The following is a 57,246-nucleotide window of genomic DNA, read 5'->3' on the forward strand; positions in this document are numbered from 1 at the left end:
AGGATACGCCAAACAAATAACGGCCCATGCAACCAAAGCACAAAACCGCCGTCCGCGTATCCCTTCCAATATCTAACTACAATGTCAAAGAGCCGAGGCCCCGTCGGGGACGGAAAAAAGAAATCCGTTTTCGAGGGCCTCTGCAGCGTGCCGGCCGAGGCCGTTGCTGCGCTGAGGTGGCGGGGTATAGCCCCACTGCCCGGGGACTGTCAAACCCTTTGTTACGAATTTCTTTCGCAGCCGCAAAATGGTTTCCATTCCACTGCCGCAAAGGCTGCAACCTGGACTCAGAATCCATGATTCACAGCAACTTGAGCGGGGAGTCGGAGAGCTTTATCAAAGCATTAACCATTGACATTCATAATCCGCCCGGACATTGTCCCTTGCAGGGCTAAGGCAGGGGCCATGCCTGACAGACATACCTCCCGCATCAGGAGTCAGCCAGTCTCCTCCAGGACAGCGCTGAAGCGGGGTCGATTCAGATTCGGGGAGCACAGGGCCGCATGAACAACGGCAGGACGAAAACACGCAGGCAAACCAGAAACTGGCGCCTGCCCCTTCTCGCCGGCACGACAGCACTTACACTAGCACTTGGCACATTCAGCCTTATTACGGATGTCGGCAGCCGCCCGAATCCGCCTTCCCCTCCCGCAGACCTTGAAAAGAACATCGACCCCTTCCAGCAGGTCGTCTACATGTCCAGCCTGGTCGGCCAGGAAGAGGACGTGGTGGACTCGCCGATGCAGACCCGTACCGTCACGGTTCAAAGTGGCGACACCCTGACCAAGCTTCTGACCGAGACGGGACTCAACCAGCAGGAAGCCTACCAGGTTATCGAAGCCCTGAAGGATGTCTTCAGCCCCCGCGACCTGCGCGTGGGGCAGGAGGTCAAGCTTGCCTTCCGTCATGAGAATCTCGGGCTCTATACAATCGACACCTCGGCAAGCGAGCCTGAGTTCGTATCGCTGAGCCTGAGCCCCAGTGTCGAGGAAGAGGTCCATGTCAAGAAGACCGAGGACAAGTCCTATGCCGCTCTGACGCATGAGCGCACCTTCGACATGGTGGATGCCGGCGCAAAGGGAACCATCACCACGAGCCTGTTCGAGGCGGCGAGCAAGGAACAGGTGCCCTACAATATCCTGTCGGACGCCGTGCGCACCCTCAGCTTCGATGTGGATTTCCAGCGCGATCTCCAGAAGGGCGATGCCTTCGAACTGCTGTATGAAAGCTACACCAACGACAAGGGCGAGATCGTCAAGACCGGCGAGATTCTCTACATCTCGCTGAAGACCGGCGGCGAAGACCTCTCCTACTACCGATATGAAACGGCCGACGGGGACGTCGATTTCTTCAACAGAGAAGGCCAGTCGGTACGCAAGGGCCTGATGAAGACGCCGGTCGACGGTGCCCGGGTCAGTTCGGGCTATGGCATGCGGCGCCACCCGACCCAAGGGTATACCAAGATGCACAAGGGCATCGACTTCGCGGCCCCAACCGGCACGCCGATCTATGCAGCCGGGGATGGCGTCATCGAACGGGCCGGCCCTTTCAGCAGCTACGGCAACTATGTGCGCATCCGCCACAACAATTCGTACCAGACGGCCTATGCCCACATGAACGGCTTTGCCAAGGGCATTTCCTCCGGCGCTCGGGTCGAGCAGGGCGATATCATTGGTTATGTGGGCAGCACCGGCCGTTCGACCGGTCCACACCTGCATTACGAAATCCTGCAGGACGGCGCACACGTCAATCCCACGAACATCAAATTGCCGACGGGCCGCAAGCTGGCGGGAAGCGAACTCGAGGACTTCAAGTCGCACCAGAATGCCATCGACCTGCGTCGTCGTGACATCAACACCTCGACCCAGTTGGCCGTCCGTGCTGAATGTGAAGTGGATGCCGAGAGCGTCAAGAAAGGAGAGGAGCCTTCCTGCTGAAGGCCCCTCTTCCGCTTCCTGAAACAACGATGAAGGTGGATCAGGCGGCTGCGGCCTGAGCGGGCTCTCCGTTTATGGTCAAACCCGCTTCGCTGCTGCGAATCTTCACGGTGTCGCCGTCCGCCACGTTGCCCTGCAGAATCTGTTCCGCCAAGGGGTTCTGCAGTTCCTTCTGAATGACCCGCTTCAGCGGACGTGCACCATAGACCGGGTCGTAGCCGGCATTCGCCAGCCATTCCCGCGCCTCCTGATCCACATCCAGCGTGATCTTTCGTTCCGCCAGCAACTGCTCCAGATGTGCCAACTGGATATCCACGATCCCGGTCAGCTGTTCGCGACTCAGGCGGTGGAACAGCAGGATTTCATCCAGGCGGTTCAGGAATTCTGGCCTGAAGGCCCCACGCACAACTTCCATGACCTGCTCCCGCACCCCCGGGCTATCCTCGCCCGGCGTCTGGGCGGCCAGGATATCGGCCCCCAGATTCGAAGTCAGGATGATCAGGGTGTTGCGGAAATCCACATGACGGCCCTGGCCATCGGTCAGACGGCCGTCGTCCAATACCTGCAGCAGGATATTGAAGACATCCGGGTGCGCCTTCTCCACCTCGTCGAACAGGATCACCTGATAGGGACGACGGCGGACGGCTTCGGTTAGCGCCCCGCCTTCCTCATAGCCGACATAGCCGGGCGGTGCGCCGATCATGCGCGCCACCGCGTGTTTCTCCATGTATTCGGACATGTCGAGGCGCAGCAGGGCCGTTTCATCGTCGAACAGGAATGACGCCAACGCCTTGGTCAGCTCGGTCTTGCCCACGCCGGTCGGCCCCAGGAAGAGGAAGGAGCCGATGGGGCGATTGGGATCCTGCAAGCCGGCCCGCGCACGCCGCACGGCATGCGAGACTGCGGTCACGGCCTCTTCCTGTCCGATCACGCGACCCCGCAGGGCAGATTCCATCTGCAACAGCTTCTCGCGCTCGCCTTCCAGCATCTTGTCCACGGGAATCCCGGTCCAGCGCGATACCACCGAGGCAATGTGCTCGGGGGTCACCTCTTCTTCCAGGATATGTTCCTCGGGCACCTCTTCCGACTTGGCCAGCTTGGCCTCCAGTTCGGGGACGATGGCGTAGCGCAGCTCAGCCACACGCTCCAGGTCGCCGCGCCGCTGGGCCGTCTCGACCTCCTGGCGCGCCTGCTCCAGCTGCTCCTTCAGCTTCTGGGCCGACGCCAGCTTGCCCTTCTCCTTCTGCCAGCGCTCGGTCAGCTCAGCAGACTGGCGCTCCAGATCGGACAGCTCTTCCTCCAGGCGCTCGAGCCGGTCCTGGGAGGCCTTGTCCTTCTCCTTGCGCAGGGCCGTTTGCTCGATCTTCAGCTGGATGATGCGCCGGTCCAGCTCGTCCAGTTCCTCGGGCTTGGAATCCACTTCCATGCGCAGGCGGCTGGCCGATTCGTCCACCAGGTCGATGGCCTTGTCGGGCAGGAAGCGATCAGTGATGTAGCGGTTGGACAAATTGGCGGCCGTCACCAGGGACGAGTCGCTGATTCGCACCCCGTGGTGCACCTCGTACTTCTCCTTCAGTCCGCGCAGGATCGAAACGGTATCCTCCACACTGGGTTCCGAGATGAAGACCGGCTGGAAGCGCCGGGCCAGGGCCGCATCCTTCTCGATGTACTTGCGATACTCGTCCAGCGTGGTGGCGCCGACACAATGCAGGTCGCCGCGGGCCAGCGCCGGCTTCAGCATGTTCGAGGCGTCCATCGCGCCTTCCGTCTTGCCGGCACCGATCAGGGTGTGCAACTCGTCGATGAAGACGATGATCTCCCCCTCTGCGGCAGAAATTTCCTGCAGGACGCCTTTCAGCCGCTCCTCGAACTCGCCCCGATATTTCGCCCCGGCCACCATGGAACCGAGGTCCAGGGACATCAGGCGCTTGCGTTTCAGGCCTTCGGGAACGTCCCCATTGACGATGCGCAACGCCAGACCTTCCGCAATCGCGGTCTTGCCAACACCAGGCTCGCCGATCAGGACAGGATTGTTCTTGGTCCGGCGCGAGAGGACCTGGATGGTCCGTCGAATTTCCTCATCACGACCGATCACCGGGTCCAGCTTGTTGTCCCGGGCCGCCTGGGTCAGGTCCCGGGCATATTTCTTCAGCGCATCATAGCTGTCCTCTGCGCTGGCAGAGTCCGCGGTACGGCCCTTGCGCATCTCCTCGATCGCCTTGTTCAGCGCCTGCGGCGTCACGCCCGCGGCCTCGAATGCCTTGGCGGCCGCTGCGCCCTTCTCCATGCACAAGGCCTGCAGCAAACGTTCACTGGTAACGAAGCTGTCACCGGCCTTTTCCGAAAGTTTCTCGGCCTGCTCGAACACGCGTGCCAGTTCCGGGGTCAGGTAAACCTGGCCTGCCCCCGAGCCTTCGACCTTGGGCTGCTTCTCCAGGGCCTCCTCGACATGCTTGAGCGCCAGGCGCGGATCACCACCGGCCTGCGTCATCAGGTTGGCTGCCAAACCTTCCTCGTCGTCCAGAAGAGTTTTCAGGAGGTGTTCGGGTGTCAGTCGCTGATGCCCGCGGCGCAGGGCCAGGGTCTGGGCGGCCTGCAGAAAACCGCGCGCGCGTTCCGTATATTTTTCTGGATCCATGTTGAAACTCTCCTCTTCTGCGTCTTATCAAGCCCGCAGATGATTCTGTTGCTATTTCGCACCCTCTTCGGAGGCATGCGCCTATCTGGCGGAAAACAACCGCTCTTGAGATATATGGTGCGTTGCAAAAACGCCACAAGACTTCGGGTTTACAAAAAAAGCCCCCGCAACAGAAGACTGTGCGGGGGCAGGGTCAGGAGAGATCGATGCCTACGCCCGAGATCGCCCCGGTTCGAAGAAGCCTTGAGACGATCGGTCGCAAACAACGGGGCGGAGCATAGTAAAGTTCCCCCGCCCAACGCAACTGCAATTCATTATCATATACAGAAAAAATTATTTGACTGCAGGCTTGATTGCAGGAACCGCCAGCGGTTGAATTGTTTTCACACGCTGTCAGCCGGCCGGATCCATGACCATATCGCTTGCCACCATCAACCGTTACCCGATCAAGGGACTGAAGGCCCAGAGCCTGGAGTCGGCGCGGCTGTCATCCAGCAAGGGACTGATCGGGGACCGCCTCTTTTCTCTGGCCAGGGGCTCGGCAGGTTACAGTCTGCCCCATCACATCCCCCCCGCCGCGATCAGCATCCTGGATCTCGAGAACGAGGAACGCCTGGCAAAGCTGGAAGCCCGATACGATGATGATAACCAAACCCTTCAGCTGCTGCGCAGCGGGCAGGAGCGCCCCCTCGCCCAGGCTCGGGTGGACACGCCCTTGGGGCGCAGCCTCATCAGCCAGTTCTTCGCAGATTTCCTGGGGGATAGCCGCCGCGGCCTGCCCCGCCTCATCGACAGCGAGGAAGCCCTGGCGCCAAGCGACTGGGTCTCCCTGATCAACCTGGCCTCCTTGAGCGATATAGAACGCGTGGCGCGCCAGAAACTTGATCCGGCCCGTCTGCGGGCCAACCTCTGGATCGAAGGCGCCAGAGCCTGGGAAGAAAGGGATTGGAACGGCAGCCGCTTCCGGCTGGGGGAGGCCGTCCTTCAGGTTACGGCCCCTCTGGACTGCTCGAGCAGTGCAAACGTCAATCCGCGCGAAGCGCAGCGCGACATCAATCTGCCACTGCTGATGCGCAAGGGCTTCATGCATCAACAGGTTGGAGTGCAGCTTACCGTCCTGGAGGGCGGCCGCATCCAGCAAGGCGATCGCCTGCTGCCCTTCACCCAGTAAGAGACTTTTTCCAACAGTCCCAAACGGAAAAGGACCGTTTCACTCACCTGGGAAACGGTCCTTTGGAATGGTTTGCCGGAGCGCCTGATCAGGAGGTCACGAGACCGGAATCCCCACTGGGCTCTTCGCTCTTCGGCTTTGTCCGCCGGCGGCGCGGCTTGGGCGCTTCCGCTTGCTGATCGCCACCTTCACCGCTGTTCTCCTGGCTCTGTTTGTCGCCATTCCCGTCCCGTGGCGATTCGCCCAGGATCTTCAACAAACCGGCCTCTTCATCATTGCCGCCATCCGACTTGGCTGACTCTGAATTGCCTGAATCAGTGGAAGCTTCGGGTTTCTTGCGCGGACGGCCACGTCGTGCGCCCGTCCCGCGACTTGAACTGCTCGCCTTATCGCTTTCGGTCTTTTCATCCGATTCAGCCGGGCTGTCTGGCTGATCACCGTTGCCGGCACCCTGGCCCGCAGCGTCTGCTGTCTCGGAGTTGTTGTTGCGCCGGCTTCTGGCAGCTGGCTTGCGGCGCGATCGCGGCGCACTGTCCCCGCCAGCGTTCTCGTCGGACTGGCCGGAACCAGACTGGTCATCGTCACCGGCCGTATCCGCAGAGCCATCCTCCTGCGCGGCACTTGCCGCACGCTCGGAACGACTGCGTCCATTGCCGCGACGGTTATTGCCGTTGCGCCCACCGCCGTTGTCCTGGCTGTCGCGTGAATCCCCCTGATCAGAGTCACCGTCCCCATTGTCCGCATCATCGCCACCATTGTTGTCGTGGCGCGGCTGGGTGCGCTGCTGACCCGGATCCATGCTCTCGTTCAGGATTCGGTAGTAGTGCTCGGCATGCTGCTGGAAGGATTCGGCCAGCACGCGGTCTCCCGCAGCCTGGGTATCCCGGGCCAACTGCATGTACTTCTCATAGACCTGAGTCGGGTTGCCCCGCACACGGCCTTCCGGCCCTGCGCTTTCAAAGGTCTGTGCGCGAAGCGGCACATTGGAGCGGCGCCCGGAGCGTCCGCGGCCCCGCCGTTGATTGTTACCTTGTCTCATCGATGCGTTACGTCACATGTCGGATATTGTTTTTGCACGAGCGGATCATTCATTCCCGATGTCCTCGACAATCCGGGAAAGACAGTTCAACTCTGATGTCTATTGAACGTCTCGGGATTACTACCCTGATGCTCGGCGCCTCGGCGCCGGACCCGATCAGCTTCGGCACCACACTATCGCCCTCGCTAGGACTTTCCAACCTTTTTTTCTCCTTATTCCACGGATGCGAAGGCCGAAAGCATCAAGCACCGCGAACGGCCTCCAAGATCTGTGAGCAATTCGACCGAACCGGCACCCGCCGCATGAAACAGTTCGAATACGTCATCAGCCTGTTCATGGCCAATCTCGAGAGCCGCCGTGCCCTCCGGCTCGAGCAGGCGCGGCAACTGCCGCGCAAGTACGCGGTAGGCCGCAAGCCCATCCCTTCCCGCAAACAGTGCAGCGGCAGGATCATGTTCCGCCACAGCGATCGACAGTACATCCCTTTCCCCTTCAGCGATATAGGGGGGGTTGCAGACGATCACGTCAAAACGCCCCTGCAAACTTGCGCCCCAATCGGCACAGAGGAAACGGCTTCGTTCTGCCAACCCCAGACGCTGGGCATTGCGTCCCGCCACCTGCAGCGCGGCCAAGCTTAGATCCGTACCCAGCCCCCATGCCAGCGGCAACTCGTGAAGAAGCGACAGAAGCAGGCATCCGCTTCCTGTACCAAGATCCAGTACAGACAACTCATCGCACACTCCACCCGCACGCGCCAGAACTCCTTCGATCAGGGTTTCACTGTCAGGGCGTGGATCAAGGACGTCCGGGGTGATCTCGAAGTCCTGAGACCAGAACTCCCGCCGGCCCAGAATGCGCGAGAGCGGCTCGCCTTGCACCCGACGTACCAAGGCGTCTTCGAAACGCGCATGATCGCCTGACGCGACATCCAGCTCGGGATAGGCCAGCAAGTGGCCGGAAGGCAGACCCATCACGCCCGATAGCAACAGGCGGGCTTCGCGGCGCGGGCTGTCCAGGCCCGCCTGCCGCAGCGCACGTACGGCCTGGTCCATCAGGATCCCGGCCCGGGTCACTGGAAATCGGCCAGACGGGCCGCCTGATCCTCGTGGATCAGCGTATCGATCACTTCGCCCAGGGCTTCCCCCGTAATGACCTTGTCCAGCTTGTAAAGGGTCAGGTTGATGCGGTGGTCGGTCACGCGCCCCTGGGGGAAATTGTAGGTGCGAATCCGCTCCGAGCGATCGCCAGAGCCAACCTGCTGCCGTCGTGCCGCAGCCTCGGCATCCTGCTGCTCCTGGCGCATATTGTCGTAAAGCCGGGCGCGCAGGACCTTCATGGCCTTCAGGCGATTCTTGTGCTGGGACTTCTCGTCCTGGCACTGCACCACGATGCCGCTGGGCATGTGCGTGATGCGCACGGCCGAATCGGTCGTGTTCACATGCTGGCCACCCGCACCCTGGGAGCGAAAGGTGTCCACGCGCAAATCCTTGTCCTCGACCTGCACGTCCACCTCCTCAGCCTCGGGCAGGACCGCAACGGTCGCGGCCGAGGTGTGAATCCGCCCGCCCGATTCGGTAACCGGCACACGCTGAACACGATGAACACCGGATTCGAACTTCAATCGGCTGTAGACATTCTGACCGGAAATCGAGGCACTGGCCTCTTTCAGGCCGCCAATCTCGGTCTCGGTGTAGTCGAGCGTCTCGAATCGCCAGCCCTGGCTGTCGGCGTACCGCTGATACATGCGGAAAAGCTCGCCCGCAAACAGCGCCGCCTCGTCCCCTCCTGTTCCGGCACGGACTTCCAGAATGACGTTGCGATTGTCATCGCTGTCCTTGGGCACGAGCATCATCATCAGCTCATGCTCGGCCTGCTCGATGGACTCGCGCAGGGCGTGGTATTCCTGCTCGGCCAAATCGCGCATCTCGCGTTCAGCCTCTGTATCCTGTCGCAGGCTTTCCAGGTCAGACAGTTCCTGTCGCTGGGCCTCCAGGCTGTCCATCTTCTCCACAAGCGGCGTCAGCTCGTGAAACTCGCGCAACAGCTTTGTATAGGCCTCGGACCCAGGGTCGGGATGGTCGCTCAGCAGGGCGGTCAGCTCGCGATGGCGGGCAGCAACCTGCTTCAGATTCTCGTCCAGTCTCACCTGTCGTTCTTCCCCTTTCCGGTTTCGATCCGGAAAAGCTGTTTCAGAAATCGTTCGGCTTCGGCCTGCGCATCCGGGCTTTCGGAAGACATCTTCCTCAACGTCCGGGATGGCGCGTGCAAAAGCCGGTTCAGCAACAAGCGCGTTGCGGCCTCTGCGTCAAGCTTTCCATCCGCCAGAACTTCGGCGCGTAGCTCCTCGCAATGCCGGCGCAGGGCAACCAGCGGCGAATCCACACCGCCCAGCTGTGCTTCCCGACTGTAGTTGTCCAGTTCCTCAGCCAGGATCTCCCAGGCCCGGCCAGCCGCTTCCTCGCGCGCCTGCTGGCCTGCACGGGCGCGATGCTCCAGATCCTGCAGGTCATAGACAAAAGCCCCCTCCACGTCGTTGACGTCCGGCTCTATATCACGCGGCACCCCTGTATCAAGGAACAGCAACGGCCGGCGGCGACGCTGTTTCAGCAAGTGCTCTGCCTGCCCCCGCTCCATTAGGAACTGGCCACTGCCATGGGCCAGCAGCAGGATATCCACGCGCTCCAGGTGCGCTTCCCATTCCGTCCAATCCAGGTAATGCCCGCCCAGACGCTCCGAGGCCGCCCGGGCCAGTGCCGGCCTGCGCTGGACCACCTGTATGTGCTCCAGACCAGCCGCGCGGAATTCGGCCGCCAGGACTTCACCCATCTCGCCTGAGCCGATCAACAGCAGGCGCCGCGAATCCAGACGTCCATAGAGATCCCGTGCCACACGCAGGGCCGAAGCCGCTAGCGTTGCCGGGCGTTGCGCCAGGCTGGTTTCATTGCGCACACGCTTGGCCATCCGGTAGGACGCCTGCAGGACATGCTCCAGGTTTGGACCGCTCAGGCCCATGGCTTCGGATTGACGGTGGCTTTCCTTCACCTGTCCCAGGACATGAGGCTCACCGATGACCTGGCTTTCCAGTGCCGCCGTCACGGCAAAGAAATGATGCAGGGCATCGGATCCCCTTAGGCTGTATGCGCTGTTGCGGACCAGATCCCCTGGTACACCAATCCAATCGGCGATCATGGACAACAGGCCGTCCTCCACCGACGCGCCGGATTCGGAAACCGCCAGCACTTCCAGACGATCACAGGTGGAAAGCAACAGGACCTGCTGCAGGCCGAAGGCCGAGAGTTCGGCCAAGCCACGCTGGCGTTGCGCGTTTTCCAGGAACAGCTGTTCGCGCAGCGCGCCGCTCACGCAACGATGGCTCAGGCCGCAAAGGATCAGGTCATTCGGCATCCGCTCATGCTAGCAGAAAAGGCAACACCATCATGCCGGGCTTTTCTCAGTAAAGCGTTTCCAGGCGCGCCGGCAAGGACTCCAGTGCCAGCGATTCCTGTTCGCCACTGTCGAGGTCACGCAAGGTGACCTGACCGGCCTTCAATTCATCCTCCCCCATCATGATGGCCGCACGCGCCTGCATCTGGTTGGCGCGTTTCATGCGTTTCTTCAGATTCCCGGAATAGCCCAGCTCGACCACATAGCCACGGTGACGCAATTCCTGGGTCAACTTCAGAGCCTGGACAGCGGCGGCCTCACCCACGGGGATCACGGCCACCGGGCGCGCGGCCGGCGTCACATCCTGGACCAGCATGGCCAGACGCTCGATCCCGGCGGCCCAGCCGATGCCCGGTGTTGCGGGACCACCCATGGTTTCGATCAAGCCATCATAACGCCCGCCGGCCAGGACAGCACTCTGTGCGCCCAACCGGTCGCTCGTGAACTCGAAGGCCGTATGCGTATAGTAATCCAGTCCGCGGACGAGCCGGCTGTTCAACTGGTAGGGGATGCCAAGCTCATCCAGCCCGCGCCGCACCTCGGCAAAGAAGTTTCGGCTTGTTTCATTCAGATAGTCCTCGAAGGCCGGCGCATCCGCCACGACCCTGCGGTCGCCTTCGTCCTTGGAATCCAGGATGCGCAAGGGGTTGCGCGTCAGGCGCGCGCGGCTGTCCTCACTCAGGTGGGATTCATGCTGCTGGAAATACTCGACCAGGGCAGCACGATAGGCAGTTCGGCTTTCGGGGTCGCCCAGCGTGTTCAGCTCGAGCACTGTGTCCTGCAGAATACCCAATTCCTCCAGTATATGCCGGCCCAGCGCGATCACCTCGATATCGGCCTGGGGCTGAGGTGCGCCCAGCAACTCGACACCGATCTGGTGGAACTGGCGCTGGCGGCCCTTCTGCGGCCGCTCGTGCCGGAACATCGGTCCGGCATAGAAATACTTGAGCGGCAGGCTCTGGTGAAGGCCGTTGGAAATGAGCGCACGCGCCACTCCGGCCGTGTTCTCCGGACGCAGGGTGATCTCCTCGCCTTCCTTCAGCGAGAAGCTGTACATCTCCTTCGTCACGATGTCCGATGTATCGCCCAAGGTGCGCTTGAAGACATCGGTGAATTCGAACACCGGGGTCGCGATTTCCTCGAAGCCATAGCGTTCGGCAACACCCCGTGCCCGTTCGATCACGGCACGATGACGGCGCATCTCCTCGGGCAGAAGATCATGAGTTCCGCGTACAGGCTGCAGGGTCGACACGATTTTTTCCTGATTTCAGTCGATGGGTCGGACGTTCCTGCCGAAAACCAGGCAGGCGTTATTCGGCAGCGGCCTGCTGCTTGCCTGCCTCGATCTCGGCGGCCTTCTTTTCCACCAGCTCGACCAGATGGTCAACAATGTCGCCATCCTTCAGGCGATGATCGGGCAGCCCCTGGATATAGACCTGGTGGGTGCCGCGCCCGCCACCTGTGAAACCGATGTCGGTCATGGTGGCCTCACCCGGCCCATTCACGACGCAGCCGATCACCGAGACGGTCATGGGCGTGGTGATATGCGCCAGACGTTCCTCCAGCACCTCGACCGTCTTGATGACGTCGAACTGCTGGCGCGCACAAGAGGGGCAGGAAATGACGTTCACACCCCTGTGCCGCAGGTTCAGCGATTTCAGAAGCTCGAAGCCAACCTTCACTTCTTCGACGGGATCGGCCGACAGGGAGACACGCAGGGTGTCGCCTATGCCGGACCAGAGCAGCATGCCCAGCCCGACCGATGACTTGACCGTGCCGCCGCGCAGGCCGCCCGCTTCGGTGATTCCGATATGCAGCGGCGCATCGGTTGCCTCGGCCAGCTGCTGATAGGCGGCGACGGCCAGGAAATTGTCCGAAGCCTTGCAGGAGATCTTGAACTCCAGGAAATCCTCGTCCTCCAGGGCCTTTGAATGATTGAGCGCGCTTTCCACCATCGCCTCGGGACAGGGCTCGCCATAGCGCTCCAGCAGCGAGCGCTCCAGCGACCCGGCATTGACGCCGATGCGAATGGAACAGCCATTATCACGTGCCGCACGCACGACCTCGCGCACACGTTCCTGGGAGCCGATGTTTCCTGGATTGAATCGCAGGCAGGCGGCCCCATTCTCAGCCGCCTCGATCGCACGTTTGTAGTGGAAATGAATGTCGGCGACGATGGGCACCGTCACTTCCGGCACGATCTCGCTCAGGGCAGCGGAGGACTCCGCATCGGGACAGGACACACGCACGATATCCGCACCCGCCACTTCCAGCTGGCGGATCTGCTCGATCGTGGCCGCCACATCGGTCGTGGCCGTGTTCGTCATCGACTGCACGGTAATGGGCGCGTCACCGCCTACAGGCACATTGCCAACATGGATCTGTCGGGACTTGCGTCTATGTATATCGCGATAGGGCCGCACGCTCATGATCGGCCGGCTCCCGTGGCTGTCAGGACAGAAGACATCATGCCTGCAAGATGCCCTTCTGCTGCACCAACTTCAAGGCCACCACCTCAGCAGGCGGTCAGGCCTCCAGGCAGGTCGCTCTCACTGCTGCAGGGCACCCGACGATAACTGCTGCGGGTCCAATGGCACGTCCCTGCGCACCGTTCCCATGCCGCCCAGGGAGGGGATCGTGTCTCCATCCACACGAATATCCAGTCCCCCCGCATTTCCGGTCAGAAGGGTCATGCCCTCCTCGTCCGGAACCAGGTAGCTTTCGCCGGCCCGCAGGACACGGGTGAAGACCAATTCGCCACCGGCATCCCGGATCTGTACCCAGCTGTCCGATGTCGCTTCAAGGACGATCCGCGCGCCTTCATTGTCTTCACCGTAAACCCGGCCTGGCCCGGTTTCGGCTGGCGTGTCTTCATCTGTTTCTTCTTCGGATCCGGGAAGATCGGGGATCGTGCCGTCCGCCTCTTGCTCACTGCTCTCGGCTTCGACCTCCGCCGGGCTCGCTTCGTCCTCCGGCGTATCCGGTATGTCCTGACCCGTGCCAAGAGCGTTCGTTTCGTCCTGCGTTTCTGTTGTAAAGTCGTCTGTCTGCGTTTCGCTCGCCAGGTCAGCCGTCTCTGTGGTGTCCTGGGCCGGTTCCTGGGTCGCAGATTCTTCCCTATCGGCTTCGGTCAGGCTGTCAGGCGCCGGCGGCACTTCGCTTTCGCTATCTCCCGCCTCGTCCTGAGTGGCCGTGGCGGCCACATCGCGTTCCGTCCCACCCTCGACTGGCTCTTCGCTCTCGCTGGTCTCCGCACTCGGAGAGACATCGTTTTCGCCTTCAAGGCTCCCTTGAGCGCCATCGTCCATGCCATCTTCAAAATCCTGGGTCGTGGCCAACTCTTCCTCGCTGGAAACAGCACTGTCCACGCCGTCCTCAGCACCAAGCCCCTCCTCTTCGGAGACTCCCGGAAGCAATTCCACATAGGGCCGTCCCTGATCGTCCCAGAAATACCAGGCGCCATAGACAAGAGCGATCAACAGGACCGAGATCAGGACCAGGGCCACCCCGGGGATACGCCCTTCGGGCTTGGGGGCCGGGAAGCTGAGATTTTGCTCGGCTGCCGCCAGGTCGCGCACCTCGGCCTTGAAACGCTGGACCATGTCGTCGGAGTCGAGCCCCAGGTAGTCTGCATAGCTGCGCACGAAACCAATGGCATAGGTCGTGCCGGGAAGATCGTGGTAGCGCGCCTCCTCTATGGCCAACAGGTAGTCATAGCGGATGCGCAGTTCCTTGCTTACATCCCGCAGTTCAAGTTCCTGCGACTCACGCACCTGCCTCAGTGTGTCGGAGACACCGGGTTCATAATACTGCCAACCGCCGTCGTCATATTCAGGATAAGCGGAAGGTCCTCGCATACCGTCGTTCTGCGCCATGAGTGCTTATTGCAACCGCATCTTTCGGAGACAGACGGGATGCCCGCCTCGCATAGGTTCAAAGAGGCCGGCCGGGGCAGTTTTCCAAATGTCCCGGTCAGATAAGTCACGTCTCTTCAGTCTGCCTTTTAACAAATACCTGCAGTGAACAGCAAATGCCTTAATCATAGTGAAATACCATCAGATTGAAATACCATGGTCTATGGCATAGCCGCGCAGCAATTCGCGCACGCTGTGATCAGGTCGCTGGATCAGCTCGTCGACGAAATTCTCCAATTCACAAAGATCCAGGCTGCGGATCATGGTTCGGATCTGCCCGACGGCAGCCGGCGGCATGGACAGGATACGAAATCCGCAACCCAACGCCGCCAGGGCTTCCAGCGGGTGGCCCGCCATTTCGCCGCAGAGCGAGACCTGTGCCCCAGCCGCGTGGGCCTGCTGCATCAGACTTCTCATGAAATTCAGGGCCGGCGGAGACAGCACATCGTAACGCCGGGCCAGGCGCGGATTGCCGCGGTCGCTGGCAAAGAAGAACTGGAACAGGTCGTTGCTGCCCACCGAAACGAAGTCGCTGCGCGCAAACAATGCCGGCAGCTGCCAGACCAGGGCTGGAACCTCCAGCATGGCGCCCACCTCCAGGCGCGACGGTTCGCGGCCCCCTTCTTTCAGGTGCCGCTCCATCTCTCGGTCCAGCAGGTTGCGCGCACGGGTCAACTCGCTGACGTCACTGACCATCGGGAACATCAGCCGCAAATGCCGATTCTCGGCCGCGCGCAACAGCGCACGCAACTGGCGCCGCAGCATGGCCGGCCGGTCCAGGCCAATCCGAATGGCGCGCCATCCCATGACAGGGTTCTCGTCCGGCGTGCCGCTCCAATAGGGCAGCGCCTTGTCACCACCGATATCCAGCGTGCGAAAGGTAACCGGCTTGTCCTCGGCCAGGCTCAGCACCCGGTCATAGAAATCCACCTGGGTGGGCACATCGGGGAAGGCCTCACGCACCATGAAGGGCACCTCGGTGCGGTAGAGGCCGATGCCTTCGGCGCCGCAATCATGCGCCTGGGAAATGTCCATCAACAGGCCCGCATTGACCATAAGGCTGATCCGCCGCCCATCCCGGGTTTCCGGTGGCAGATCCCGGTTGCTGGCGAAGGCGGCGCGACGCTGGTCGCGCACCTCGATCGCATCGGCAAAATGTTCGCGCACACTCAAGCGCGGGCGCAGAAGGACCTGGCCATGATCGCCGTCCACGATCATGAAATCGCCCGCCCGCACCAGCTTCAGCAGATCCGGACAGCGCCCCAGCATGGGGATCCCCATGGCACGCGCCACGATCGCAACGTGGGCCGTCGGGCCGCCATCCTCGAGCACCACGCCCTTCAAGCGCTGCGGATCATAGTCAAGCAGTTCCGCCGGCCCCAGCGTGCGCGCCACCAGGATCATTTCCTCGGGCAGGTCGCCCGCCTCGGCCGAGCCCTCGGCCCCCAGCAGGTGGTGCAGCAGGCGGTTGCCGAGATCCTCCATGTCCGCATAACGCTCGCGGATATAAGGATCGCGCACCTTCGACATGCGCGTACGCATGTCCTTCTGTACGCGCTGGACGGCCGCCTCGGCGGTCAGGCCGCCACGTACGGCCTCGCGTAGGCGCTCGATCCAGCCGCGATCGGCGGCGAACATGCGATAGGTTTCCAGCACCTCCCGGTGTTCCCCGGATTCCGCCAGCTCACTGCGCTCGAGCAAGTTGTCCAGCGCTCCCAGCATCTCATGCAGGGAGCGATCGAGGCGTTCGAGTTCGCTGTTCACATCCTCGGCCACGACCTGCTTGATGACGATACCGCGCTCGTGGGGCACGGCCTCGCCCATGGCCACCCCCTCGTGCAGCGCGATTCCGCTCAGGCGCAGGGGCAGGCTGGTGGTGCTGTCGGTATGCCGCTCCTCATCCTCTCCGATCAGGCCGGCGGCCCCGATCAACTCGACCAGCACCATGGCGACGATCTCGAGAGTTTCGATCTCGTCTTCTGTATAGCTGCGCCGTGTCTTGTTCTGCACCGCCAGTACGCCGATGACGCGGCCCTCACGCAGGAGGGGCACGCCCAGCATGGAGTGATAGACTTCCTCGCCGGTCTCGGGGCGGTAGGCAAAGTTGGGATGTTCCTGGGCATCCGGAAGAGACAGGGCACGCCCCGTCAAGGCGACCTCGCCGACAATGCCCTCACCCATGCGCAGGCGTGTGCGGTGAACAGCTTCGGGACGCAGTCCCCAGGTGGCAAACAGCTCCAGAACCTCGCCGGCCCGCATCACGTAGAGCGAACAGACCTCGGCCACCATGTCGCTGGCGATCAGGCGCACGAGCCTGTCCAGGCGGTCCTGCCAATGGCCGCCGCTCTGCATGAGATCGCGCACCTGCCGCAACAGTCTGCGCGAACCTCCCCAACCGGTTGACTGCGGTGGCATCGATCCGACTCCCGCTTTTCCGGCCAGACTCTACCTGCTTTGAAGGCTTAGGGCCTCAGGTTACGTCGAGGCCATAAGCTGTGTGCAGGCTGCGCAAGGCCAGCTCAAGATACGCCTCGTCGATCAGGACACTGATCTTGATCTCGGAGGTGGTGATCACCTGTATGTTGATGCCCCGCGAGGCCAATGCCTGGAACATCTGCTGCGCCACGCCTGTATGGCTGCGCATCCCGACACCGATCACGGACACCTTCACGACACCTTCCTCGGCCACCAGATCGGCGAAGCCCAGGTCCTCGCGGTTGCTTTCCAGGACCTGGACCGTCCGGTCCAGGTCTGTGCGGCCAACCGTGAAGGTCATGTCGGTGGTCTTCGTATCCGGCGATATGTTCTGGACAATCATATCAACATTGATGGCCGAGTCGGCCAGAGGGCCGAAGATCGACGCCGCGACACCGGGGCGGTCCGGGACGTTGCGCAAGGTGATCTTTGCCTCGTCCCGGCTATAGGTTACTCCGCTGACTACTGCCTTTTCCACGATCTCTTCCTCATCTACCACCAGCGTACCGGGTTTGTCCTCGAAGGTGGAGCGCACCTGAACGGGGACATGATATTTCATGGCCATCTCGACGGACCGGGTCTGCAGCACCTTGGCGCCCTGGGATGCCATTTCCAGCATCTCTTCATAGGTCACCTTGTCCAGCTTGCGGGCACCTTTCACGATGCGCGGGTCGCTGGTGTACACCCCATCGACATCCGTATAGATATCACAGCGATCGGCCTTCAGGGCCGCGGCCAACGCCACGGCAGAGGTGTCGGAACCGCCGCGTCCCAGGGTAGTAATGCGATTGCGGCTCGGCTCCAATCCCTGGAAACCCGCGACCACGGCAACCTCGCCGCTCTCCAACCGGCGCTGCAATTCCTCTCCTTGTATCTCGACAATGCGCGCAGAACCATGAGCCTCGTCCGTGATCACGGGGATCTGCCAGCCCTGCCAGGATCGCGCGGCTATTCCCATGTCCTGCAGGATAATGGACAGCAGGCCGGCCGTGACGTTCTCTCCCGACGAGACAATCGCATCATACTCGCGCAGATCATACAAACGGGCGGCCGAACGCGTATGTTCCACCAGCTGGTTGGTCACACCAGCCATGGCCGAAACCACCACGGCAACCGCGTTGCCGGCGTCGACCTCGCGCTTCACCCGTCCGGCAACATGCCTTATTTTATCGATGTCGGCGACCGAGGTGCCGCCGAATTTCATGACGATGCAAGCCATCGTGTTCACTAACCTTGTCGGGAAGAAAACCGTCAGTACCGGTCAACCATGCGGTTGCCGAGCGGACACGCGCTATCCATACTTGATCCGCATAACCGCACGCAAGCGCACACGCAGATTCTTCTCCGGAGCCAGTCATGAGCAGGGGCCATTCCAGTTCGACCGTCGATCCCTCCGAGATCGACAAGTTCTCCGCCATGGCGGAGGCCTGGTGGGACGAGCAGGGCGATTTCGCCCCGCTCCATCGCCAGAACCCGACGCGTCTGTCCTACATTCGCGAACAGGCTTGCACGCACTTCCAGCGTGACCCCAGAGAACTCACACCCCTGAAGGGCCTGCGGGTCCTGGACATCGGCTGCGGCGGCGGCCTGCTGTGCGAACCGCTGGCTCGTCTGGGAGCGCAGGTGACCGGCATCGATGCGTCCGAAAAGAACATCGCCGTGGCACGCCTTCACGCCGAACAATGCGGGCTGGAGATCGATTACCGCTGCATCGCTGCCGAAAACCTGGCGGAGACCGGAGAGGTCTTCGACATTGTCCTGGCCATGGAGATCGTCGAACATGTGGCCGACGTGCCGGCCTTTCTCGATGCCTGCGCCAGTCTGCTGGACAAGGACGGTGCCTTTTTCCTCTCGACCCTCAATCGTACGACCAAGTCCTTCATGCTGGCGATCGTCGGTGCGGAATACCTGCTGCGCTGGCTGCCGCGTGGCACCCATGACTGGAAGCGTTTCCTGCGCCCTTCGGAAGTAACACGGCAACTGCGTCAATCGAACATGGAAGTCCGGGACCTGGCCGGCATGGTCTACAACCCGTTGAACGACAGCTGGCGCCTTTCGCGGCGCGACCTTGAGGTCAACTACCTGCTTTATGGCCAGAAGCTGCGCTGACGGCGCAAAGTCTCACGCATCCTCACGGGAAACCCAGGGCACACGGGCGAAAGGAACACCCTCTTCTTCCAGTTCCTCGGCCTCCTCGGGCGTGGTTTCTCCATAGATATTGCGCTCGGGCGCTTCCTCGTTGTGGATGCGCCGGGCCTCTTCGGCAAAGGATGAACCCACGTAGTCGCTGTTCGCCTCAACGTACTGGCGCAGGCTTCGCAGTGCCTGGCGCACCTCGGCCTCACTGGGCGGCTTCTGCTGAAGTTCCTGAGCCCCCTCAGGGGCAGGAGTCGCCGGTTCCCCAGTCTTCTCTGCAGGCACCTGCTGCCCTTCGGCCTCGGGCGCTTCCGTCACGGGTTCCTCGCTGCCGCCCTTGGACAGACGCGGTGCCATGATCGCCTTCTCCACCTTCTGCGAGCCGCACTGCGGACACACCACAACGCCTTCGGACACCTGTTGGTCATAGGCGGAACTGTCGCGAAACCAGACATCGAATTGATGCGCTTGCTCGCATCTGAGAGAGTAGAGAATCATGCTCCTGGCCTTGTCAGGCAGACTGTTACTGCTTCACTAGATGGCATCCGAATGAACACAAGTAAAGCCTCGCACTGCAACCCCGACCAGCCGGCATCCGCCTGGGTCTGCCGTTTTGCGTACCTGGCGCCGGAGAGCCGTCCCATCCTGGACATTGCGGCTGGGGCCGGCCGGCATACGCGCTATTTCCTGGGACGTGGCCACCCCGTCGTGGCTGTGGACCGCGACGTCCGCGCACTGCGCGACCTGGAGGACAGGCCGGGGCTTTCCATTTTCGAAGCCGACCTCGAACAGGATGCGCCGCCTCCCTTCGCAGGACGCGGCTTCGGTGCGGTGGTGGTCACGAACTATCTGCACCGACCACTCCTGCCAGCGCTTCTGGAAGCCGTCGAGCCCGGCGGCCTGCTGATCTATGAAACCTTTGCCAAGGGGAATGAACGCTTTGGCAAGCCTTCCAGCCCGGACCACCTGTTGAATCCCGGCGAACTTCTGCAGGCCTTTGCCGGTCGCTTGCGCATCCTGGCCTACGAGGATCTCGAATTCGAACAGCCGCGACCCGCCTGCATCCAGCGCATTGTCGCCCGCCGTGAAGGCATCTGAATTCGCGTCCGGAGTCTTTCAGGCTGCTGGGCCGGAAAATTCACTTTCGTAACTCAACGCCGGCACCATCCCGCGCGCCTTGGACACCTCGGCCGGATCGATTTCGGCCACCACGACGCCTGGCTCAGGGCCCGCATCCGCCAGCACCTCGCCCCAGGGCGCCACGATCAGGGCATGACCGTAGGTCTCGCGATTCTCGGCATGGGTCCCGCATTGCGCCGGCGCCAGCACGAAACACCCCGTCTCGATCGCCCGCGCCCGCAACAGCACATGCCAGTGCGCCTGGCCTGTGAAGCGCGTAAACGCGGCCGGCACGGAGATGAAATCGGCACCGGCGCGGGCCAATCCGCGATAGAGGTTGGCGAAGCGAACGTCATAACAGACGCTCATCCCCAGCCTGCCCCAGGGAAGTTCGGCCGTGACGGCCTCCCTACCGGGGCGGAAGGTGCGCGACTCGCGATAGGTCTGACCATCCGGAATATCCACGTCGAACATGTGGATCTTGTCATAGCGTGCCGCGATTTCACCGCCGGGACTCAGCAGAATCGAACGATTGGCCACGCGTTCCGGCGGGCCAGCAGCCGCTTCCTCAGCGCTGCGTGGATCTATTGTCAGGGATCCCAGCAACAGCCAGATATCCAGTTCCCTTGCCAGGCTGGCAAAGGCATTCAGGGCGGGATGGCCTTCCTCGGGCAAGGCATTCGCCAGAATGTTCCTGTGGCCGGGAATCATGAAACTGGTGTTCTCCGGTGTCAGGACGAAGTCCGCCCCCTGCTCGGCCGCCTTGCGGATCAAGACCGAGGCCTGGTCGATGTTGTCCTGCAAGTCCGTGCCGGCGGTCATCTGGATGCAGCCGGCCTTGAAGGGGGCTCCTCCCCCGGCTGGGGTCGTCATTCCTCGGCCTGTCCTTCCAGAAGCGGATCCAGCCGGCCCGCCGCCTCCAGCGCATAAAGCTCGTCACAGCCGCCGACATGAAGGCCATCGATAAAGATCTGTGGCACGCTGGACTTGCCGCCGGCACGTTCTGTCATTTCCACGCGCCGCCGGGGTGCCGAGAAGACATCGATCTCCTCATAGCGCGCCCCCTTGCTGTCCAGGAGTTTCTTGGCCCTGTAACAATAGGGGCACATGAATGAAGAATAGATCTCGATCTCTGCCATCTGTCCGCCTTACCCTTGCATCCGGTCACATCTAATCCTGTCCTGGCCCGTCTCAAGAGACAGACAACGACATCGCCATGATGCCCGTTCCATGACAGTGAAAAAAGTCCTGTCGTGCACCTTGCCTCACGCACCCGACTTCACCACACGTGCCAGGGTCAGCGCCTCGACCCGGGCGGCACCTGCTCGAAGCAGGGTCCTGGCGCAGGCCTCCAGGGTTGCTCCTGTCGTATAGACGTCATCGACCAGCAACAGGTTCGCCCCCGACACCCTTTGCCTGTCAGAGGCCCGTACTGTGAAGGCACCTCGTACATTCCTTTGCCGTTCACTCGGCGTCATCTGGCCTTGCGAGGCCGTCTTGCGCGTTCGCTCCAACAGGTCCACCGCCAGCTGTCCCCGGGGTGCCTGTGCCGCCAGTGGCCGGGCCAGCAAGGCGGCCTGGTTGTAGCGGCGATGAAACAGCCGCCAACGGTGCAGGGGCACAGGCACGACAAGGTCGCAGTCCTCGAGCAGGAGCCGGCCGGCCCGGGACATCCACTCGCAGAATATCGGTGCGGCATGCAGGTGATCGGCATGCTTGAAGCGCAGGATCATCTCACGGCTGGCGTCATTGTACTGGACGGCGCTTCTGGTCCGCTGGCAGGACGGCATCTGTTGCAGACAGGGGCCGCACAGACTGTCTTCTGCTGCCTCATATTCAAAGGGCAGGCCGCAGGCGGCACAAAGCGGCTCGGCTATGAAACTCAGACGACTCCAACAGGGGCCGCAAACCAGCCCCTGCTTGCCGACGGGCTTGCTGCAACCGGGGCAAAGTGGCGGCAGGACAGCATCCACAAGAGCGGTGATTTGCCGACGGCCTGTTGCCAGTAATGCGTCCATGACATCCTCCGGTGAAACGGCCGGAGGAAGATTCGGGACTTTCACCAGACTGCTTCCTGGGCCATATCTTGCGCATGGATGAGTCTATCGAGATTTTCGACCGGCGAACAGTCCGCCGACACCGTGATCGGGCCGCTGACGGCTTTCAGGAGCATGACTTCCTGTTCCGGGAGGTGGGCGAGCGCCTGCTCGATCGCCTGGACGACGTAAAGCGGGAGTTCTCCTCGATCCTGGAGCTGGGCTGCCGAACGGGCGGGCTCTCACCAGCCCTTCAACGCAAGTATCCAGAGGCAAACCTGGTCTCCTGTGATTTTTCACCCGCCATGGCCCTCCACGCCAAGCAGGAGTCAACAGCACGACCGATCGTAAACGTCGATGAAGAGGCCCTGCCCTTTGCGCCTGGAAGCTTCGACCTTGTCTTCAGCGTCCTGGACCTGCATTGGGTGAACGATCTGCCGGGCTGTCTACTGCAGTTGCGCCAGGCCATGCGCCCCGATGGGCTCTTCCTGGCAGCCGTGCTGGGCGGCGACACACTGTTCGAGTTGCGCAGCAGCCTGGTACAGGCGGAAACCAGCCTGGAAAGCGGTCTCAGCCCACGCATTTCACCAATGACGGAACTACGCGATCTGGGTGGCCTGCTTCAACGCAGCGGATTTGCACTCCCCGTTGCAGATGCCGACAACCTGACTGTGACCTACACCAACCCTTTCCGCCTGATGCAGGACCTGCGCGCCATGGGCGAAAGCAATGCCGCCTGCCACCGCCGCAGCAGCTTCAGCCGGCGCGAAACCTTGACCCGGGCGGCCGAGCTCTACTTCGAACAGTTCGCGGATGCGCAAGGACGCGTGCCGGCCACCTTCCAGGTCTTCTACATGACGGCCTGGTCCCCGCATGAAAGTCAGCCCAGCCCCCTGCGCCCAGGAACGGCAGCACAACGCCTGGCCGATGCCCTGGGCAGCCAGGAAGAGAGCACGGACGATCCAGTTCAATAGTTATATTATTTAGAATCAATTATTTATAACGTTGTTTAGATCGATTAAAAAAAATCCTTGCAGCCTGAGCGGAAAGACTTATCTAATAGGGGTAACACATAGCGGCGTGAAACCGCTCCTGGACGTTTCCCGTCATCCCGAAAGAAGGAGAGAAAAATCATGTCCCTCAACACCGGAATTCCCGCCGAAGATCGAAAGGTAATCGCCGAAGGACTCTCGAAGGTTCTCGCCGACAGCTATACGCTTTATCTCAAGACCCACAATTTCCACTGGAACGTCAGCGGTCCGCAGTTTGCCGCCCTGCACAGCTTGTTCGAAGAACAGTATCAGGAGCTTGCCAGCTCAGTTGACGAGATTGCCGAACGCATTCGCGCCCTGGGCCACACTGCACCGGGCAGCTACAAGGCCTTCTCGAAACTCACCTCCATCGAGGAAGCCGAGGACGTGCCGGATTCCAAGACCATGCTGAAGCAGCTTGCCGAGGACAACGAGACTGCGGCCCGCACGGCTCGCTCCGTCTTCCCGGCCACTGAAAGCGGCAATGACGAGGCGACGGCCGATCTTCTGACCCAGCGCCTTGCCGCTCATGAGAAGGCAGCCTGGATGCTGCGCGCCCACCTCGAGTGAGGCACAGACAGTCATTCAAGTTATGCAAAGCCCGCGGTTCCGCCGCGGGCTTTTTGCTGCCCGGCCGGCCGCGCACGAAGATGTGATTTTGACATGCGTGACTTCCGGACTATGTCAGAGTCTATAGGCAGATGCCGGGAGGAAAAGGATGTTGATTCGCAGAAAGCGCGGCTGGGAACTTGCCGAAAGCCAGGCAACCCCGGAAGAAATCTTTCGCAATCGTCGCCGTTTCATGCGCACGGCAGGCGCCGGTTCGCTGCTGCTCGCCGGAGGAGGTCTGCTTTCCGCCTGTGAAGACATGGACGGCGCCAACCAGGCCAGCGCGGCAGAGAGCGACGCTTTCGCCCAGGTAGCGGATGATCCCTCCTACGAGCTTTATCCCCTGGACCGTAACTCCCGATACCAGGCTGAACGAGACATCACTGAACGAGAGCTGGCCGGCACCTACACCAACTTCTACGAATTCGGCTCCTCGAAGAATATCTGGCAGAAAGCCCAGGACATGCCCATTCGTCCCTGGTCCCTTCGGATCGAGGGTGAGGTCGAGGAGCCCTTCGATATCGACATCGACGACCTTCTGGCGCGCATGCCCCTGGAAGAGCGCATATATCGCCTGCGCTGCGTCGAAGCCTGGTCCATGGTGATTCCCTGGTCAGGCTTCCAGTTGAGCCACCTGCTCGACCTGGCCCGGCCCACCTCGAACGCACGCTACATCCGCTTCACCACCCTGGAGGATTCCGAGGTCATGCCCGGCCAGCGGGCCGGATGGTATCCTTGGCCCTACATCGAGGGACTGACCATGGAGGAGGCCGCCAACGAGCTGGCCTTCATGGGTACGGGCATATACGGCGCCCCCCTGCCAAAACAGAATGGGGCTCCCTTGCGTCTGGTCGTGCCCTGGAAATATGGATTCAAGTCGATCAAGTCGGTCGTTTCCATCGCCTTCACGCGTGAACGCCCGGTTTCCTTCTGGGAGGAAATCGCCGGCAACGAGTACGGCTTCTGGGCCAACGTCAACCCCGAGGTGGCGCACCCACGCTGGAGCCAGGCCGAGGAACGCGTCATCGGCAGCGACGAGAAAGTCCCCACCGAGCTCTATAACGGTTACGGGGAGTATGTAGCCGAACTCTACGCCGATATGGATCAGGACGAACGCCTGTACCGATAGGCCGCACAGGCTGCCCGCTGTTCTGCCGGAAAGCTGAGCAGGTTCAGTAGACCAGGAAAAGTCGCGTTTTCATGCAGGATCTGGAACAGCGGAATATCGCCCAGGTAGCTCGAGAAACGGCCCTTGTCCACGAATACCTGGTGGAAGTGCTGGACATCGAACAGTTGGTCCAGATGCTGTAAGACAGCCCCTGTCAGATAAAAGCCCCCAAAGGCGCCATAGGCCAGCGCCGCATTGCTTGCCGTTATGGCCAGGAACTCGGTGAAAAGCCTGACGGCGTCCTGGCTGGCTTGGCATTCTTGCTGCTTGGCCCGCCTGACCACTTCTGCCGGGTCCAGCTCTTCCTCTTTCGCACCCTTCACGACGGAAACGGCCTGAAACAGGTTGACCAGACCCGGCCCGCTGACGACCCTTTCGACGGAAACATGATCCAGGCGCGCCCTCAGGACGGAAAGAACTTCCGCCTGTTCATCGTTCACGGCAGCCTGCGTCATGTGCCCGCCCTCGCCAACCACCGGGCGCCAGTCACCATTGCCAAGGGGCATCAGGGCCGCCATGCCGAGACCAGTACCGGGCCCCATGAGCGCACAAGGGCTGCGCAGCTGGACCGGCCGGTCATTCAGACGCCGGCAATCCTGATCCTGCAGCACCGGCAGCGCCAAGGACTGTGCGGTGAAGTCGTTGAGCAGAAGCACTTCCCTGCTGTCCAGCTGCTGCTCCAGCGCCGCAATATCTATCCACCAGCCGCGATTGGTCATCTTGATGAGCTGGCCGCGCACAGGGGCCGCGATGGCAAGGGCCGCAGCCGAGATGGGCGGACTGCCGGCTGACTCCAGGAAAGCCTGCAGGGCGGCCATGAAGGTCAGCTCTTCCGCTGCCTCCACCATAGTCTTCTTGATGGGCACGGAGTCAGCCGGCGCCCCGGATTCATAGAGGGTGAAACGGGCGTGTGTGCCGCCAATGTCGGCCAGAAGCCAATAGTCCTCCTCATGTCTGCCGGAGCGTGTCATGTCTTCAGTGGGCCTTCAGAGCTGCTATGAAACTCTTGCGCCAGGCCGTGATATCCTGTTGCCGGATGGTTTCCATCAAGGCGGACCAGCGCTCCTTGCGCTCATCCAGAGACATGCTGAGCGCCCGTTGAAGCGCCTCGCCTGTGTTCTCGTAATCCAGCGGATTGACGATCAGGGCTTCCTTCAGTTCATGCGCCGCCCCGGCAAAACGCGAGAGCACCAGGACACCGGGATCCTCGGGATCCTGTGCGGCAACGTACTCCTTGGCAACCAGGTTCATGCCATCGCGCAAGGGCGTGACCAGGGCCACCCGACTGTGGCGCAGCACCCCCGCCAGGGTCTTGCGGGCCAGGCCGCGGTTGATATAGCGCAGAGGCGTCCAGTCCACCTCGGAAAAACGCCCGTTGATGCGCCCGGACAGTCCTTCCAGGCGGCTGCGGATCAGCTTGTACTCCGGCACCTCCGTACGGGAGTAAGGCGCGATCTGCAGGAAGGTGACACGACGGCGGTTCTCGGGGTAGCGGTCCAGCAGGTGCTCGAACGACAGAAAGCGTTCCGGCAACCCCTTGCTGTAATCCAGACGGTCCACGCCGACCATCAAGGCGCGCCCGTCCAGGCTCTCGCGCAGCCGGTTGGCGATGTTCGAGCGCGAGCTTTCCCGGGCTGCCCCGGCAAAGGCCTCCGGATCGATGGAAATGGGGAAGACTTGGGCCCGGAACTGCCGGCCAAAGGCCTCGAACTCCTCGTTTGTGTGGACCTGGCCGCCGGCTTCGTGGGTGATGTAATCCTCGAAAGCCCGAAGGTCGCCAGGCGTCTGGAACCCGATCAGGTCACAGTGGCAGAGCGAGGAAATCAGTTCGCGATGATTGGGCAGGGTCGCGAAGACCTCGGCCGAGGGAAAGGGCGTGTGCAGGAAGAAACCGATGCGGTTCTTCACGCCGGCCTGACGCAGGTCCCGCGGGGCCATCATCAGGTGATAGTCATGCAGCCAGATCAGGTCGTCTTCCCGCAGCAGCGGCACCAGCTGGCTGACGAAGTTGGCGTTGACCCGCTGGTAGGTCCGGAAGTCCTCGCTGTGATACTCCATCAAGTCGGTGCGATAGTGCAGGACCGGCCAGAGGATGCGGTTGGCGTAGCCGTTGTAGTAGCCAGAGTGTTCGGCCGGTGTCAGGTCGACCGTAACCGTCTCGAAGGGATTATCCCGGGTTGGCTCGGCAATAGCCGGACTTGCGACCGGTGCCTCGCGTACGTTGCCGCTCCAGCCGAACCACAGGCCGTTGCTTTCGCGCAGTGTGTCCAGGATCGCCACCGCCAGACCACCCGTCGCGCCCTTCGAGGCTGTCTCGTTCACAGGGGCCACGCGGTTGGAAACGATGACGATCCGTCTCATTCCAGCGCCTCCCAGCTCTTGCTCAGGCGTGTGGCCGAGTGCACCACGCCCACCAGGGAATAGGTCTGGGGGAAGTTGCCCCAGAGTTCACCCGTTTCGGGATGCAGGTCCTCGGACAGCAGCCCCACGTGATTGCGGCAGGACAGCATGTGCTCGAACAGCTCCCGCGCCTCTTCGCGGCGTCCCACGGCGGCAAGCGCATCGATGTACCAGAAGGTACAGATTGTGAATGCCGTTTCGGGCACGCCGAAATCATCCGGGGCATGATAGCGATAGAGATAGTTGCCCTTCTTCAGCTCGCGTTCCACGGCCGCCAGTGTTCCCAGATAGCGCGGGTCCTGGGCATCGATGAAGCCCAGCTCGTGCATCAGCAGCAGGCTGGCATCGATGTCCTCCCCCTCGAAGGATTCGACGAAGCTCGACACCTTCTCGTTCCAGCTGCGCTCCAGAATGACGCTTCGCAGGCGGTCGGCCTCGGATCGCCAGAAACCATGCCGGTCCTCCAGGCCCAGGTGCCGGGCGATCCGTGCCAGGCGATCGCAGGCCGCCCAGCACATCAGGCTGGAATAGGTATGAACCTTCTGCTGACCCCGCAACTCCCAGGGACCGGCATCCGGCTGGTCGAAGCGCTGGCGCGCCTGCTCGCCCAGAGCCTCCAGGCGGCGGAACAGGTCCACCCCGCCAGGCGAGATCAGGCGGCAGTCGAAGAAGCACTGCGTGGCCGCCAGGACCACACTGCCATAGCCGTCGTTCTGGATCTGGGTATAGGCCTGGTTGCCCACCCGCACGGGTCCCATGCCGCGATAGCCGGGCAGGCTAGAAACCTTGCGCTCATAGAGATGCTCGTCCAGGCCAATCCCAAACACCGGCTGCAGGTATCCATCAGGCGCGCTGCTGACGATGTTCAGGATGTAACGCAGGAAACCTTCCATGGTCTTGGTCGCGCCCAGGCGGTTGAGCGCGTTCACCACGAAATAGGAGTCCCGCAGCCAACAGAAGCGATAGTCCCAGTTGCGCCCGGAGTCCGGGGCTTCGGGTACCGAGGTTGTCAGGGCTGCAATGATGGCGCCGGTTTCTTCGAAGTTGCTGAGCTTCAAGGTGATGGCCGCGCGGATGACCGCCTCCTGCCACTCGAAGGGGATCGAAAGCGACCGCGTCCAGCCGCGCCAGTAAGCATCGGTCTGCTCGATCATGCGCACAGCCGTCGCCTCGATGGATTCCGTCAGACTCTCGTCCGGCCCCAGGATCAGGTACTCATCCTGTTCCAGCAGGAACCAGCGTTCCGAAAGGACATAGGACAAAGGCGAGGTGGTATAGAGTCGCAGGGTCAGATCCGGCGCAATGAAGCGCGCATGATTGCTGCCGCGCGTCCGCTCTGGCACACCGGCACCATAACCATGTGCAGGCCTCAGGCACACGCGTACGCGCGGCGTACCCGCCAAGGGGCGTACGCGCCTCACCACCATGGTAGGACGGAAGGTGCGATCGAACTGCTTGTAGCGCGGGGCACAGTCCGTCACCTCTATGGCGGAACCGTCGGCGGAATAGAGCCGTGTGGTCAATACCGCGGAATTGCGCTGATAGAACTGTTCCGAGCGCTCGAAGCCATCCAGGTCGATGGCAAACAGGCCTTGCTCGACCCCGTCTCCGCCCAGCAGGGCATTGAACCAGGGGTCGCTCTCGAAATCCGGAAAGCAGCACCAGACAATACGGGCTGCCCGATCGACCAGTCCCCCCAATACACAGTTCCCTATCACAGCCAGGTCCAGACTGGATTTCACTTCCTTACGCATCACGCCTCTTCACGAGTATTTTCAGACAGGTTCACGCCTGCCAATTCAGACAGCCAGGCACGCAACCGCTCGGCCGAGGCCACCGACCAGCGGGCGGCAGTCGTTCTGGCACCCACCAGGATGGCATGCCCGTTCAGCGCATTCACCGTCTCGAACCCATCCTCATCCGTCACATCATCGCCAACAAATACCGGACAGCGGCCGGCAAAAGGCCGCTCCCTCATGAAGGCCGCGATGGCCGTTCCCTTGTCATGGCCGGGCACGCGCAGTTCGGCCACCATCTTGCCGCGCAGCAGGTGCAGCGGCGGACTGCTGACGCGCGCCAAGGCTTCCGCCAGTGCCAGAACCTCCGACTCCAGTTCGGGCGCCTTGCGATAGTGCACCGCCAGGCCGTGGGACTTGCGCTCGAGGAAGAGGCCAGCGTGGCGATCGACAAAAAGCGCCAGACGCGCCTCCACCTCGGCAAAGCCCTCCGGCAATTCAAGGCCGGGCAGCAGGCGTCCGTTTGCCATGCGCCTTTCCAGGCCATGCTGCCCCGCGGCCGGCAGATGCAGCGGTGCGAAGAGGCAATCCAGTTCCTTCAGGGGGCGGCCGCTGATCAGGGCAAGAGCCCCGCAAAGACGGCTGCGCAGCTTGCCGAGACTCTCGACCAGTTGCCGATCCGCGGAGACCGCCTCCGGGTGCTCGGCAATATCCAGCAGGGAGCCATCTACATCCAGGAAAAGTGCCCAGTCTTCGGAGAACTTGGGCAGGGCAGAGGAAGGATGTGTCGCAGGTTCTGCGGCCCGAATCATGACCTCGCCTTTGCAGGACTGGAAAACGGGGAATGCCTGAGATCGGCTTTTCAGGCACTTACCCTAGTCTCTCGCTTGGTGGCAGGCAACCCGACCGTCCTGCAAACACCCTGGAGAAGTGCAGGAGGAAACAGGATTATCACTTGCCTTCTGGCACGTAAGTGTGAGTCCTGAAACGAGACCAAGCTGTATCCGAACGATAAGAAGGCAGTCGATGGACCTCCTCCCCCTTTTCATTCAGGCTCTCGTGATCGGCTTTGCCCTGGCCATTCCCCTGGGGCCCATCGGCCTCCTCTGTATCGAGCGCACGCTCAGTCGAGGGATTGGTGCCGGTCTATCCACGGGCCTGGGTGTGGCCGTGGCCGATGCCATATTCGCGGCCCTCGTGGCCTATGGCGCGCGCTGGGTCGCCGACGAGATGCTTCCCTACCGCGACCTTCTTCGATACGCCGGCGGCCTGGTGATCATCCTGCTGGGTGTGCGGACCTGCCTTCAGTCCCCGAAGACCCGCTTGCCGCGCGGAGTCAGTCTCAGTGGTTCCACCTTCCTGACATCCTTCATGCTGACCCTGGCCAATCCCCTGGTTCTTGTGGGTTTCATTGCCATCTTTGCCGCCCTGGATCTGGGCGAGGTCATCCAGAGCAACCAGCAGGCGCTTCAGGTCATCGGCGGGATCTTCCTGGGATCCATGGTCTGGTGGCTCTGCCTGACCGGACTGATGGCCGCGATCCGCCATCACCTGGGCCAGCGTACTCTGGTCTGGTTAAATCGCGGCGCCGGCGCGGTTCTGATACTGCTGGGCATCCTGGTGATGATCTTCGGCGGGAAATAGCCTTACCGCCGCCCAAACAGCCGTTCGATATCGGCCAGCTTCAGTTCCACATAGGTTGGACGGCCATGATTGCACTGTCCGCTGTGCGGCGTGGCCTCCATCTGGCGCAACAGGGCATTCATTTCCTCGTTGTTCAGCCGACGCCCGGCTCTCACAGATCCGTGACAGGCCATGGTTCCGCAGACCTCCTCAAGCTTTTCCCGCAGGCTGAGCGCCTGGTCCATCTCGGCCAGTTCGTCCGCCAAGTCCCGCAGCAACCCCTGAACGTCCAGCTTTCCCATGAGTGCCGGCACCTCGCGCACCAGCAGGCTGCCTTCCCCGAAGGCCTCGATTTCCAGCCCCAGTTCGGCCAGCTCCTCACGGCGCGACAGGACGCGCGCTGCAGCTGCCTCATCGAGTTCCACGACTTCGGGAATCAGCAGCGCCTGGCGGGCCACGCCACGGGCAGCGATCTCCTCCTTCATGCGTTCGTAGACCAGGCGCTCATGGGCCGCATGCTGGTCCACGATCACAATACCGTCGCGTGTCTGCGCGACCACGTAAGTCTCGTGAAGCTGCGCGCGGGCCGCACCCAGTGGATAATCGTAGAGGGGTGGAGGATCCTCAACGGCACGCGAGGCCGAATCCGCAGTACCTGCCACCGGGGTCTCCATCCCCGTCACCGCCTCTCCAGGCTCGGCGGCGGCTCGCCCTTCGGGTGGTGCCTGCAAGCCGGGCAGGGGCGCATGATAGCCATCCGGCCCCTCGGCAAATCCGCTTGCGGCTTGTTGCGGCCCTCCGTGGGGAAAGGCCGGCCTGTAACTGCCACCGACTGGTGGCGCACCACCCGGCTGGAACGAGCCCAGGGCCGAGCCGGCCACCGTGGTGGAGGCCCTGTGTCCGGCCTCCGCCAGGGCATGGCGGCAGGCCGAGACGATCAGGCCGCGCACCAGTCCCGGATCACGGAAGCGCACCTCGGCCTTGGCCGGATGCACATTCACGTCCACTTCATCCGGCGGCACCTCCAGGAACAGGGCGACCACCGGGTGGCGGTCACGCGCCAGGAAGTCCTGGTACGCCCCCCGGATGGCGCCAAGCAGCAGACGGTCGCGCACAGGACGGCCATTGACGAAAAGAAACTGCTGCTGAGCATTGGCGCGGTTGTAGGTCGGCAGGCCGATCAGGCCCTCAAGGCGCAGGGTCTCGCGCACCGCCTCCACCGGCAGACAGTTGTCGCCGAACTCCCGCCCCAGAATGGCGGACAGGCGCTTGCGCCGGGCATCGAAGAGGTCCGGCCCGCCACGTTCCAGGTTCAGGACGTTTTTCTTCTCGTCGGCCAGCTTGAAGGCCGCATCCGGATGCGCCATGGCGAGGCGCTCCACCACGTCGCGGACATAGCCCTGTTCGGTGCGCGCCGTCTTCAGGAACTTCAAACGCGCCGGCGTGGCAAAGAACAGGTCACGCACCTCGACACGCGTGCCCTGTGCCAGGGCTGCTGGTTTCAGCTGGCCCAGTGTTCCGCCTTCCACAGAAAGCGACCAGGCCTCGCTTGCACCCTCCTGGCGGCTGGCCAGGTTCAGGCGCGCGACCGCCCCGATCGAGGGCAGCGCCTCGCCCCGAAACCCCAGGGACGCGATGTGAACCAGGTCATCGCCCTGCAGTTTCGAGGTCGCATGGCGTTCCAGGGCCAGGGCCAACTCATCGGAGGACATGCCCCGTCCGTCATCCGTTACTGAAAGGTAGGCGCAGCCGCCCTCGCGCAAAGCAACTTCAATCTGCCGTGCGCCGGCATCCAGGGCGTTTTCCACCAGCTCCTTGGCAACGGCGGAGGGCCGCTCGATCACTTCACCAGCGGCAATGCGGTTGACCAGTGTCTCGGGCAGACGGCGGATTGTCATGCAGGGCTCTTCGTTCTCTGGCTCAGATACTGGCGCGCCAATTGCTTGCCCTCCTCCACAGCCGGCTGGTCGAAGGGATCGACCTCCAGCAATTCTGCGGCAAACACCGTTTCCAGCATAAAATGCATCAGTAGGCCGCCCAGGCTGGTTTCATCCAGCTGATTCAAGGTGATGACACGGGTGGGCCGCCGGTGCCGGATCAGGGTTTCGGTTGTGGCCCGCGCCATTGCATCCAGCAGATCCCCCATGCCGTGGCCGGCCAGGTAATCCAGCCCCAGAGCTTCCGCCTGCTCGGCCGGGACCTTGGCATCGCCCGGCGCCTCGGCATGGCGGACCAGGGTAAAGAACTTGTCCCGCGGGCCTTCCAGATAGAGCTGCAGCTGGCTGTGCTGATCGACTGCGCCCATGGCGCGGATCGGGGTCAATCCCTTCCCCTGCTTGCCCAGGCTTTCGGCCCAGAGCTGTCGGAACCACAATCCAAAATGCGCCAGGCGGTCGATGTAGGGCATCAACACTGTCTGCGTCAGTCCAGCGCGGTGTGCATACGCCACGGTCAGAACGGCGCCGGTCTGCGGCGCAGCCGTATGCGCGGGTTCCACTCCCAGGCTCTGGTCCAGCACCTCGCGGGCGCCACGGCGCAGGGCGGCTGCGTCCAGCCCGGCCAGCAGTGCCGGCAAGAGGCCGACTACGGACAGGACGGAATAGCGCCCGCCCACACCTTCATCGTGATCCAGGCAAGGCAGGTGATAGCGTGCAGCCAGGGTCTTGAGTGGGCTGTCCTTTGGCTCGGTGATGACCGCGACCTGGCGTGACAGCCGGCTTTCATCCACCTCGCTCAACAGGGCCTCGAGCAGCTGCAGGGTCTGGCAAAGGGTTTCGGCCGTTCCTCCGGACTTGGAGATGGCCACCACACCCAGGCGTGAGAGATCGACCGCAGCCAGGAAATCGTCGAAGCTGTCCGGGTCCACGTTGTCCAGGAAATGCAGGTTCGGCCCGCCCAGGCGGTTGCCATAGCCACTGTCGGCCAGGGCATAGAGGGTCTGCCCGCCCAGCGACGAGCCCCCGGTGCCAAGGATCAGGACATCATCGCAATTCGCCGCCAGCGCTTCCGCCACTTCGCCGGCCCTGGCCAGATCCTCGGTGCGATCCGGCAACTGCAGGAATTCGGGGCCCGTCCCATCCCTGCGCTGTTGCGCCAGGCGACGGGTGGCAGGTGCCAACTGCTGAAGGCCCGCTTCCAGGTCCTTAGTGGACAGGCCCACGTTCTCACCTGCATTCCCGATCAGGCAACCATCCACATTCACAGAAAACGGCATTTGCATTCTCCCGAGGCTGCGCAGGTGACATTCTTGTCCCGGCCGCTTGCCATGCACAAGCTTCCTTCCAAGCCGGCTGCAAGCTCTTGATTCAAGAATATTTTGCGCGGCCGCCCTATTCGCGCGGCGGCAGGACGATATCCGACTCGACGCCCTCGGGCTGTCCCACAACCACGAAGGTCAGGGCCTCCGGCTGCAGCAACGAACGGGCCACGCGGCGTACATCCTCCATGCTCACGGCCTCGATTTCCTCGGTGCGACGGTCGATGTAATCAATCCCCAGGTTGTCCATCTGGATGGACAGCAGGACCGAGGCAATGCTGTCGCTGCTGTTGAGCTGCCGGGCAAAGGCACCGGTGACATAGCTCTTGGCATTGGCCAGTTCCTCTTCCGTCGGCCCTTCTTCCGCCAGGCGCTGCCATTCGGTACGCAACACGTCCAGGCTTTCCGCCACGCGGGCATTCTGGGTGGCCAGGCCGCCGGTCAGGACAGCTGCATGGTCCAGCGTATTCAGCCCGGTGCTGACCGAATAGACCAGGCCGCGCTCCTGACGAATCTCTTCATTCAGGCGCGAGGCGAAACTGCCGCCGCCCAGGATGTAGTTCACGATATAGGCAGCAAAGAAATCCGGATCATCGCGGGCCATGCCCGGCTGGCCAAAGGCCACCACGGATTGCGGCTGATCACGCTCCACCACGGCCACACCGCCCGCGCTATGGGGCGTGGTATCAGGAACCTCGGCTGCTTTACCTTCCTCCGGCAGCGCCCCGAAGGTTTCATCCAGCAGCTTGCCCAGTTCCTCCGGAGTTATGTCTCCGGTCGCCGCCACGTATAACCGTTCACGCGCTACCTGGTTCTCCAGGAAGGCCCGCATGTCTGAAACCTCGATGGTGCCGATGCTCTCGGGCGTCCCCTCGCTTGGCCGTCCATAGGGGTGGTCCGGGAAAAGCAGGTGATAGAGTCCATTCCAGGCCAGAGACTGGGGATCCTGTTGGCGTCGCGCCTGCATGACCTGGTACTGGCTCTTCAGGCGCTGGACAGCGGTCTCGTCGAAGCGCGGCTCGGTCAAGGCCATGCGCAGGTAATCGAAGGCCTCGTCCCGATTGTGCGTCAGGGTCATCAGCGAGCCGCTGAAACGGTCGCGGCTGGTGTTGAAGGACATGCGGATCGAGCGGTTGTCCAGAGCTTCCTGGAAGGCTGTGGAATCAAGCTCGCCCGCACCTTCATCCAGCAGGGCCGCCGTCAGGCCGGCCAGACCCTCCTTGCCCTCGGGGTCCGTTGCCGAGCCGCCGCGAAAGGCGAACTCCACCGCCAGCACGGGATTGCTGTGATCCTCGACCAGCCAGGCCTCGATCCCCCCGGGGGAAACCACCTTCTGGATATCCATCGCCCGGGCGGCCAGGGGCGCTGCGAGACAAAGCAGCAGACCCAGGAGCAGAGTCGACACCAACTGCGGAAGGGAACGGAAACGCGCCATCATGCTTTCAGCCCTCATGAGGTCGGTTCGCTTTTCAGGACACCCGTGACCGAACGGTCCGGATCGAAGACCAGTGCGGCCGCCGCCTCGACTTCTTCTGCCGTCACCTGACCAATACGTTCGGGCCAGGCCTCGATGTCCTCAAGGTCCTGTCCGGTGGTGAGCGCCCGTCCTATGAAATGGGCCGGTCCGCTGACGGAATCCTGGGCATAGGCCACGGAGTCCATCAGGCGCTGCCGTGCCTGTTCGACCTCTTCCTCGCTGACACCCTCGTCCAGCAGGCGGTCGATCTCCGCACGTAGGGCTTCCTCGGCCTTCGCGAGATCGTCGCCATTGCGCGGCGTGACGGAGATGGAGAATTCCGAAAGATCAAGACTGTTGGCGCGATAGCCGGCGCCGGCACCGGCGGCAATTTCCTGCTCAACCACCAGTTCCTGGTACAGCCGGCCGGTTCGCCCGCCCATCAGCTCATCGAGAACCTGCAGAGCATAGGGCGTGGCGTCGGTACTATCCTCCAGAGAGGTATTATAACTCGGGGCCAGGTATTGGATGGTGACCGAAGGCTGTCCCACTTTTGGATCCGCCAGCTCCACGCGGCGGCTGGCCCACTGGCGCGGTTCCTCCACACGCTGGCGCTCCGGCACGGCACGCTGCGGAATGTCGCCGTAATGGGTCTCGGCCAGGCGGCGAACCTCCTCTACTGTTGTATCCCCGGCGACGATCAGGATGGCGTTGTTGGGGGCATACCAGGTTTCATAGAAATCCAGGGCATCCGTCTGATCCAACGCGCGAATCTCGTTCTCCCAGCCGATGATCGGAAGTCCATAGGGATGATGCAGGTACAAGGCAGCCGAAACCATTTCGCTCAACTGCGATGAGGGCTCGTTGTCGACCCGGCTGCGGCGCTCTTCCAGAACCACATCCCGTTCGGGATTGACTTCGGATTCCTCCAGAAGCAGGCCAGTCATGCGGTCCGCCTCGAGTTCCATCACCATATCCAGCCGGTCACTGGCTATGGTCTGGAAATAGGCCGTGAAGTCATAGGAGGTATAGGCATTGTCCTGCCCGCCTTCGCGGGCAACGAGACGCGAGAACTCGCCGGGCTCGATCTTGTCGGTCCCCTTGAACATCAGGTGTTCCAGGAAGTGCGCAATTCCGGACTTGCCGGGCGGCTCATCGGCCGAGCCAACCCTGTACCAGATCATGTGGGTCAGGATCGGTGCGCGATCATTGGGGACCACGACAACCTGCAGGCCATTGTCGAGAGTGAAGCTTTCCGGCTCGAAGACCTGTGCCTTGGCGGAAAGCGCCAAGGAAAGGGCGATGAAGATAGCAAGAGGCGCAAGAAAGTGACGCATGGAAGCCTTTCGGGGTGACACGTTATCCGGACACCCATGTGATATGGGTCGGAGCTGCGCTCTCGCAATCCGCAGCCCCGACCAAATCATCAGAACAGCTTTTGGAACAGCGTCTGCTCGGGCTTCTCGATAACGGGCACACCCTCGCCTGTCGGCGTTTCGCCCATGGCCGAAGCCGCCCTCAGACGACGCGACTCGGCTGAGGGATCAATGACATCACCCGTTGGCTCCTCGTCGGTTTGCCAGAAGATCAGGTCCTGCAGCAGGCTCTCGTTGGCCTCGTTGATCTGACGTGTTTCGCGTTCGATTTCCTGACGGATATCCGGGTCGGCTTGGTCAGCACCGGCCGCACGGGCCAGGACCATCTCGCCTTGTGAGCGCCCATCATCAGGCATCTGCCGCTGGCTTTCACCCTCTTCATCCTCGATGCGGAAGACGGTCTGCCTGGCGCGGTCGGTGGGCGAGCCCTCCTGAGGGCGCCGCGCACCGGGGGTGGGGGGCCGCAGGGAATAATCCGGCGGCATCGTCAGCGGCGCCCTGGACACCACGCGGAATTCATCCGGCGCCGAACGCGTCAAGCCGAACTGCTTGCGAATATCGTTGCCACAGCCCGTCAGCAACACGGCTGCCACAAGCAGTCCCGCAATACCTGCTGTCCGCTTAAATCTGGTCATTACTCCTGCCACCTTTCGCCTGCCTATCCTGCATTCAATCTTTAACGCCGTCTTGCGCCCCGAACAACCCGTCCCATAGCAGCAGGGCAACACCTGCCACAATAGTGGAATCAGCCAGGTTGAAGGCGGGCCAATGCCAACCTGCATAATGGAAGTCCAGAAAATCGACCACCCCGGGGTGCAGAAAGCGGTCGATCATGTTGCCCAGCGCTCCACCCGATACCATCCCGACAGCCAGGATCATCACGGTATTTGCCTGCTGGCGCAACCAATAGAGCAGGGCCAGCACGATCAGCAGCGAGACGAGTGAAAGTATATAGGGCTGCCAGGGACTGTCCCCGGCCAGCAAACCGAAGGAAACCCCGCGGTTATAGGTCAGGACCAGGTTGAAGAAGCCCGTCACCTCGATAATGCGCGGCGGCTGCATGACCTCGATCAGGACGAACCACTTGCTTGCCTGGTCCAACGCGGCGATCAGGACAGCCAGGCCCAGGGCGCGCCCCAGGGCGACCCGTGCATTTCCGCTCATTGCGCCGCCGTGTCCAGCTGTGCCACGGCGGCGGCACAGCGCCCGCAGGCGCCGGGCGCATGAGGATAGTTGCCTACATCCGGCAGCACCTGCCAGCAGCGTTCGCACTTCTCGCCCTCGGCCTCCTGGACCATCACCGCAATGCCCGGCGCCTCCTCCAGACGATAGGCTTCCTCGGGCGCCGCATCGCCGCGCAACTCGATACCCGAGGTGATGCAGATCTCGGCAAAATCCTCGTTGTCCAACAGCGTACGCAGGGCCGGGTCATCCACATGAACCGCCGGGCGTGCCTGCAGCGACGAGCCAATACGCTTCTCGGCACGCTCCAGTTCCAGCGCACCGGTCACCACCCGGCGCGCCTGCCGGATCCGGGTCCACTTCTCCGCGAGTTCGGGCTGGGCCCAGCCGGCCGGTGCATCCGGAAAACAGCGCAGATGGACGCTTTCGGCCTCGTCGGTCTTGCCCCTGGCCCACCAGGCCTCCTCGGCCGTGAAACAGAGGATGGGCGCCAGCCAGGCGCTCAGGTAATCGAACAGGATATCCAGGACAGTGCGGCAGGCCCGGCGCTTCGTCGAGGATGGCAGGTCACAGTAGAGACTGTCCTTGCGCACATCCAGGTAGAAGGCCGACAGGTCCACGGCACAGAAATGGTGCAGTGTCTGATAGATTTCGTGGAACGAGAAGTCCTCGCAGCCGCTGCGCACGATCCGGTCGATTTCCTGGACGCGATGCAGGACCCAGCGCTCCAGTTCCGGCAGGTCGTCATAGGCCACCTTCTCGGACTCCGCGAAACCGTCCAGCGCGCCCAACAGGTAGCGCAGCGTATTGCGCAGACGCCGATAGGCGTCGACCTGGTACTTCAGGATCTCCTTGCCGATGCGCAGGTCCTCCGAGAAGTCCGAAGCCACCACCCAGAGGCGCAGGATGTCCGCGCCCTCGCGGTTGATGACATCATGCGGCGCCGTCACGTTGCCCAGCGACTTGGACATCTTGCGGCTCTTCTCGTCCAGCACGAAGCCGTGGGTCAGCACCGCCTCGTAAGGTGCCCGTCCACGTGTGCCACAGGATTCCAGCAGCGAGGTGTGGAACCAGCCGCGATGCTGGTCCGAACCCTCCAGGTAGAGCGAGGCCGGCCACTTCAGGTCGTCCCGGGCCTCCAGCACGAAGGAATGCGTGGAGCCACTGTCGAACCAGACCTCGACCACATCCTGGATCTGCTCGTAGTCCGCGGCGTCGTAGTCCTCGCCCAGCCAGCGTTCCGGCGGCGAATTGAACCAGGCGTCGCCGCCCTCGCTCTCGAAGGCCTCGGCAACACGGTCGATCACCGCCTGGTCGCGCAGAGGTTCACCCGTCTGCTTGTGCACGAACAGCGGCAGGGGCACCCCCCACAGGCGCTGGCGCGAGATGCACCAGTCGGGCCGCTGCTCGATCATGCTGCGCAGGCGCAGCTGGCCGCGCGGTGGCACGAAGCGGGTCTCGTCGATGGCCGCCAGGGCCTTCTCGCGCAGCTCATTCTCTTCCATGGAAATGAACCACTGCGGCGTGTTGCGGAAGAGGAGCGGCGCCTTGGAGCGCCAGGAATGGGGATAGCTGTGCCTCAGCGAGCCCTTGGTGAGCAGCTTGCCGGCCTCCATCAGGGCCTTGATGACCGCCCCGTTGGCATCGCCGTCCTTGCCTTCGCGGGTATAGACCACTTTGCCGGCGAAAAGCGGCACATGCGGCAGGAAGCGTCCCTCGCCATCGATGGTCTGGGGAATCTCCAGGCCGTGCTCAAGGCCCAGGTAGTAGTCGTCGGTGCCGTGTCCCGGCGCGGCATGAACGAACCCCGTTCCCTGGTCCGTGGTGACGAAGTCGCCCGGCAGCAGCGGCGTGTCCTGGGGATAGCCCTGGTCATGAAAGGGATGGTCCAGGACAGCGCCGGCCAGTTCATTGCCCTTCATGCTGTCCAGGCGCTTGGCGGACTCGATGCCGGCATCCTTCAGGACCTGCTCCTCCAGGGCCTCGGCCACCAGGAAGCGCTCACCGGGCATGGCCAGGGATTTCTCCGTGACGCTTTCGACTTCCAGCAAGCGGTAATCCACGTCCTCGGCATAGACCACGGCCCGGTTGCCCGGAATGGTCCAGGGTGTCGTGGTCCAAATGATGACCGATGCACCCTCCAGCTCTTCTTTCGGCGCCTTGCGGAAGGGAAAACGCACCCAGATGGTGGGCGACTTGTGCTCGTGGTACTCCACTTCGGCGTCGGCCAGTGCCGTCTTCTCGGCCACGGACCACAGTACGGGGCGAGACCCGGCGTAGAGGCCACCGTTCATCAGGAACTTGCCGATCTCGCGCACGATCTGTGCCTCGGCGGAAAAGGCCATGGTGGTATAGGGTCGGGCCCAGTCGCCGATCACACCCAGACGCTGGAACTCCTCGGTCTGCTGGGTGACCCAGCGCTCGGCAAAGGACCGGCACTCCTGCCGGAACTCGACCCGGTCCACCGCGTCCTTGTCCAGACCCTTCTCGCGATAGCCCTCCTCGACCTTCCACTCGATGGGCAGGCCGTGACAGTCCCAGCCGGGGACATAGTTGGCATCCTTGCCCAGCATCTGCTGGCCGCGGTTGATCACATCCTTCAGGATCTTGTTGAGCGCATGGCCCATGTGCAGGTGCCCGTTGGCATAGGGCGGCCCGTCGTGCAGGACGAATTTTTCCCGGCCGCGCGACTGCTCGCGCTGGCGGCTGTAAAGGTCCATGTCCTTCCAGCGCTCCAGGATTTCCGGCTCGCGCTTCGCCAGTCCGGCGCGCATGGGAAACTCGGTCTTGGGCAGGAAAACGGTGGAGCGGTAATCGCGGGTCATCTGGCAGAAACCTTGGGCTGGGCTTGGGCGCTCGTCTGGCTGGTCCGTGGCAGGCAAAGCGGCTTGCGGACAATTCCTTGGACAGGGTTCCTGCCGAGGCATTTCCCGGGCAGGAGACATTGCTTCCCGGCCTTCCTCAGAAGGCCGGGTTCATAATTCGCAAACTGCCGGATCGCCGCACACACCGCATCATGGGCGCGGATGGTAATGATCCCGCGTTCCGGGTCAAGCGCCATGGAGCGCGGCTAACGGGGTGTCGAGACAAGAGCTGGCCAGCCCCTTACTCGGCGGCGGCTGTCTCCTGCGCCCGGCTGGCCACCATCAGGGTGGCTTCGCCTTCCAGCACGCTCTTGTCGTTCACCAGGCACACCGTGTTGAACACCACCCTTCGACTGGCACTGTCGATGGACTTCACCGTCACCTCCGCGGTGACCGTGTCGCCGATGCGCACCGGACGCTTGAAGCTGAGCGACTGGTCCACATAGACGGCCCCCGGGCCCGGCAGACGGGTGCCCAGCACGGCCGATACGAACCCGGCTGTCAGCATGCCATGGGCGATCCGCCCCTTGAACATCGTGGTCTCGGCATAGTCCTGGTCCAGATGCAGCGGATTGGTGTCACCGGTGATCCCGGCATAAAGCACGATGTCCGCCTCGGTCACGGTCTTGGAAAAGCGTTCGACCATTCCGGTTTCCAGATCCTCAAGGCAATAGCCACGGCTACCCTGCATGCTGTCCTGTCCTTCCCCATATGTGATGAACCCACGGCACAGGCCGTCCGGTTCATTCGGTGTATTGTGCAATGCAAAAATACTATGGGACAGAGTTCTGTGCAAATCCAGGCTCAAGGTATTGAAATTTCGTGAGTTTCCGAAAGATCCCGGCACCCTGTCGATGCTGCACGCGCGAGATGGCACTCGACTCCGCGCAGGCGGCCAGCAGGACCGGGCGGTTTGGGTGCCGGGAGAGACAAACGCTACATCTGGAGCGATACTGCCGCCACGACCACAACTCCTAGCGATAAGCGGCGCACCGGCTCGGAACACCCCCTGATGGCCCTCGCCCGGACGGGGTACCACCGGAGGCGAAATCGTGACATCCGTCTGATAGCAGGTGATTTATGATTAAAAATGAGCTACCATGATCACTTCGTTTTGCCATGCATGAAGCCATTGGAATTTGTGGTCTTCCACATGACGGTTGTCAGATATGCCAGATACGGGACAGGTGTCCCCGGGAATCTCAATTCCAGCATGGTCCCAGTACAGGAACAGCTCGTACAGGAAAATTGGCATGGCTGTATCACGGCGTCCCGCATTGGGGCGCCGTTTGTTTTTCTCGCGTGGAGTCTTTAGCAAGTGATGAGCGATTTTTCCGGGTCGGAAACCTCCCAGTCTCAAGTCAAGGCTGTCGTCAAGTGGTTCAACGCTACAAAGGGCTTCGGCTTCGTCCAGCCCATGGATGGATCACCCGACGCCTTCCTTCATGTTTCGGTGCTCCAGACCATTGGACGCAATGACCTGCCGGAAGGCGCAGAGTTGATTTGCGACATTGGTCCTGGGCGCAAGGGGCTGCAGGTTTCTGCAATCACCAGCATCGAATCCCTGCCGGAAGCCCCCGTCTCGAACGGCTTTGACCAGTCCCAGGGCGCCGCCGGCCCCGAAGTTCAGGGAACAGTCAAGTTCTTCAACAGTGACAAGGGCTTTGGCTTCGTCGTACCGGATGACGGCGGCAAGGATGTCTTCGTTTCCCTGCGTGTGCTGGAACGCGCGCGCCTCAATGCCCTGGAGCCCGACCAGAGGGTGCGCATGACGACCCGTATGGGCGAGAAGGGCCCGATGGCGGAAACGGTCGAGTTGGCCTGAGAACTTTTCCTGCCGGTCTATCATCGGCAGAAACGACAAACGCGGTCACGGGCTTTACAGCCCGCGGCCGCGTTTTGCTTTTTCACCCCCATCCACGCGCCGCGCATTGGCCAGGATTGCAGTCTCGGCAAGGCAGTCATTCATACCTAGCAGGTTGATGCATTATCCCTCTAGGTATATGCAGGCCTCATGACTGCGAACCCTGAAACCCCGGACTCTGGCCGTGAGGGCCTGGACTTCACCTGCCCTGCCTACTGGCGCGGCACCATCAAGATGGGCCTCTCGCGCTTTTTCATCCTGCGGGTCCTGCACGATGGTCCCCTGCATGGCTACGACATCGCCCGGACCGTGGAGCGCACCACGCACGGCTGCTGCTCTCCGACCGAAGGCGCGCTCTATCCCGCCCTGAAGGAGTTCGAGAAGGGCGGCTATGTCACCGTCATACCCCAGGTCGTCGGCGGGCGCACCCGCAAGGTCTACAGCCTGACGGATCGTGGCCGCGAAGCGTTCCAGGTGGCGCTGGCCGCCTGGATGGAGGTGACCGAGTGCCTGCTGGACACGGAACGCCAGCTTGGCAGCACGCCCGGCGACAGGGAAGGAGCGCGCAGGACGTGACCACGGACAGTCTCTCCCTGGGCCGCCAGCGTACCGCCCGGCGCCGCTTCATCGCCGCGCTGGGAGTCGGCCAGATCATTTCCTGGGGCACGCTCTATTACAGCTTTCCCTTGATTGCCGAGGCCATGGCCCCGGATCTGGCCGCCGACAAGCCATCGATCTACGGCGCCGCCACCCTCGGCCTGGCCGCGTCCAGCCTGGCCGCCTATCCCATCGGCACCGCCATCGATCGCGGCCACGGCCGCAGCATCATGGCCGGCGGCTTCCTGCTGGGCGGTCTGCTGCTTCTGGCCTGGAGCCAGGTCACCGCCATCTGGCAGCTCTACCCCATCTTCCTGGGCATCGGCCTGACCATCGCCGCCACGCTCTACGATCCCGCCTTTGCCGTGGTGGCACGCCGCTTCGGCCGCGAGGCACGACAGGGCATCACCGCGCTCACCCTCTGGGGCGGTTTTGCCAGCACCGTCTTCATCCCACTGATCCAGTTCCTGCTCGATCGAACGGACTGGCGTGAAACCCTCATCGTCCTGGGACTGGTCAACCTGGTGGTGGGCGTCGGCCTGCACCTGCGCACCATCGACCCGCGCCAGGATATGACGCCCGGCGAGGACGAAACCGAGCCGCAAGCAGATCAATCCCCGAAACAGGTAGATCAGCCACCGAAAATCGAAGGCAACACAGCCTTGCGCTGGGCCAGCCGGCGCCCGGTTTTCTGGGCGCTCCTGATCGCTTTCACACTCTATTTCGGCAGTTTCTCGGCGCTCACCTTCCATCTCTACCCCCTGCTGCTGGAGCGCGGCTTCGATGCCACCACGGTGGTCAGCGCCATCGCCATCATCGGCCCGGCCCAGGTGGCCGGCCGCGTGGTCATCTGGACCCTGGCCCGGCACAGTCCGATACGGCAGGTCGGCCTGGTTGCCACATTGGGCTTTCCACTCGCCCTGGCCCTGCTGATCCTGCTGCCGGACCACTTCGCTTTCCTGGCCCTCTTTGCGCTGATCTACGGCGCCGCCAACGGCATCATGACCATCGTGCGCGGCCTGGCCATTCCGGAAATGCTCAGCCGCCAGGCCTATGGCGCCATCAACGGCGCCATTTCGGTGCCCAGCAACGCCGCCAAGGCCCTGGCGCCCGTAGGCGCCGCCCTGCTCTGGTCGGCCAGCGGATCCTATGACTCGCTGCTGCTGGCCGCCATCGCAACAGCGCTGGTGGTGGTCGCCAGCTTCGCCACCGCTGCCTGGTACAGCGCCCGCAACACCCCCGCGCAACAGCCCTGAGACCGAATCCCACGAGGACCGCCCATGCCCTTTCACGACCTTCCGGCCCCCAACGCCCTGCCCAACCTGGAAGAGACCCATTTCGCCGCGCCCGATCCGGGGCAGCTCGAACCGGCCGAACGCACCACGCATCCACCGCGCATCCTGATGCTCTACGGCTCCCTGCGCGCCCGCTCCTACAGCCGTTTCCTGACCGAGGAAGCCGCGCGCATTCTCATCCGCCTGGGCGCCGAGGTCCGCATCTTCGACCCGCGCAACCTGCCCCTGCCCGACTCGGCCGAGACGGACCACCCGGCCGTCCAGGAACTGCGCAACCTCTCCATCTGGTCCGAGGGCCAGGTCTGGTGCAGCCCCGAGCGCCACGGCAACCTCACCGGCCTGTTGAAGACCCAGATCGACTGGCTGCCCCTGGAAAGCGGCGGTGTACGTCCCACCCAGGGCCGCACCCTGGCCGTCATGCAGGTCTGCGGCGGCTCGCAATCCTTCAACGCCGTCAACAGCCTGCGCGTCCTCGGCCGCTGGATGCGCATGATCACCATCCCCAACCAGTCCTCGGTACCCAAGGCCTGGCAGGAGTTCGACGACGCCGGCCGCATGAAGCCCTCGCCCCTCTACGACCGCGTGGTCGACGTGATGGAGGAACTGATGAAATTCACCCTGCTGACCCGCGACCGCAGCGCCTATCTCACCAGCCGCTACAGCGAGCGCCGCGCCGAAGCGGCCAAGCAGGCCTCGGAGGCGGAGAAGGTCGCCGCCCGGGTGTGAACCGTCCTGCTATCGCCCGCGCACCTCTTCTTCCGGCAGTTCGCCGGCCCAGACGGCACGCTGCACCATGTCGGTGACGATCGCGGTGACCGACTCGCCGGCGAAACGTGCCAGGCGGGACAGTGGCCGATCGGCGGGATAGGACAGGACCAATCGACGCCCGGGGGCGGGCTCGCTCAAGGCGGTGGCCGTCAGGCGGCCCGCCTCGATGTCTTCGTGAATGGGCGCGCGCGGCAGGATGGTCCAACCCTTACCGTGCCGCACGAGTCTTTTCAGGGTGGCCAGGGAATCGGCCTCGACGGCAACGTCGAGCGCGATACCCGCCTCCGCCGCACAACGTTCGACGATGATCCGCAGGCCATGCTGGGGGCTGGGCAGCAACAAACGCTTGCCCGCCAATTGAGTGAAGGGAAATTTCTGCTCACTCGACAGGCCAGCCTCCGACGGACCAATCAGGAACAGCTTCTCGTGCAGCAGGGGCTGCGAGCGCAGGGACCGCGCCGACTGGGGGTCGTAAAGCACCGCCAGGTCGATCTCGCCGCGGTGCAGCCAATCGAGCAGGTGGCCGGTATAGGCGCTGACCAGGCGCAGCATGACCCTGGGATGAGCTGTCTCGAAGACCGTCACGAGCGGGACCGAGATGATATCGGCCACGGTCGGCGGCATGCCGATGGCAATCCGCCCCGTCAAAGGGGCCTCGGCCTCCGAGGTCTGCGACCTGATCTCCTCCAGCTCCGCCATCACCCGCATGGCATGGCCCAGGACGTCGCGACCCTGGTCCGTCAGCAGCATGCCGCGGCCGTGTCGGGCGAACAGGCGGACGCCCAGTTCCGCCTCCAGCATGCGGATCTGCCGGCTCAGCGCCGGTTGCGCGATGTGCATCTGGTCGGCCGCCTTGCTGAGACTGCCCAGTTCGGCCACGTGAATGAGGGTGCGAAGCTGGGACAGCTCCATCCAGCTATCCAATCCTGTTATAGCTGATCACGAAAATCGGTCGCGGAATTAACGAGAAAAGATAGCTATGCTGTTCCCGAATGTCGAGACGACACCGGAGCAAACACCGTGCAGACCACCCAGACAGAAGACTGGCCCAGCGCCGTCTATCGGACCCTCAAGGCCGCGAAGGTACAGCAGATGGCCTATGTGCCCGATGCCGGGCACAGCACCCTGATCAACCTTCTGAACGAAGATCCTCAGGTCGCCACAAACGTGCTGACCACCGAAGAGGAAGGCATCGCCATCTCGGCCGGGGCCTGGCTCGGCGGCCAGCGGAATGTCCTGCTGATGCAGTCGAGCGGTGTCGGCAATTGCACCAACATGCTCTCGCTTCCGGCGATGGCGCGTTTCCCGCTGCTGATGCTGGTGACCATGCGCGGGGAATGGGCGGAGTTCAATCCCTGGCAGGTGCCCATGAGCCGTGCCACCCAGCCGACGCTGGAGGCCATGGGCCTGCGCACCCTGCGCGTCGACAAAGCCGAGGACATGGTCGAGACCGTCGAGGCCGCGGCCGCCCTCGCCTATGAAGCGGACCAGCAGGTGGCCGTGCTCATCGGCCAGCGCCTGCTCGGCAAGAAGAAGTGGTGACAGCCATGACAGAGACCTTATCCAGCACACCAGCCACACTTGATCGTCGCGAGGCGATTGGCGCCCTGCTGCGCGCGCGGGAGAACACGCTCGTGGTCACCGGCCTTGGATCGCCAAGCTATGATGTCCACGCGCTCGGCGACCGCGACGACAACTACTACCTCTGGGGCGCCATGGGCAGCGCGGCCCTGGTCGGCCTCGGCCTTGCCCAGGCACAGCCCGAGAAGCGCGTTCTCGTGGTGACCGGCGACGGCGAGCAGCTGATGGCCTTCGGCAGCCTGGCCACCATCGCCGTCGCCCGGCCCAGGAACCTCGCCATCGCCGTGATCGACAACCACCACTACGGCGAAACCGGGATGCAGATGAGCCACACCGGACACGGCATCGACCTTGCCAAGGTCGCGGCAGCCTCCGGCTTTGCCGAGGCGCGCACGCTGCACAGTCTGGAAGAGGTGGAACAGGCCGGAGAGACTCTGAAGACCCCAGCCGAAGGCCCGCGCCTCTATGTCCTCAAGGTCACGGCCGAAAACCACCCCCGCTCCCTGCCCTCACGCGATGCCGTTTTCATCAAGAACAGGTTCCGAGCCCACCTGGGGTTTGCGGCGGAATAAGTCTCCCGAAGCTTCCGATCAGCCTTCGAGACGCAGGCTATCTTCGCCCGACTCAGAGCGCAACGGACCTCTGGCGCCTGTTGCCATTTTTCGGGACACTGGACGGATGGACCGCATCCGCCCGGCCAACCTCAGCGATCTCGCCGCCATAGAGCGGCTGGTCGAGGCCGCCTATGGCCATTACGTCGCGCGCATCGGCAAGCCACCCGGCCCGATGCTGGACGACTATGCCGCACACATCGCCGCCGGCCGCCTCCACCTGCTCTTCCAGGAAAACACGCTGTTCGGGCTGGTCGTTCTTATCGAGAACGCGGACCACATGCTGCTCGACAACGTGGCCGTCCATCCTGAGGCGCAGGGCCAAGGCCTTGGCCGCCGCCTGATCGCCTTCGCCGAAGAGCACACCCGACAGGTCGGCTATGAGCGCCTGCTGCTCTACACCCACGAAGCCATGATCGAGAACCTGGCGCTCTACCAGCACCTGGGTTTCCGAGAGATCCGTCGTGTGGAGGAGAAAGGTTATCGCCGGGTCTACATGGAGAAGATGCTGGCATGACGTTGCCACGGAGCCTTCCTTGCAAATTCAAAATCGCATTTTAAATCTGCAAGGATGACGCGCATCAGGCTTCAGGATATAGCCCGCGAAAACTTGAGAAAATGGTGCCCCTGGAGGGATTCGAACCCCCACTCCTTTCGGAACGCGATTTTGAGTCGCGCGCGTCTACCAGTTCCGCCACAGGGGCGTGGGAAACGGGCGGCAGAATACCCGAGACAGACGGCTTTGCAATGATGATCCTTAGCTTCTTTGTGCCAGAGTTTCCTGCCGTGGCCCAGCTGGCCAGGAACGCCTTTGCTTGAAGACGTCACAATCGTGGCTATCTCTATAGGCGGCTTTTGCGCAACAGAACGCTTTGAAATCAAGACGCTTGAACAGCGCCCGTGAAAATCGAAACCTGTGAACATCGAAGGGGCTGGCCCGAACGGGCCGTCGTCATTCCGTCAGCAACCCGGGGGACAAGCAAGCATGTGTGGACTGGTCGGTGAAATCCGCTTCGACGACAAGGAGGCCTCTCTCTCCCTGGTCGAGGGCATGTCGCAGAGGATCGCACAGCGCGGCCCCGATGCCGCCGGCCTGTTCCGGCAGAACAGCCTCACCGTCGGCCACCGCCGCCTGAAGATCATCGACCACAGCGAATCGGCGCAGCAGCCTATGATCGATTCCCAGCTGGGCCTGGGCATCGTCTACAACGGCGCCATCTACAACTTCCGTGCCCTGCGCGAGGAACTGCAGGGCAAGGGCTATCAGTTCTTCTCCAACGGCGACACCGAGGTTATCCTGAAGGCCTATCACGCCTGGGGCCCGGCCTGCGTCGAGCGCTTCGCCGGCATGTTTGCCTTCGCCCTGTGGGAGCGTGACAGCGGCCGCATGCTGCTGGCCCGCGACCGCCTGGGCATCAAGCCGCTTTACCTGGCCGAGGTGCCCGGCGCCCTGCGCTTCGGCTCCAGCCTGCCGGCGCTGGCCCACAGCGAGGGCGTCGACAGCGACGTCGACCCCGTGGGCCTGCACCACTACATGACCTTCCACGCCGTGGTCCCGGCGCCGCACACCATCCTGAAGGGCGTGCGCAAGCTGCCGCCGGCCAGCCGCCTGCTGGTCGAGCCCGACGGCCGCATGACGCAGGAAACCTATTGGCGCCTGGCCTTCGGCCCGCAGGAAGGCGACGGAACCCGCAGCGAGAGCGACTGGCAGGACCTGGTGCTGGACAGCCTGCGCACCGCCGTGGAGCGCCGCCTGGTGGCCGACACTCCGGTGGGCGTCCTGCTCTCCGGCGGCCTGGACTCCAGCCTGATCGTCGGCCTGCTGGCCGAGGCGGGCCAGGAGGGGCTGGAGACCTTCTCGGTGGGCTTCGAGTCCGTAGGCGACGAGGAAGGCGACGAGTTCCGCTATTCCGACATCATCGCCGAGCATTACGGCACCCGACACCACAAGCTGTTCATCAACAGCCGCGAGCGCATGCTGCCCAACCTGCCCGGCTGCATCCGATCCATGTCGGAACCCATGGTCAGCCACGACAACATAGGCTTCTACCTGCTGTCCCAGGAGGTGGCCAAGCACGTGCGCGTGGTACAGTCCGGTCAGGGCGCCGACGAGGTCTTCGGCGGCTATCACTGGTATCCGCCGCTGCTGGACAGCCGCGATCCGGTGGCGGACTACGCCCGGGTCTTCTTCGACCGCGACCACGAAGGCTTTGCCCGGGCCGTGGATCCGCGCCTGGTGGAAAGCGACTACAGCCGCGCATTGGTCGAGCGCCACTTTGCCGAAGTGCAGGCCGAACGCCCGGTGGACAAGGCCCTGCACCTGGACAGCACCATCATGCTGGTGGACGATCCCGTGAAGCGCGTGGACAACATGACCATGGCCTGGGGGCTGGAGGCACGCGTGCCCTTCCTGGACCACGAGCTGGTGGAGCTGGCGGCCCGGATGCCGGCCGAAATGAAGGTCCACGACGGCGGCAAGTACGTGCTCAAGGAGGCCGCGCGCAAGGTCATACCCTCCGGCGTTATCGACCGGCCCAAGGGCTATTTCCCGGTGCCGGCGCTGAAGTACCTGGAGGGCGAGTCCCTGGACTATGTCCGCGGCGTCCTCGAGCGCCCCGAAGCGCGGGCCCGCGGCCTGTTCCGACAGGATTACATCGACCAGCTCCTGCAGGCCCCCGACCAGCACATCACGCCGCTGGGCGGCTCCAAGCTGTGGCAGGTGGCCCTGCTGGAAGCCTGGTTCCAGGAACATGGTCTCTGAAGAGCGCAGGCAGGACAGCGAGGCAAGGCCCATGCAGACACGCGGCCCAGGCGCTGAAACGCAAAATCAGGCCGAGACACCCCAGGACGTCGTGCTCGATTGCGGCTGGGGCCGCCTGCTGTTCGCGCAGACCTTCGAGGACGGCGAAGTCCTGCTGGATCGTCTGCTGGAGGAGCAGGAAGGCTGCCGCGACATCGCCTTCTATGTCGGCGATCCGCATGTCCTGCTCAGCCTGCGCCCGCAGCAGGTCTTCCTGGACCCTTCGAACACCTATCGCCTGGAGCTGCGGGACCTGCCCGAGACGCCGACCCATCCGGCCTTCACCGTCGCGCCACTGGACAGCCGCCAAGATGCCCAGGGCGTCAACACCTGCTATGCCCATCATGGTATGGTCGCGATCGACGAGGACTTCCTGCTCGCCTGCCGCGACGATCCGCGTTACATCCACCTGGTGGCCCGCGACCAGGCCTCGGGCGAGGTTCTGGGCACGGTCACCGGCCTGGATCACGTGGAAATCTTCGGCGACCCCGACAACGGCTCCAGCCTCTGGTGCCTGGCGGTTACCGCACAGGCCCCCTATCCCGGCATCGGCGTGGCGCTGGTGATCGAGCTGGCACGCCGTCTGGCCCAGCGTGGGCTCAGCTATATGGACCTGTCAGTGCTCTATGACAACGAGGAGGCCATCGCGCTTTACGAGAAGCTCGGCTTCCGCCCGATCCAGCGCTTTGCGCTCAAGACCCGCAACTCCATCAACGAAAAGCTCTATATCGGCCCGGCGCCCGAACAGGACCTGAATCCCTATGCGCGCCTGATCGTGGACGAGGCGCGCCGCCGGGGCATTGCCGTCGAGGTGCTGGACGCCGAGGGCGGCTTCTTCCGCCTGACGCATGGCGGCCGCTCCATCGTCTGCCGCGAATCCCTCTCTGAGATGACCACGGCCATCGCCATGAGCCGCTGTGACGACAAGGCGGTGACCCAGCGCCTGCTGCGGCGCGCCGGACTTTCAGTGCCCGAACAGGCTCGTGCCGGAACGGCGGAAGAGAACGCACGTTTCCTGGAAAAGCATGGCCGGGTCGTGGTGAAGCCCCTGCGCGGCGAGCAGGGTCACGGCGTGGCCGTGGACCTGCGCACGGCCGAAGCTGTCGAGGCTGCCGTGACCGAGGCACGGCAGCATTGCGACATCGTCCTGCTGGAGAAATATGTCGAGGGGGACGACCTGCGCGTCATCGTCATCAATTACGAGGTGGTGGCCGCGGCCGTACGCCGGCCGGCCGAGATCATCGGCAGCGGCAAGCACACGATCCGGCAGTTGATCGAGACCCAGAGCCGCCGCCGGGCCAAGGCCACGGACGGGGAAAGCACCATCCCCCTGGACGGCGAAACCGAGCGCTGCGTAGAAGAAGCCGGCTACAGCCTGACGGAGATCCTGCCCGCCGGACAGACCCTGCGCGTACGCAAGGCGGCCAACCTGCACACCGGCGGCACGATCCACGACGTCACGGAAAGCCTGCATCCGCACCTTTCCGCCGCCGCGGTCGAGGCCGCACGGGCCATAGAGATTCCCGTGGTGGGCCTTGACTTCCTGGTCCCGTCCCCCGAGGAGTCGGACTATGTCATCATCGAAGCCAATGAGCGGCCGGGACTGGCCAATCATGAACCCGCCCCCACGGCGCAGAAATTCATCGACCTGCTGTTCCCGCATCTTGCCGCCTGAAAGGAGAGCCTGATTCATGGCCAGCCCAAGCCCGAAGGCGCTGCCCGTCGACATGGACTATCTGCAGGACGTGATGGTGCGCCTGTTGGAAACGCACTCCCCCACCGGCTACACAGACCAGGTGGTGCACATGGTCTGCCAGGAACTGGAAAGCCTGGGGATCGAGCATGAACTGACCCGGCGCGGCGCCATACGCGCCAACATCCAAGGCAGCCGGCGGGCCCCGGACCGCGCCATCGTCGCCCACGTGGATACCATTGGCGCCATGGTGCAGGGCCTGAAGGACAACGGGCGGCTCAGTCTGGCCTCCATCGGCACCTGGTCCAGCCGGTTCGCCGAGGGCTGCCGGGTCACGGTCTTCACCGACCAGGGGGCGCGCACGGGCACGATCCTGCCACTCAAGGCCTCGGGCCACACCTACAACGAAGGCGTGGATACGCAGCCCTCGGACTGGGACCAGGTGGAACTGCGCCTGGACGAGATCGTCTATGACCGCGCCGGCCTTGAGGAACTGGGCCTGGCCGTCGGCGATTTCGTCGGCGTGGACAGCAACCCGCGCATCACACCGGCGGGCTTCGTGGACGCGCGCCACCTGGACGACAAGGCCGGTGTCGCCTGCCTGCTGGCCGCGGTGAAGGCCATCATCGAAAGCGGCGCCAAGCTGCCGCTGGACTGCCATCCCCTCTTCACCATCTCGGAAGAGGTGGGTGTCGGCGCCTCGGCGGTGCTGCACCAGGACGTGGCCGAGATGGTCGCCATCGACACGGCCCCCCAGGCGCCGGGCCAGGAGACCCTGGAAAGCTGCGTCACCATCGGCATGAAGGACTCCTCGGGCCCCTTCGACTGGCACTTGACGAAGCGCATGCTGGAGTTGGCCGGCGACAACGAGATCCGCCACGTGCGCGACACCTTCCGCTATTACCACTGCGATGCCGCCGCAGCGCTCGAGGCCGGCAACGACCTGCGCACGGCCCTGGTCTGCTTCGGCACCGATTCCACTCACGGCTACGAACGCACGCACCTGAAGTCCCTGCAGGGGGTGGCCGAACTGCTGACCGCCTACATGCAGAGCCCGGCCGTCATCGCCCGCGACAGCAAGCCCATCGGCCCGGCCAAGGGCTTCCCCGTCCAGCCGGTGGAAGAGGCCCAGGAACACCCCGATACCGAGCACCACGACCCCGAGCATCCGGAAAAAGGAGCGGCGGAGTAGGCATACGCTCGCCGCTCTCCGGGCCGGTGTGGGCCAGGCTTCAGATGATGTTCTTGCGCACCCTGGAGGAAACCCATTCCGAGAAGATCACGGTGGCCAGGATCAGTGCGAAGATCACCGTGACCTGGGACCAGGCGAGCGTGTTCAGCGAACTCTGCAGCTGCAGGCCGATGCCGCCCGCGCCGACGAGGCCGAGGATCGTGGATTCCCGGATGTTGATGTCCCAGCGGAACACGCAGATCCCGGCAAACGCCGGCAGGACCTGGGGCACGATGCCGTAATCGATCACCTGCGCCCGGCTGGCGCCGGTGGCCTGAACGGCCTCGACCTGGCTTTCATCGATCTCCTCGATCGCTTCATAGAGCAGCTTGCCCACGAAACCGATGGAACGCAGGGCGATGGCGATGATGCCGGCCAGGATGCCGGGGCCGAGGATCGCAACCAGCAGCAACGCCCAGATCAGCGAATTGATCGAGCGGGAGGCGACGATCACGAACAGGGCAAAGGGACGCAGAACCAGATGGCTCGGCGTGGTGTTGCGGGCGGCCAGAAAGGCGACCGGCACGGCCAGCATGACACCGATCAGTGTGCCCAGCGTGGCGATGTTGATGGTGTCCCAGAGCGCGCCCCAGAGCGTGTTGACGTAGGACCACTTAGGCGGCCAGGCCCGCGAGAACAGGTCCGCGGCCTGGCTGGGTGCATCCTTGACGAAGAACCATTTCGTATCCACCGTCATGATCTGCCAGCAGACCACGAAGGCCATGGCGGCGAGCAGCCAGCCCAGCCAGTGGAGCCACTGGGCAGTGGTGGTGCGGTGGCGCCAGGCGGGGCCTTGTTCCGTTTGCCAGACCGGCATTACTGGATCCACTTCCGGATATAGCCGGAGCTGTACTCGGCCAGCATGACGAAGATGATGATCAGGATCAGGATGGCGCTGGCGGTGCTGTAGTCATAGCGGTCCATGGCCGTGTTCAGCGTCGCGCCGATCCCGCCGGCGCCGACGATGCCGATCACGGCCGATTCCCGGAAATTGATGTCGAAGCGATAGAGCGACAGGCCGATCAGGCGCGGCATGACCTGGGGCTGCACCCCGTAATTCACCACCTGCCACCAGCCGCCCCCGGTACCGCGCACCGCCTCGGCCTGGCGGGGATCGATCTCCTCGATATCGTCGGCCAGCAGCTTGGCCAGGAAACCGATGGTGGCAAACGACAGGGTCACGAAGCCGGCAAAGGCGCCAAAGCCGAACATGGCCACGAACAGGATCGCGATGATGATTTCCTGGAAGGCGCGCGAGACGGCGATGATGGCGCGGCAGACGAGATAGACCGGCAGGGGCGAGATGTTGCGCGCGGCGCCCAGCCCGATGGGCACGGAGATCAGGACCCCCACCATCGTCGAACAGACCGTCATGGTGACGCTTTCCACCATGCCCTGTTGGATCTGATCGAAACGGCTCGTGAAATCCGGTGTCAGGAACCCCTGCAGGAAGCGGGCGCCCCGTTCGAGCCCCTCATAGGCACGTTGCCAATCCACCTCCAGCGTCCCGATCGCCAGCAGCAGATAAAGCAGCGCGCCGCTGTAGATGGCCCGGCGCCAGAAGTCGTTGCGGATCAGGATGGGCGGGCGGCGCCAGCGCCGGGATACCGCCTGGACCTCGCTCATACCGTACCCGCCATGCGTTCTTCCTCGGCCGCCTTGAACGCGGCTGCGTCCGAGGCGTCCTGTGCCGCCTCGTCGGCGGCCTTGCGCATCTCACGCCAGTCCTCCTCGCCATAGATCCGCGTCAGCGCCGCATGGTCGAGCTCGGCGGGCGGACCGTCGAACACCACCTGGCCCGCGGTCAGGCCGATGACCCGGTCGACGAACATCTGGGCCAGCATGACGTCGTGGATGTTGATGATGGCGGGCAGGTCGTGTTCCCGGCAGATCTCGCAAATCAACCGCATGATCTGGCGCGACGTCTTGGGGTCCAGCGAGGCGGTTGGCTCGTCCACCAGCAGCAGTTCCGGGTCCTGTTCCAGGGCGCGCGCGATGCCCACGCGCTGGCGCTGACCGCCGGAGAGCTCGTCCGCCCGCTTGTCCACGTGATCGGACAGCCCGACGCGCTCGAGCAGCCCGAAGGCCTTGTCCACGTCCTTCTGGGAATAGCGGCGGGTGAGCGAGCGCCAGAAGGACACATAGCCCAGGCGCCCCGACAGCACGTTCTCCATGACGGTCAGACGTTCCACCAGGGCGTACTCCTGATAGATCATGCCGATCCGACGGCGCATCGTCTTCAATTGGGTGCGGCCCAGCTTCGGGATGTCCACATCAGAGAGCCGGATTGCCCCCGCCGTCGGCTCGACCAGACGGTTGATGCAGCGGATCAGCGTCGACTTCCCGGCCCCCGAGGGACCGATCAGGCCCACGACCTGGCCGCGTTCGATGGAAAAGGATACGTCCTCGAGCGCAAGATCACCGGTCTTGTAGCGCTTGGTCAGCGCCTCGATCGACAGCATTGCAACTCCTCATTCTCCTCGATCCGAAGGCGGGAGCCGCCCCACGGCGGCCCCCGCCGGATCCTTACCGGGACCGGATCAGTTGCAGGTGTAGGACACCTCGTTTGCCTCGTCGATCTGGCGGATCACCGCCCAGTCCTCCTTGAAGGAGATCTCGATGAACTGGGCCTCGCCGGATTTCTCGAACTCTTCCTTCAGAGCCGAGCCTTCCCAGGGGAAGGAGAAGAAGGCCTCGCGGATCTTGTCCTGAAGTTCCGGCGTCAGGTTATAGACGGTGCCATAGCCCGTGGTCGGGAAGGTCTGGGACTCATAGATCGTACGCACCTGGTCGGCTGAGATGACGTCGCGGTCGATCATGCGCGCCATGACGGAATTGGCGATGGCAGCGGCGTCGTAGTCGCCGTTGGCCACGCCCAGGACCGAGGTGTCGTGGGAGCCCGAGAACCCGGCCTCGAAATCCTCGCCGGCCTCCATGTCGAATTCACTCTTCAGGATCGCCGAAGGCGCCTTGAAGCCGGAGTTGGAGGTCTCCTGGGTGAAGGTGATCTCACCGCCGCGCAGGTCCTCGACCTCCTCGACGTCGGAGTCGGCTGGCACGATGATCTCCATCTCGTAGCCGAACGAGCCATCCTCGGCGGCCATCATGGCGAAGGGCCGGAAGCCGGCGCAGGCCACGGCGATGGGATTCGATCCCGTGTTGAATCCTGCGATATGCAGGCGCCCGGCGCGCATGGCCTCCAGCTGAGAGGCATTGGACTGGACGGGGAAAAACTCCACCTCCTTGCCCGTGACTTCGGACATGTGCTCCATGAACCCCTGCCAGACGTCCTCGTAGACGGCGGGATCCTCCACCGGGGTGTAGGTGAAGATCAGCGTGTCGGGATCGACCAGTTCGTCTTCATTGGAGGGGATGTCGGCCACCAGGTCGCCGTCCTCGTCGGAGTAGCGGCTGTCGAGATTGAAGTCGGCATAGGCGGGTGCGGCAAACAGTGCCGCGAACATGGATGCGGCCAGAAAGGTTCTCATTTTCGCCTCCTCGAGTTATGGAAAGTTAGTGGAACCGAGTGTCAGACATCCCGCTTATGGTCGCCCTGTGTTAAGCTTTCATGTTAGACTTGTGAAAGTAATATAACGTCAAATGAAGCGGCTTCATAGTTCGGTTGTACCGCCCCGCCAAGGAACACAACCCGCCCCTGGGCTGTCAGGCGTGTACACAAAAAAGCTGCGCAAGAGAATTGACAGACGCGCCCGGATCACGCAGTTCTAGCGCCTGAAGCAACGCCCACCATTCAGTAGCGTTGCCCAAGGTCGCCGGCTTAGCTCAGTTGGTAGAGCAACTGATTTGTAATCAGTAGGTCGCGGGTTCGACTCCTGCAGCCGGCACCATTTTCCTCATTAATTGCAACAAGTTACAAGGAACCCATTTAGCAGTCCATGCTTTAGGATATCTCCTGGAAGCATATTGGAAGCACTCGGATAATTTTCGGAGCTTTCAAGGAAGGTCTCCACCAGAAACTGTATGGCCGCTGACCTGACCCCTTGAAAATCATCCAAGTGTTTCTGGAATCCGCGTACATCTTGACCTTGCCCCCAAGTTTGGACCAGCCAGAGCGAGAAAATTCCGGCTGTTCGGCCTCAGGGCAGGCATGCCTGCCCTGAGGCAATTGCCAGTTCCATCGGGGCTTTGTCGCCAATGGAACTATGTGGGCGAACTTCATTATAATCCGTCCGCCA

General features: G+C 63.0%; 50 protein-coding genes and 2 tRNA genes (1 of these 52 only partly in view). 19 read left to right on the plus strand and 33 right to left on the minus strand.

What is annotated here, in order from left to right; all coding sequences use genetic code 11:
- The first annotated feature begins 503 nt into the window (after window positions 1–503).
- Complete coding sequence (locus tag G502_RS17935; RefSeq protein ID WP_022726668.1) at window positions 504–1,937, plus strand: M23 family metallopeptidase; 1,434 nt, start codon at window positions 504–506, stop codon at window positions 1,935–1,937.
- A 40-nt stretch (window positions 1,938–1,977) separates the two neighbouring features.
- On the opposite strand, the gene clpB is transcribed toward G502_RS17935, so the two are convergent.
- Complete coding sequence (gene clpB / locus G502_RS0100310) at window positions 1,978–4,575, minus strand: ATP-dependent chaperone ClpB (protein ID WP_022726669.1); 2,598 nt, start codon at window positions 4,573–4,575, stop codon at window positions 1,978–1,980.
- 409 nt (window positions 4,576–4,984) lie between these two features.
- On the opposite strand from clpB, the gene G502_RS0100315 reads away from it, so the two are divergent.
- Window positions 4,985–5,746, plus strand: coding sequence for an MOSC domain-containing protein (locus G502_RS0100315; protein ID WP_022726670.1), 762 nt, complete (start codon window positions 4,985–4,987; stop codon window positions 5,744–5,746).
- Window positions 5,747–5,834: 88 nt separating this feature from the next.
- Here G502_RS0100315 and G502_RS17940 read toward each other — a convergent pair whose 3' ends face one another.
- From G502_RS17940 to G502_RS0100360, 9 genes are all read right to left on the minus strand, one after another.
- On the minus strand, window positions 5,835–6,785 hold the full coding sequence (locus tag G502_RS17940) for a DUF4167 domain-containing protein (protein ID WP_081649612.1): 951 nt from the start codon (window positions 6,783–6,785) through the stop codon (window positions 5,835–5,837).
- Window positions 6,786–6,997: 212 nt separating this feature from the next.
- On the minus strand, window positions 6,998–7,858 hold the full coding sequence (prmC, locus tag G502_RS0100325) for a peptide chain release factor N(5)-glutamine methyltransferase (protein ID WP_022726672.1): 861 nt from the start codon (window positions 7,856–7,858) through the stop codon (window positions 6,998–7,000).
- Window positions 7,855–8,931 (minus strand): peptide chain release factor 1, encoded by a 1,077-nt coding sequence (prfA, locus tag G502_RS0100330; RefSeq protein ID WP_022726673.1) that lies wholly within the window; start codon window positions 8,929–8,931, stop codon window positions 7,855–7,857. Before prfA ends, prmC begins: the two co-directional genes overlap by 4 nt.
- Window positions 8,928–10,190 carry a glutamyl-tRNA reductase gene (gene hemA, locus G502_RS0100335; RefSeq protein ID WP_022726674.1) on the minus strand — a complete coding sequence of 421 codons (1,263 nt, stop codon included), beginning with the start codon at window positions 10,188–10,190 and terminating at the stop codon, window positions 8,928–8,930. Before hemA ends, prfA begins: the two co-directional genes overlap by 4 nt.
- Window positions 10,191–10,236: 46 nt before the next feature.
- Entirely contained in the window at window positions 10,237–11,481 is a 1,245-nt protein-coding gene (gene hisS / locus G502_RS0100340) for a histidine--tRNA ligase (protein ID WP_022726675.1), read from the minus strand.
- Between the two features lie 58 nt (window positions 11,482–11,539).
- Window positions 11,540–12,658 (minus strand): flavodoxin-dependent (E)-4-hydroxy-3-methylbut-2-enyl-diphosphate synthase, encoded by a 1,119-nt coding sequence (ispG, locus tag G502_RS0100345; protein ID WP_022726676.1) that lies wholly within the window; start codon window positions 12,656–12,658, stop codon window positions 11,540–11,542.
- Window positions 12,659–12,778: 120 nt separating this feature from the next.
- The gene (locus G502_RS0100350) at window positions 12,779–14,104 is read right to left on the minus strand and encodes a RodZ domain-containing protein (RefSeq protein ID WP_022726677.1); all 1,326 of its coding nucleotides are present in this window, start codon (window positions 14,102–14,104) and stop codon (window positions 12,779–12,781) included.
- Window positions 14,105–14,284: 180 nt separating this feature from the next.
- Window positions 14,285–16,558 (minus strand): phosphoenolpyruvate--protein phosphotransferase, encoded by a 2,274-nt coding sequence (gene ptsP / locus G502_RS0100355; RefSeq protein ID WP_022726678.1) that lies wholly within the window; start codon window positions 16,556–16,558, stop codon window positions 14,285–14,287.
- 55 nt (window positions 16,559–16,613) lie between these two features.
- Complete coding sequence (locus G502_RS0100360; RefSeq protein ID WP_022726679.1) at window positions 16,614–17,837, minus strand: aspartate kinase; 1,224 nt, start codon at window positions 17,835–17,837, stop codon at window positions 16,614–16,616.
- Window positions 17,838–17,974: 137 nt separating this feature from the next.
- Between G502_RS0100360 and ubiG the strand changes: the two genes are divergently transcribed.
- Window positions 17,975–18,727 (plus strand): bifunctional 2-polyprenyl-6-hydroxyphenol methylase/3-demethylubiquinol 3-O-methyltransferase UbiG, encoded by a 753-nt coding sequence (ubiG, locus tag G502_RS0100365; RefSeq protein WP_022726680.1) that lies wholly within the window; start codon window positions 17,975–17,977, stop codon window positions 18,725–18,727.
- Between the two features lie 12 nt (window positions 18,728–18,739).
- Here the strand turns inward: ubiG and G502_RS0100370 are convergent, their stop codons facing one another.
- Window positions 18,740–19,252 carry a DUF1178 family protein gene (locus tag G502_RS0100370; RefSeq protein WP_022726681.1) on the minus strand — a complete coding sequence of 171 codons (513 nt, stop codon included), beginning with the start codon at window positions 19,250–19,252 and terminating at the stop codon, window positions 18,740–18,742.
- Window positions 19,253–19,303: 51 nt separating this feature from the next.
- On the opposite strand from G502_RS0100370, the gene G502_RS0100375 reads away from it, so the two are divergent.
- Window positions 19,304–19,852, plus strand: a complete 549-nt coding sequence (locus G502_RS0100375; protein ID WP_022726682.1) for a class I SAM-dependent methyltransferase — start codon at window positions 19,304–19,306, stop codon at window positions 19,850–19,852.
- A gap of 18 nt (window positions 19,853–19,870) precedes the next feature.
- Here the strand turns inward: G502_RS0100375 and G502_RS0100380 are convergent, their stop codons facing one another.
- The 3 genes from G502_RS0100380 to G502_RS0100390 form a co-directional block, all read right to left on the minus strand.
- Window positions 19,871–20,746: a carbon-nitrogen hydrolase family protein gene (locus G502_RS0100380; protein WP_022726683.1), complete on the minus strand. Its 876-nt coding sequence runs from the start codon at window positions 20,744–20,746 to the stop codon at window positions 19,871–19,873.
- Entirely contained in the window at window positions 20,743–21,012 is a 270-nt protein-coding gene (gene grxC, locus G502_RS0100385) for a glutaredoxin 3 (protein ID WP_022726684.1), read from the minus strand. Before grxC ends, G502_RS0100380 begins: the two co-directional genes overlap by 4 nt.
- 126 nt (window positions 21,013–21,138) lie before the next feature.
- Window positions 21,139–21,891 (minus strand): ComF family protein, encoded by a 753-nt coding sequence (locus G502_RS0100390; RefSeq protein WP_022726685.1) that lies wholly within the window; start codon window positions 21,889–21,891, stop codon window positions 21,139–21,141.
- A 74-nt stretch (window positions 21,892–21,965) separates the two neighbouring features.
- Here G502_RS0100390 and G502_RS17945 point away from each other — a divergent pair, with 74 nt between their 5' ends.
- From G502_RS17945 to msrP, 3 genes are all read left to right on the plus strand, one after another.
- Window positions 21,966–22,883, plus strand: coding sequence for a methyltransferase domain-containing protein (locus G502_RS17945; RefSeq protein WP_040487431.1), 918 nt, complete (start codon window positions 21,966–21,968; stop codon window positions 22,881–22,883).
- Window positions 22,884–23,042: 159 nt separating this feature from the next.
- Entirely contained in the window at window positions 23,043–23,510 is a 468-nt protein-coding gene (locus tag G502_RS0100400) for a Dps family protein (protein ID WP_022726687.1), read from the plus strand.
- 148 nt (window positions 23,511–23,658) lie between these two features.
- Window positions 23,659–24,678: a protein-methionine-sulfoxide reductase catalytic subunit MsrP gene (gene msrP, locus G502_RS0100405; RefSeq protein ID WP_022726688.1), complete on the plus strand. Its 1,020-nt coding sequence runs from the start codon at window positions 23,659–23,661 to the stop codon at window positions 24,676–24,678.
- On the opposite strand, the gene glk is transcribed toward msrP, so the two are convergent.
- From glk to otsB, 4 genes are read right to left on the minus strand one after another with little or no spacing between them, the layout of a single operon-like run.
- The gene (glk, locus tag G502_RS17950; RefSeq protein ID WP_022726689.1) at window positions 24,654–25,688 is read right to left on the minus strand and encodes a glucokinase; all 1,035 of its coding nucleotides are present in this window, start codon (window positions 25,686–25,688) and stop codon (window positions 24,654–24,656) included. The two genes, msrP and glk, sit on opposite strands and share 25 nt — an antisense overlap.
- A gap of 4 nt (window positions 25,689–25,692) precedes the next feature.
- Entirely contained in the window at window positions 25,693–27,078 is a 1,386-nt protein-coding gene (otsA, locus tag G502_RS0100420; protein WP_022726690.1) for an alpha,alpha-trehalose-phosphate synthase (UDP-forming), read from the minus strand.
- Window positions 27,075–28,871, minus strand: coding sequence for a glycoside hydrolase family 15 protein (locus G502_RS0100425; protein ID WP_022726691.1), 1,797 nt, complete (start codon window positions 28,869–28,871; stop codon window positions 27,075–27,077). The genes otsA and G502_RS0100425 overlap by 4 nt, the downstream gene beginning before the upstream one ends.
- The gene (otsB, locus tag G502_RS17955; RefSeq protein WP_022726692.1) at window positions 28,871–29,665 is read right to left on the minus strand and encodes a trehalose-phosphatase; all 795 of its coding nucleotides are present in this window, start codon (window positions 29,663–29,665) and stop codon (window positions 28,871–28,873) included. The genes G502_RS0100425 and otsB overlap by 1 nt, the downstream gene beginning before the upstream one ends.
- 214 nt (window positions 29,666–29,879) lie before the next feature.
- On the opposite strand from otsB, the gene G502_RS0100435 reads away from it, so the two are divergent.
- Complete coding sequence (locus tag G502_RS0100435; protein ID WP_022726693.1) at window positions 29,880–30,497, plus strand: LysE family translocator; 618 nt, start codon at window positions 29,880–29,882, stop codon at window positions 30,495–30,497.
- 2 nt (window positions 30,498–30,499) lie between these two features.
- Here G502_RS0100435 and mutL read toward each other — a convergent pair whose 3' ends face one another.
- The 8 genes from mutL to G502_RS0100480 form a co-directional block, all read right to left on the minus strand.
- Complete coding sequence (mutL, locus tag G502_RS0100440) at window positions 30,500–32,374, minus strand: DNA mismatch repair endonuclease MutL (RefSeq protein WP_022726694.1); 1,875 nt, start codon at window positions 32,372–32,374, stop codon at window positions 30,500–30,502.
- Window positions 32,371–33,690, minus strand: coding sequence for a phosphoglucose isomerase-related protein (locus tag G502_RS0100445; protein ID WP_022726695.1), 1,320 nt, complete (start codon window positions 33,688–33,690; stop codon window positions 32,371–32,373). Before G502_RS0100445 ends, mutL begins: the two co-directional genes overlap by 4 nt.
- 115 nt (window positions 33,691–33,805) lie before the next feature.
- Complete coding sequence (locus G502_RS0100450) at window positions 33,806–35,170, minus strand: M16 family metallopeptidase (protein WP_040487434.1); 1,365 nt, start codon at window positions 35,168–35,170, stop codon at window positions 33,806–33,808.
- Between the two features lie 11 nt (window positions 35,171–35,181).
- Entirely contained in the window at window positions 35,182–36,525 is a 1,344-nt protein-coding gene (locus G502_RS17960; protein WP_022726697.1) for a M16 family metallopeptidase, read from the minus strand.
- An 89-nt stretch (window positions 36,526–36,614) separates the two neighbouring features.
- Window positions 36,615–37,199: a DUF3035 domain-containing protein gene (locus G502_RS0100460; RefSeq protein WP_022726698.1), complete on the minus strand. Its 585-nt coding sequence runs from the start codon at window positions 37,197–37,199 to the stop codon at window positions 36,615–36,617.
- Between the two features lie 34 nt (window positions 37,200–37,233).
- Entirely contained in the window at window positions 37,234–37,728 is a 495-nt protein-coding gene (gene lspA / locus G502_RS0100465; protein WP_022726699.1) for a signal peptidase II, read from the minus strand.
- A complete protein-coding gene (ileS, locus tag G502_RS0100470) occupies window positions 37,725–40,571 on the minus strand; it encodes an isoleucine--tRNA ligase (RefSeq protein WP_022726700.1) in 2,847 nt (948 codons plus the stop codon). Before ileS ends, lspA begins: the two co-directional genes overlap by 4 nt.
- 280 nt (window positions 40,572–40,851) lie before the next feature.
- Window positions 40,852–41,301, minus strand: coding sequence for a MaoC family dehydratase (locus tag G502_RS0100480; protein ID WP_022726702.1), 450 nt, complete (start codon window positions 41,299–41,301; stop codon window positions 40,852–40,854).
- Between the two features lie 630 nt (window positions 41,302–41,931).
- Here G502_RS0100480 and G502_RS0100485 point away from each other — a divergent pair.
- The 4 genes from G502_RS0100485 (at window position 41,932) to arsH (ending at window position 45,092) form a co-directional block, all read left to right on the plus strand.
- Complete coding sequence (locus tag G502_RS0100485; protein ID WP_022726703.1) at window positions 41,932–42,435, plus strand: cold-shock protein; 504 nt, start codon at window positions 41,932–41,934, stop codon at window positions 42,433–42,435.
- 189 nt (window positions 42,436–42,624) lie between these two features.
- Window positions 42,625–43,050: a PadR family transcriptional regulator gene (locus G502_RS17965; RefSeq protein ID WP_022726705.1), complete on the plus strand. Its 426-nt coding sequence runs from the start codon at window positions 42,625–42,627 to the stop codon at window positions 43,048–43,050.
- A complete protein-coding gene (locus G502_RS0100500) occupies window positions 43,047–44,327 on the plus strand; it encodes an MFS transporter (RefSeq protein WP_022726706.1) in 1,281 nt (426 codons plus the stop codon). The genes G502_RS17965 and G502_RS0100500 overlap by 4 nt, the downstream gene beginning before the upstream one ends.
- Before the next feature lie 24 nt (window positions 44,328–44,351).
- On the plus strand, window positions 44,352–45,092 hold the full coding sequence (gene arsH, locus G502_RS0100505) for an arsenical resistance protein ArsH (RefSeq protein ID WP_022726707.1): 741 nt from the start codon (window positions 44,352–44,354) through the stop codon (window positions 45,090–45,092).
- 9 nt (window positions 45,093–45,101) lie between these two features.
- On the opposite strand, the gene G502_RS0100510 is transcribed toward arsH, so the two are convergent.
- Window positions 45,102–46,046 (minus strand): LysR family transcriptional regulator, encoded by a 945-nt coding sequence (locus tag G502_RS0100510; protein ID WP_022726708.1) that lies wholly within the window; start codon window positions 46,044–46,046, stop codon window positions 45,102–45,104.
- Window positions 46,047–46,154: 108 nt separating this feature from the next.
- On the opposite strand from G502_RS0100510, the gene G502_RS0100515 reads away from it, so the two are divergent.
- The 3 genes from G502_RS0100515 to G502_RS0100525 all read left to right on the plus strand — a co-directional run bounded on the left by G502_RS0100515 (window position 46,155) and on the right by G502_RS0100525 (window position 47,843).
- Entirely contained in the window at window positions 46,155–46,676 is a 522-nt protein-coding gene (locus G502_RS0100515) for a thiamine pyrophosphate-binding protein (RefSeq protein WP_022726709.1), read from the plus strand.
- Window positions 46,677–46,681: 5 nt separating this feature from the next.
- Complete coding sequence (locus G502_RS0100520) at window positions 46,682–47,287, plus strand: thiamine pyrophosphate-dependent enzyme (protein WP_022726710.1); 606 nt, start codon at window positions 46,682–46,684, stop codon at window positions 47,285–47,287.
- Window positions 47,288–47,393: 106 nt separating this feature from the next.
- Entirely contained in the window at window positions 47,394–47,843 is a 450-nt protein-coding gene (locus tag G502_RS0100525; protein ID WP_022726711.1) for a GNAT family N-acetyltransferase, read from the plus strand.
- Window positions 47,844–47,945: 102 nt separating this feature from the next.
- On the opposite strand, the gene G502_RS0100530 is transcribed toward G502_RS0100525, so the two are convergent.
- Window positions 47,946–48,030 (minus strand) — tRNA-Leu (locus G502_RS0100530).
- Between the two features lie 281 nt (window positions 48,031–48,311).
- Here G502_RS0100530 and G502_RS0100535 point away from each other — a divergent pair.
- Genes G502_RS0100535 through G502_RS17970 form a run of 3 tightly spaced genes read left to right on the plus strand, consistent with a single transcriptional unit; the run spans window position 48,312 to window position 53,011 of the window.
- On the plus strand, window positions 48,312–50,087 hold the full coding sequence (locus tag G502_RS0100535) for an N-acetylglutaminylglutamine amidotransferase (protein ID WP_022726712.1): 1,776 nt from the start codon (window positions 48,312–48,314) through the stop codon (window positions 50,085–50,087).
- A gap of 31 nt (window positions 50,088–50,118) precedes the next feature.
- Window positions 50,119–51,801 (plus strand): N-acetylglutaminylglutamine synthetase, encoded by a 1,683-nt coding sequence (gene ngg, locus G502_RS0100540; RefSeq protein ID WP_051151944.1) that lies wholly within the window; start codon window positions 50,119–50,121, stop codon window positions 51,799–51,801.
- Window positions 51,802–51,817: 16 nt separating this feature from the next.
- Complete coding sequence (locus G502_RS17970; protein WP_022726714.1) at window positions 51,818–53,011, plus strand: osmoprotectant NAGGN system M42 family peptidase; 1,194 nt, start codon at window positions 51,818–51,820, stop codon at window positions 53,009–53,011.
- Window positions 53,012–53,051: 40 nt separating this feature from the next.
- Here the strand turns inward: G502_RS17970 and phnE (G502_RS0100550) are convergent, their stop codons facing one another.
- From phnE (G502_RS0100550) to phnD, 4 genes are all read right to left on the minus strand, one after another.
- Window positions 53,052–53,867: a phosphonate ABC transporter, permease protein PhnE gene (gene phnE / locus G502_RS0100550; protein ID WP_022726715.1), complete on the minus strand. Its 816-nt coding sequence runs from the start codon at window positions 53,865–53,867 to the stop codon at window positions 53,052–53,054.
- Window positions 53,867–54,676 carry a phosphonate ABC transporter, permease protein PhnE gene (gene phnE, locus G502_RS0100555; protein WP_022726716.1) on the minus strand — a complete coding sequence of 270 codons (810 nt, stop codon included), beginning with the start codon at window positions 54,674–54,676 and terminating at the stop codon, window positions 53,867–53,869. Before phnE (G502_RS0100555) ends, phnE (G502_RS0100550) begins: the two co-directional genes overlap by 1 nt.
- On the minus strand, window positions 54,673–55,512 hold the full coding sequence (phnC, locus tag G502_RS0100560; RefSeq protein ID WP_022726717.1) for a phosphonate ABC transporter ATP-binding protein: 840 nt from the start codon (window positions 55,510–55,512) through the stop codon (window positions 54,673–54,675). Before phnC ends, phnE (G502_RS0100555) begins: the two co-directional genes overlap by 4 nt.
- Window positions 55,513–55,590: 78 nt before the next feature.
- Complete coding sequence (phnD, locus tag G502_RS0100565; protein ID WP_022726718.1) at window positions 55,591–56,538, minus strand: phosphate/phosphite/phosphonate ABC transporter substrate-binding protein; 948 nt, start codon at window positions 56,536–56,538, stop codon at window positions 55,591–55,593.
- Window positions 56,539–56,822: 284 nt separating this feature from the next.
- Between phnD and G502_RS0100570 the strand changes: the two genes are divergently transcribed.
- Window positions 56,823–56,898, plus strand: a tRNA-Thr gene (locus tag G502_RS0100570).
- Between the two features lie 249 nt (window positions 56,899–57,147).
- Here the strand turns inward: G502_RS0100570 and G502_RS0100575 are convergent.
- Window positions 57,148–57,246 carry part of the coding region annotated (locus G502_RS0100575; RefSeq protein ID WP_022726719.1) for an integrase core domain-containing protein on the minus strand (this coding region is incomplete at its 5' end). 177 nt of the annotated region lie beyond the right edge of the window, so 99 of the 276 annotated nt are shown.

It is taken from the genome of Fodinicurvata sediminis DSM 21159 (genome assembly GCF_000420625.1).
Taxonomy (GTDB): domain Bacteria; phylum Pseudomonadota; class Alphaproteobacteria; order Kiloniellales; family DSM-21159; genus Fodinicurvata; species Fodinicurvata sediminis.

Excerpts from the sequence above, each read along its gene's own strand:
- lspA (WP_022726699.1), bottom strand. The coding sequence starts at position 37,728 with ATGAGCGGAAATGCACGGGTCGCCCTGGGGCGCGCCCTGGGCCTGGCT.
- G502_RS0100315 (WP_022726670.1), top strand. The coding sequence starts at position 4,985 with ATGACCATATCGCTTGCCACCATCAACCGTTACCCGATCAAGGGACTG.
- phnC (WP_022726717.1), bottom strand. The coding sequence starts at position 55,512 with ATGCTGTCGATCGAGGCGCTGACCAAGCGCTACAAGACCGGTGATCTT.
- clpB (WP_022726669.1), bottom strand. The coding sequence starts at position 4,575 with ATGGATCCAGAAAAATATACGGAACGCGCGCGCGGTTTTCTGCAGGCC.
- G502_RS0100425 (WP_022726691.1), bottom strand. The coding sequence starts at position 28,871 with ATGCGTAAGGAAGTGAAATCCAGTCTGGACCTGGCTGTGATAGGGAAC.
- otsB (WP_022726692.1), bottom strand. The coding sequence starts at position 29,665 with ATGATTCGGGCCGCAGAACCTGCGACACATCCTTCCTCTGCCCTGCCC.
- G502_RS0100435 (WP_022726693.1), top strand. The coding sequence starts at position 29,880 with ATGGACCTCCTCCCCCTTTTCATTCAGGCTCTCGTGATCGGCTTTGCC.
- G502_RS0100375 (WP_022726682.1), top strand. The coding sequence starts at position 19,304 with ATGAACACAAGTAAAGCCTCGCACTGCAACCCCGACCAGCCGGCATCC.
- G502_RS17965 (WP_022726705.1), top strand. The coding sequence starts at position 42,625 with ATGACTGCGAACCCTGAAACCCCGGACTCTGGCCGTGAGGGCCTGGAC.
- G502_RS0100525 (WP_022726711.1), top strand. The coding sequence starts at position 47,394 with ATGGACCGCATCCGCCCGGCCAACCTCAGCGATCTCGCCGCCATAGAG.
- G502_RS0100450 (WP_040487434.1), bottom strand. The coding sequence starts at position 35,170 with ATGATGGCGCGTTTCCGTTCCCTTCCGCAGTTGGTGTCGACTCTGCTC.
- mutL (WP_022726694.1), bottom strand. The coding sequence starts at position 32,374 with ATGACAATCCGCCGTCTGCCCGAGACACTGGTCAACCGCATTGCCGCT.
- phnE (WP_022726715.1), bottom strand. The coding sequence starts at position 53,867 with ATGCCGGTCTGGCAAACGGAACAAGGCCCCGCCTGGCGCCACCGCACC.
- arsH (WP_022726707.1), top strand. The coding sequence starts at position 44,352 with ATGCCCTTTCACGACCTTCCGGCCCCCAACGCCCTGCCCAACCTGGAA.
- ileS (WP_022726700.1), bottom strand. The coding sequence starts at position 40,571 with ATGACCCGCGATTACCGCTCCACCGTTTTCCTGCCCAAGACCGAGTTT.
- grxC (WP_022726684.1), bottom strand. The coding sequence starts at position 21,012 with ATGGCAGAGATCGAGATCTATTCTTCATTCATGTGCCCCTATTGTTAC.
- G502_RS0100510 (WP_022726708.1), bottom strand. The coding sequence starts at position 46,046 with ATGGAGCTGTCCCAGCTTCGCACCCTCATTCACGTGGCCGAACTGGGC.
- ngg (WP_051151944.1), top strand. The coding sequence starts at position 50,119 with ATGCAGACACGCGGCCCAGGCGCTGAAACGCAAAATCAGGCCGAGACA.
- G502_RS0100380 (WP_022726683.1), bottom strand. The coding sequence starts at position 20,746 with ATGACGACCCCAGCCGGGGGAGGAGCCCCCTTCAAGGCCGGCTGCATC.
- ptsP (WP_022726678.1), bottom strand. The coding sequence starts at position 16,558 with ATGCCACCGCAGTCAACCGGTTGGGGAGGTTCGCGCAGACTGTTGCGG.
- ispG (WP_022726676.1), bottom strand. The coding sequence starts at position 12,658 with ATGAGCGTGCGGCCCTATCGCGATATACATAGACGCAAGTCCCGACAG.
- G502_RS0100460 (WP_022726698.1), bottom strand. The coding sequence starts at position 37,199 with ATGACCAGATTTAAGCGGACAGCAGGTATTGCGGGACTGCTTGTGGCA.
- G502_RS17970 (WP_022726714.1), top strand. The coding sequence starts at position 51,818 with ATGGCCAGCCCAAGCCCGAAGGCGCTGCCCGTCGACATGGACTATCTG.
- G502_RS17935 (WP_022726668.1), top strand. The coding sequence starts at position 504 with ATGAACAACGGCAGGACGAAAACACGCAGGCAAACCAGAAACTGGCGC.
- G502_RS0100480 (WP_022726702.1), bottom strand. The coding sequence starts at position 41,301 with ATGCAGGGTAGCCGTGGCTATTGCCTTGAGGATCTGGAAACCGGAATG.
- G502_RS0100400 (WP_022726687.1), top strand. The coding sequence starts at position 23,043 with ATGTCCCTCAACACCGGAATTCCCGCCGAAGATCGAAAGGTAATCGCC.
- G502_RS17940 (WP_081649612.1), bottom strand. The coding sequence starts at position 6,785 with ATGAGACAAGGTAACAATCAACGGCGGGGCCGCGGACGCTCCGGGCGC.
- hemA (WP_022726674.1), bottom strand. The coding sequence starts at position 10,190 with ATGCCGAATGACCTGATCCTTTGCGGCCTGAGCCATCGTTGCGTGAGC.
- G502_RS0100485 (WP_022726703.1), top strand. The coding sequence starts at position 41,932 with ATGAGCGATTTTTCCGGGTCGGAAACCTCCCAGTCTCAAGTCAAGGCT.
- phnE (WP_022726716.1), bottom strand. The coding sequence starts at position 54,676 with ATGAGCGAGGTCCAGGCGGTATCCCGGCGCTGGCGCCGCCCGCCCATC.
- G502_RS0100535 (WP_022726712.1), top strand. The coding sequence starts at position 48,312 with ATGTGTGGACTGGTCGGTGAAATCCGCTTCGACGACAAGGAGGCCTCT.
- phnD (WP_022726718.1), bottom strand. The coding sequence starts at position 56,538 with ATGAGAACCTTTCTGGCCGCATCCATGTTCGCGGCACTGTTTGCCGCA.
- G502_RS17960 (WP_022726697.1), bottom strand. The coding sequence starts at position 36,525 with ATGCGTCACTTTCTTGCGCCTCTTGCTATCTTCATCGCCCTTTCCTTG.
- G502_RS0100520 (WP_022726710.1), top strand. The coding sequence starts at position 46,682 with ATGACAGAGACCTTATCCAGCACACCAGCCACACTTGATCGTCGCGAG.
- glk (WP_022726689.1), bottom strand. The coding sequence starts at position 25,688 with ATGACACGCTCCGGCAGACATGAGGAGGACTATTGGCTTCTGGCCGAC.
- G502_RS0100390 (WP_022726685.1), bottom strand. The coding sequence starts at position 21,891 with ATGGACGCATTACTGGCAACAGGCCGTCGGCAAATCACCGCTCTTGTG.
- otsA (WP_022726690.1), bottom strand. The coding sequence starts at position 27,078 with ATGAGACGGATCGTCATCGTTTCCAACCGCGTGGCCCCTGTGAACGAG.
- G502_RS0100360 (WP_022726679.1), bottom strand. The coding sequence starts at position 17,837 with ATGGCTTGCATCGTCATGAAATTCGGCGGCACCTCGGTCGCCGACATC.
- msrP (WP_022726688.1), top strand. The coding sequence starts at position 23,659 with ATGTTGATTCGCAGAAAGCGCGGCTGGGAACTTGCCGAAAGCCAGGCA.
- G502_RS0100370 (WP_022726681.1), bottom strand. The coding sequence starts at position 19,252 with ATGATTCTCTACTCTCTCAGATGCGAGCAAGCGCATCAATTCGATGTC.
- ubiG (WP_022726680.1), top strand. The coding sequence starts at position 17,975 with ATGAGCAGGGGCCATTCCAGTTCGACCGTCGATCCCTCCGAGATCGAC.
- G502_RS0100445 (WP_022726695.1), bottom strand. The coding sequence starts at position 33,690 with ATGCCGTTTTCTGTGAATGTGGATGGTTGCCTGATCGGGAATGCAGGT.
- G502_RS0100350 (WP_022726677.1), bottom strand. The coding sequence starts at position 14,104 with ATGGCGCAGAACGACGGTATGCGAGGACCTTCCGCTTATCCTGAATAT.
- G502_RS17945 (WP_040487431.1), top strand. The coding sequence starts at position 21,966 with ATGGATGAGTCTATCGAGATTTTCGACCGGCGAACAGTCCGCCGACAC.